The sequence below is a fragment of the Amycolatopsis lexingtonensis genome, from assembly GCF_014873755.1.
Classification (GTDB): domain Bacteria; phylum Actinomycetota; class Actinomycetes; order Mycobacteriales; family Pseudonocardiaceae; genus Amycolatopsis; species Amycolatopsis lexingtonensis.
Map to the genome: position 1 here is coordinate 8180025 of NZ_JADBEG010000001.1, position 57671 is coordinate 8237695.

Below are 57671 nucleotides of genomic sequence, written 5' to 3' on the forward strand. Positions count from 1 at the left end.
GCGGACAATAATTCCGGTAGCGTGATTGGCACTTCCGCCGCTGGCCTCCGCTCGGGCCAGCGGATCCTTTGTGCTGAGGGAGGGCGCCGTGGCTGTCGGCACCGTCAAATGGTTCAACTCGGAAAAGGGCTACGGGTTCATCGAATCGACGGAGGGTCCGGACGTCTTCGTCCACTATTCGGCCATCCAGTCCGAAGGATTCCGCACTCTGGACGAAGGCGATCGCGTCGAGTTCGAAGTGCAGTCCGGGCGCGATGGCCGCAGCCAGGCAGCCGACGTCCGCAAGGTTTCGTAGCCAGGCTCTCACCTGATCGGCGAACCCCCGGCAAGCGCTGAACCTGGGGCGTTAGGCTTCGGGCGTGACAGGCGATGTGTCGGGGGACCTCACCGGTCGCCGGCTGGGCAACTACCGCATCGACGGGGTGCTCGGCAAGGGCGGCATGAGCGTCACCTACAAGGCCACGGACGTGCGTCTCGGCCGCAAGGTGGCGCTGAAGGTGATCGGTGACCACCTCGGGGCCGACGCCGAGTTCCGCGAGCGGTTCGTCGACGAGGCGCGCAACACCTCCGCGATCGACCACGCCAATGTCGTGCCGCTGTACGACTTCGGCGAGCTCGACGGCATGTTGTACATCGCCATGCGGATGGTCGACGGCGGTGACCTCGCCGGCTTGATCGCCGGCGGCCCGATCGCGCCCGCGCGCGCCCTGACGATGCTCGACCAGGTCGCGGACGCCCTCGACACCCTGCACAACCGTGGTCTGGTCCACCTGGACGTCAAGCCGGCGAACGTGCTCGTGACGAAGAAGGAGACGTCGCGCGAGCACGTGTACGTCGCCGACTTCGGGCTGACCCGCCGCGGCGCGACCGGCCACCGCACGCGCGGCGGCGACTTCCTCGGCTCCCCGACGTACGCGGCGCCGGAGCACCTGCGCGGCGAGCCGCTGGACGGGCGCACCGACCAGTACGCGCTGACGTGCGTCCTCTACGCGTGCCTCACCGGCAGCCCGCCGTTCAAGGGCGACGTGCCGACGGTGATCAAGGGTCACCTCAACGGCGAGCCGCCCGCGATCTCGCGCGCGGTCGCGCTGCCGCCGTCGATCGACGAGGTCGTCCGCAAGGGCATGGCGAAGAACCCGGCCGACCGCTACCCGAGCTGCGTCGAGATGGTCGCGGCCGCCCGCCGCGCGCTCGGCCCGCTGGCGACGTCCGACACCCCGCCGGGCCCGCCCGGGTCCAATTCGGGTGGAGTTCCCGCGCCGCACCGTCCTGGTCAGGTACAACAGGGGCCGCACCAGAACAGCGCACCGCAGGGAGAGGGGGCCCCCGTGCACCCGTACGGAGGACAGCAGCAGCCCGGCTACGGCCAGGGGCCGCAAGGTCCGCAGGGCCCTGGGGGCCCGCAGGGTCCTGGTGGGCCTCAGGGGATGCCGCCGCAGGGCCCGCCGCCCGGTTACGGCTACCCGCAGCAGCCGGGCATGCCGCCGCAGGGCATGCCCCCGCAGGGTTACGGCTACCCGCAGCAGCCCGGGATGCCGCCGCAGGGCATGTCTCCCTACGGTCAGGACCCGATGCGCCTGCGCCCGCCGATGCCCGCGGGCGGCGCGGGCGCGTTCCACCAGCCGAAGAGCAGCGGCGGCAAGAAGTGGATCTTCATCGTGCTCGGGCTGGTCGTCGTGGCCGGCCTGGTCGTGGGCGCGATCTTCCTGTTCAACGGCGGCGACAGCGGCGGCGGTGGCCAGACGACGGCCCCGAACATCCCGGTCGGACCCGGCGGCTCGCAGACCAACCCGACGTCGTCGCTGAACGCACCGCCGACGTCGATCTCCATCAAGCCGGGCAACTGATCGTGCGGCGCTGACCTCCGGACCCACCTCGCGGCCCGGTGGTGGTGTCTTGAATGACTCATTCAGGACGTCCGAAGACCTGAATGAGTCATTCAAGACGTGGGGCGAGCGGGTTGCCGGCGGCGAAGTGGCCTGGCCGCGCGACTTCGCCGAAAGCCGGGCGGCCGGTCGGTGGACCGGGTCCGGGGCTCGCGAGATCGTGCGGCGCTGAGCAGGTCTTCTTGCACTCTCCCCCCGAGAGTGCTAAACACGGTCTTGGCACTCGACGCCGTCGAGTGCCAAAGGTCGGGACGGTGAGGCTGACCCCCACCCGGGTGCAGTCGTCCGTCGCGGGCACCGAGCCTGGCCGAGGAAAGAGTCCTGCTGCCGCCGCTGTAGACCAGCGCGGCGGTGGCGCCCAATACCGGAGGACCACACCGCAATGGCCAAACTGATCGCGTTCGACGAGGACGCCCGCCGCGGTCTCGAGCGCGGCTTGAACACCCTCGCCGAAGCCGTCAAGGTGACCCTCGGCCCGCGGGGCCGGAACGTCGTGCTCGAAAAGAAGTGGGGCGCGCCGACCATCACCAACGACGGTGTCTCCATCGCCAAGGAGATCGAGCTCGAGGACCCGTGGGAGAAGATCGGGGCCGAGCTCGTCAAGGAGGTCGCCAAGAAGACCGACGACGTCGCGGGTGACGGCACCACCACCGCCACCGTGCTCGCCCAGGCCCTCGTCCGCGAGGGGCTGCGCAACGTCGCCGCCGGCGCCGACCCCATCTCCCTCAAGCGTGGCATCGAGGCGGCCGTCGAGGCCGTCACCGAGCAGCTGCACAAGGCCGCCGTCCAGATCGAGACCAAGGAGCAGATCGCTGCTACCGCCTCGATCTCGGCCGCTGACCGCACCATCGGCGAGCTGATCGCCGAGGCGCTGGACAAGGTCGGCAAGGAAGGCGTCGTCACCGTCGAGGAGAGCAACACCTTCGGCCTCGAGCTCGAGCTCACCGAGGGCATGCGCTTCGACAAGGGCTACATCTCCGGTTACTTCGTGACCGACCCGGAGCGTCAGGAAGCCGAGCTCGAGGACCCGTACATCCTCCTCTTCGGCTCCAAGATCTCCACCGTCAAGGACGTCCTGCCGCTGCTGGAGAAGGTCATCCAGTCCGGCAAGCCGCTGCTGATCATCGCCGAAGACGTCGAGGGCGAGGCCCTGGCCACCCTCATCGTCAACAAGATGCGCGGCACCTTCAAGTCCGTCGCCGTCAAGGCCCCGGGCTTCGGTGACCGCCGCAAGGCGATCCTGCAGGACATCGCGATCCTGACCGGTGGCCAGGTCATCTCCGAGGATGTCGGCCTCAAGCTGGAGAACGCGGACCTGTCCCTGCTGGGCAAGGCCCGCAAGGCCGTCATCACCAAGGACGAGACGACCATCGTCGAGGGTGCGGGCGACGCCGACCAGATCCAGGGTCGCGTCAACCAGATCCGCGCCGAGATCGAGAACTCGGACTCGGACTACGACCGCGAGAAGCTGCAGGAGCGGCTCGCGAAGCTGGCCGGCGGCGTGGCCGTCATCAAGGCCGGCGCCGCGACCGAGGTCGAGCTCAAGGAGCGCAAGCACCGCATCGAGGACGCGGTGCGCAACGCGAAGGCCGCCGTGGAAGAGGGCATCGTCGCCGGTGGTGGCGTGGCCCTGATCCAGGCCGCCGAAGCCGCGTTCGCGGGCCTGAAGCTCGAGGGCGACGAGGCCACTGGTGCCAACATCGTCAAGGTGGCCGTCGAGGCCCCGCTCAAGCAGATCGCGATCAACGCCGGCCTCGAAGGCGGCGTCGTGGTGGAGAAGGTCAAGGGCCTGCCGCAGGGTCACGGCCTCAACGCCGCCACGGGTGTCTACGAGGACCTGCTCGCCGCCGGCGTGCCGGACCCGACGAAGGTCACCCGCTCCGCGCTGCAGAACGCCGCTTCCATCGCGGCGCTGTTCCTGACCACCGAGGCCGTCGTGGCGGACAAGCCGGAGAAGGCTTCGGCCGCTCCCGCCGACCCGTCCGGTGGCATGGGTGGCATGGACTTCTGATCCACGCAGGGAAAGCCCGGTCCGCCTCGGCGGGCCGGGCTTTTTCTTTGGCTATGGCTTGGTGAAGAACCAGACGGCGTAGGCACCCAAGATGACGACGCCGAGCGCGAGCACGCCGAGGCCCCCGAGCCAGGCGGTGCTCGCTTCTTCCGCTTCCAGCGCGACGACGATCGCGCCGATCCCGGTGAGCAGGATCCAGATCGCCAGCCCGGCGGCGGTGTAGAGCACGGTCTTGGTGACCGTCGCGCTGCCGGTGTCGTTGAACGCGAGCGCGAAGAACGCGGCGAAGGCGGTCAGCCCCAGCCCGGCGATCAGGTACAGCCCGCCCAGGATCCCGACGACGACCTTCGCGGCCGTTCTGCTCCCTTGATCCACGAACGCGGACCCTAACCCCTCGAACGGGATCCGCGCGTGGCTTTTGCGCCGCCCGGCCTACCGTGCTCGGCCGAACGGCCCGGACGTCCCCTGGCGTCCGGGCCGTTCATCGGAACACGCCCCCGGCGGGCACCGGTTCCCCCTGCGAACCGGCGCCCGCCCCGGTCAGGAGTCCTCTTCCGGCGTCAGGATGGCGGCGGCGACGTAGATCGGGATCGCGATGCCGACCGAGAGGAACACGGCGGCGACCAGGCCGATGCGCAGGACGTTGGCATCGATGCCGAGGTAGGTGGACCAGCCGCCGCAGACGCCGGTGAGCATCTTGTCGGACTTGCTGCGGCGGAGCTTCTTGGTGGGGGCGTACACGCTGTTCGTCATGGCTCAATACTGGCTCGCGGGGCACCCTGACCACATCCGGAACGGCCCCGACCCCGACCCTGAACTTCGGCCTCGGGGTCAGGTGAGCGCGCGCACCCGGGCCAGCCGGGCTTCCCACGCGGCCTGGACGTCCGGTGCCGCCGGGTACGCGTCCGTGGGCTCCGGTGCTTGCCTCGGCACCGGCAGGTGACCGTCCACAGGGGACAGTGACGCGGTGCAGACGTCGCCTTCCAGCAACGAAAGCGTGCCCAGTCCGCACGCGAAGTCGAGTTCCGGCAGTGCGCCCGCGAGGGCCAGGCCCGCCGCCAGGCCGACGCTCGTCTCCACCGCCGACGACACCACGCACGGCAGCCCGCACGCCTCCGCGACCTCCAGCGACCGCCGCACGCCGCCGAGCGGCGCCACCTTCAGCACCGCGATGTCCGCCGCTCCGGCGACCGCCACCTTCAGCGGGTCTTCCGCGCGGCGGATCGACTCGTCGGCGGCGATCCGGACACCCACCCGGCGGCGCACCGCGGCCAGGTCGTCGATCGTCGGGCACGGCTGCTCCGCGTACTCCAGCCCGCCCGCCGCCTTGTCGAGGTCCGTGATCGCGCGGACCGCGGTGTCGACGTCCCAGGCCATGTTGGCGTCGACGCGGATCGCGCCGTCCGGGCCGAGCGCGTCGCGGACCGCCTCGACCCGGGCGCAGTCGTCCCCGAGGGAGACGCGCGGGTCCGCGACCTTCACCTTCGCCGTGCGGCAGCCGGACGCGCGCACGAGTTCGTACGCCTTCTCGGGCGTGACCACCGGGACGGTCGTGTTCACCTCGACCCGGTCGCGGACCGGGGCCGGCCAGCCGGTTTCGCTCGCTTCCAGCGCCGCCCGCAGCCACGGCACGCTCTCGGCGTCCGAGTAGTCGGCGAACGGGCAGAACTCGCCCCAGCCCGCCGGGCCGCGCAGCAGGACGCCTTCACGGACGGTGATGCCGCGGAACCGGGAGCGCAGGGGGATCGCGTAGACCTTCATCGAGGCCGATCATGCCACCGTCCCAGGTGCGGCGAACGGATGCAGAACCGCGCATCCGGAGGAGAGAATGATCCCGTGGTCCTCGATTTCCGCGTGCTGGGTCCGGCCGAGGTCACGGCCGACGGCCGCCCGGTACCGCTCGGGGGGAGCCGGCCGCTGATCGTGCTGGCCGGGCTTCTGCTGCGCGCGAACCGGGTCGTGCCGGTCGACGAGCTGGGCCGCTGGCTGTGGGACGACGACCGCCGCCGCTCCAAGGGCGCGCTCCAGACGTACGTGCTGCGCCTGCGCCGGGCACTGGGCGACCAGGTCGCGATCCGCACCGAAAGCGGCGGCTACCTGATCGAACTCGACGACGGCCTGCTCGACCTGTCCCGCTTCCGCGCGCTCGCCGCCCGCGGCAAGGCCGCGCTCGACCGGGGCGAGAGCCGCCAGGCGGCCGCGCACTTCGCCGAGGCACTCGAACAGTGGCGCGGGCCCGCGCTGCTCAACGTCGAGTCGGACGCGCTGCACCGCGACGAAGCCGGCCAGCTGGCCGAAGAGCGGCTGCGCGTGCGCGAACAGTGGGCGGACGCGCTGCTCGAAGTCGGCGAGTACGGCACGGTCATCCCCGAACTGACCCGGCTGACCAGGGAAAACCCGCTGCGGGAGCGGCTGCACGAGCAGCTGATGGCGGCGCTGTACCGGTCGGGCCGCCAGGCCGACGCGCTCGCCGTGTACGGCCGGATCAGCGGGGTGCTGGCCGACGAGCTCGGGCTCGACCCCGGGCCGTCGCTGCAGCGCACCCGGCAGGCGATCCTCACCGGCGCCGACGAGCCCGCCCGGCTGGCGCGCTACCGCCTCGGCGCCGAACCGCAGGTGCCGCGCCAGCTGCCCGCCGACCTGCGGACCTTCTCCGGGCGCGAGGGCGACCTCAAGGCGTTGCACGCGCTGCTGCCGGAGGCGGTCGACGCCGGCGCGTCCACGCAGATCGCGTCCGTCGAAGGCATGGGCGGCGTGGGCAAGACGACGCTGGCCGTGCACTTCGCGCACGAGATCGCCGACCGGTTCCCCGGCGGGCAGGTCTACCTCAACCTGCGCGGCTACGGCCCCGGCGAACCGGTCGAACCGGCGGCGGCGCTGGAGGCGATGCTCACCGCGCTCGGCGTGCCGTGCGACGCGATCCCGGCCGACCTCGACGGCCGCGCGGCGAGCTGGCGGACGCACACCGCCGGACGGCGGCTGCTGGTCCTGCTCGACAACGCCAACCGCACCGAGCAGGTGCGCCCGCTGCTGCCCGGGCCGGGCTGCCTGGTCGTGATCACCAGCCGCTGGCAGCTGCGCGCGCTGGTCGCGACGCACGGCGCGCGGCGGATCGCGCTGGAGGAACTCGGCGACGAGGACGCGGTCGGGCTGCTCGCGGCGACGATCGGCGTCGAGCGGGTGGCCCGCGATCCGGCGGCAGCCGAACGGTTCGTGCGCTACTGCGGCGGGCTGCCGCTGGCCATCCGGATCCTCGCTGTGCGCGCGGCGCAGTTCCCGGACCTGGCGCTCGACGAGTTCGCCGGCTCGCTGGCGGACGACCTGCTCGGCTCGTTCGACCTCGCCGACGGCGAAGGGACGAACATCCGCTCGGTGTTTTCCTACTCCTACCAGGCGCTGGAGCCACCGGCGGCGCGGCTGCTGCGGCTGCTCGGCCTGACCACCGGCGCCGACTTCACCGCCCCCGCGGCGGCCGCGGTCGCCGGGCTGGACCTCACGACGGCCCGCGCGGGCCTGGAGACGCTGGCGTCCGCGCACCTGCTCGCCCGCCCGCGCCCGGGCCGCTACCAGTTCCACGACCTGATCCGGGCCTACGCCGGCGAAGTCGCTTCGCAGGTCGACTCGCCTTCGCAGCGAGCGGCGGCGTTGGACCGGCTGCTGGACTGGTACCTGGCGTCGGCCCTCGACGCGTCCCGCCGGATGCGGCCGGAGCGCTACTACCGGCTGCTGGAACTCGACGACCTCGGCGGCGGGCTCACCTTCGGCTCCCACCACGAGGCACTGGACTGGTTCGTCGAAGAGTCCGGGAACCTCATCGCCGCGGTGCACCTGGCGCGGCGGCTCGGCCGCGACGACGTTTGCTGGAAGCTCGCCTGGCTGCTGCAGAGCTACTTCGTGACGCGCTCGCGGCTCGACGATTGGCGTTCGGTGTTCGCGGTGGCGCTCGAAGCGGCCCGGGCGAGCGGCCACCGCCCCGGCGAAGCGGGCATCCTGAGCGGCCTCGGCGTCGTCGACGGCGTTGCCCGCCGATACGCGGAGTCGCGGCGCTACCTGGAGCAGGTGCTGGCGATCCAGCGCGAGCTCGGCGCGCGCGAGGGCGAGGCGCGGGCGCAGTACAACCTGGCGCTGGCGTCGCACAACCTGGAGGACTACGCCGGGGCGTACGAGCACGGCAAGCAGGCCCTGGAGATCGTCCGCGAGCTGGGGATGGGGCAGTTCGAAGCCAGCGTGCTGCGCGCGCTCGGCGACGTCTGCACCTCGATGGGCGACCACGAGCAGGCCCTGCGCCTGGCGGACGCGGCACTGGCCGTCGTCGGCCCGGACGGCCGTCCGGTTGACACCAGATTTACGCAGCACACCCGCGGCCTGGCCCTGATCGGCCTCGGCCGGTTCGACGAGGGCATCGCGTGCCTCCGCGACTCGGTCTCGATGTTCTTCGAGATGGGCGAGCAGTACGAGGCCGCGGACGTCCTGTCCCAGCTGGGCACGATCCACGCGAGGTACGGCGACGAGGCCCTGGCCCGCGAGTGCTGGCTCAGGTCGGTCCGGCTCCTGACGGAACTGGGCCACCCCGACGCGGACGACGTCCGGGCCAAGCTGGCGGCTTCGGTGCGCGCGGGAGGCTGAAAGACGTGCGGCGGACCGCCCGCGTGCCGACCCCCAGCGACAGCACGCAAGCCGGTCCGCCCGCCCGGTGAGTCAAGCGGACCCCGCTCACTGTCCGCTCACTGCTCACCCGGCGGAGCCACCCCGAGCAGGTCGGCGAGGCACTCGGCGTTGCGCGGAGCCTCGACTTTCACGTCGTTGTCGAAGTAGACGTGCACGTCCCGCCGCCCGCCGTCGTGCCAGTTCTTGATCTTGTCGGCCCAGGTACGGAGGGCTTGGTCCGAGTAGCCGCTGACGTACAGCTCCTCGTCGCCGTGGAGCCGGACGTAGGTGAAGTCCGAGGTCTGGTCTTCGAGGAACGGCCACTTGCCCGCGGTGTCGGCGACGACGAGGGCGAGGTCGTGCTCCCGCAGCAGGTGCGTCGCCGCGGGCTGGGCGAAGCTGAGGTGCCGGACTTCGAGCGCGTGCTTCAGCCGTTTTTTCGGGCCGCTTTCGAGGTAGGGATCGCCTTTGAGTTTGTCGTCGTGCTTCTTGGCCAGCGCGGCGGCTTCGGTGGTGGTGCGGGGCAGGAGCGCGAAGAAGTTCGCGAGCCGGTCGGGATCGAACGCGAGCCGCGGTGGGAGCTGCCAGAGGAACGGGCCCAGTTTCGCACCGAGGGCGAGAACACCGGAGGCGTAGAAGTTCGCGAGCGCGGTTTCGACGTCGCGGAGCTGCTTCATGTGCGTGATGAAGCGGCCGCCTTTGACGGCGAAGAGGAAACCCGCCGGCGTCTCGTCGAACCACGCGCGGTACCGCTCGGGGCGCTGGAGCGAGTAGAAGGAGCCGTTGATCTCGACGGCGTTCATCCGCCGCGAGAGGTATTCGAGCTCCCGCCGTTGCGCGAGCCCGTGCGGGTAGAAAACGCCGCGCCACGGCGGATAGCGCCAACCCGAGGTCCCGATCCGGATTTCGGCGATCGTCCTCACCGCCTTCCCGTTCCCGCGGAAGGTGATTCCCGTTCGTCGGCGCGTCGAAACGCGGCGGCGGCCGGACTGGTGGACCGCGGGTCGGGACAGGTGACCTGAGTTCGGGGACGGTCGTCTTAGGGGGCCTTTGAAGCGTTTGCTCATCGCACCGCCGGGGTGGAGTGGGGTTGGCTGCTTTGCGGGGCACGGGTAAGGGAAGCGAGCTGCCCGCGCTGCTGCCCTGCCCGGCCCCCGCCCCGCGATCGGTCCGCCGCGACGTGAGCCGCGGGGCGCTTTACCGCTACGCCCAGGAGAACCTCCAGTGCCGCGACTGCACCAGCCCCGACGCGTACTCCCGCAGGTTCCCCGGCTGCCCGGCGAACGTCGGCAAGCTGAACGCCCGGTGTTCCGCCGCCACCGTCAGTGCGCGAGCCTGGTTCCGAGGCGGCGCAGCCACCGAAAGCTCGATCGCGTCGAAGCCCAGCACCACCAGCGTCGCGCCGAAGCGGTCCTCCCAACTCCGCAGCACCGCCGACAGCTCGGCCACCTGGTCCGTGCACTTGATCATCCCCGTCCAGCCCAGCAGCGCCGGGATGTCGGCGGGGCGCTCGGTCTGGACCAGGCCCAGCCGGTGCGGGGCGCGGGTGGCCAGGATCGAACCCGTGTTGCCCGCTTCCGCCAAGGGGTCCGACTTGCGCGGGCTGCGCTTCGCCAGGCCCGGGAAGCGGGCGCCGAAGGGGCGGAGGCAGGCGCCGTCGCAGCAGGACGTGTCCCACCAGCGGGACAGGGCCGCCGCCGGGTCGGCGGAGGCCACCCGGTGGCCCGCCGGGGCGAGGCGGCCTCGGTCGTCGATCCAGTCCTCGCCGTTGGCCGCGAAGCGCTGGTCGTGGGGGATCAGCACCGGCCACAAGCCGGATCGCTCGAACTCGGCCACGCAGCCGAGGAAACGCTCTGGCCGGGTCAAGGGCAGGTCGGACACCCACAGCCGGCCGTGCCACGACCCCGGTGGCAGGGTCTGGACCGGCGGCGCGGGCGTACCGGGGCGGAGCGGTGCGATCGTCATGGACGTCCCCTCGAACTTGTGTTCGGCTACTGCATCTCGAACAGTAGTTCGAGGGTCCGACAATTTCCAGCGATTCACCCGCTCATCCGTTCGAGTGAATCCGAGAAACCGCAGGTCAGGGCGCTGAACGAGGCTCGTGATGTGGAAGTTGCTCCTGTGACGATTCGCTGGGCCGAAGGGGTGGCGGTCAGCGGGCCGACGACCGCTCGTCGTACTCGTGCTGCGCGGTCACGACCTCGGCGCTGTGCTCGATCGTCCACCTGAGCAGGCAGATGAACGGCCCGCGGAAGGACTCGCCGAGGGGCGTCAGCGAGTACTCCACGCCGACCGGCGAGGTCTCGAGCACCCGGCGCCGGATCAGGCCGTTGCGTTCCAGGCGGCGCAGCGTCTGGGTGAGCACTCGCTGCGTCACGCCGTCCAGCTGCCGCTTGATCTCGTTGAACCGGGTCGGCTGTTCCAGCACCTCCATCGTCATCATCGACCACTTGTCCGAGATCTGGTCGAGGATCGGGCGGCTCGGGCAGTCGATGCTGAACCGCGGAGCCGCGGCGGGCGAGGTGGTGTCCATGGGGATCCTTGGTACTCGGAAAGTGCGTTATTGATCATTCGCGGGGCTGGGACCAGTGTGAGTATGCATCGCAAACCTACCGGCCTACCGACAACCTTGGGGAACCCGTGAACCCGGACACCTACACGACGCTCGGCGTCACCATCGACGACGGCGTCGCACGGATCGCGCTGGACAACCCTCCCGTCAACGTCCTCGGCGGGACCGTGATCCGCGAACTGCACGACGTGCTCGGCGCGCTGCGCGACGACCGCCGGGTCCGCGTCATCGTGTTCTCCAGCGCCAACCCGGAGTTCTTCCTGGCGCACGTCGACATCCACATCCTCGACGAGCTGGAGCAGCTGCGGGAGATCGCGGACCGGAACCCGGACGCCAACCTGTTCCAGGGTGTCGGGGAACTGCTCCGGCACCAACCGCAGGTCACGATCGTCAAGCTCGACGGCAAAGCCCGGGCCGGCGGCGCCGAGTTCGTCGCGGCGGCCGACCTGACCTTCGCCGCGCGGGAGACCGCGGGCCTCGGCCAGACCGAGGTGCTGATGGGCATCGTCCCGGGTGGCGGGGGAACGCAGTACCTGCGCGACCGGGTCGGCCGGAACCGCGCTCTCGAACTGCTGCTCACCGCGGACCTGGTGGACGCCGACACGGCGGCCGCCTACGGCTGGATCAACCGCGCGGTGCCCGCGGCCGAGCTAGACGCCGTCGTCGACCAGGTGGCGAAGAAGATCGCCGCGCTCTCCCCGGAGCTCATCGCCGCGGCGAAGCGGCTCGTCCCGCCGGCGGATCTGGCGGACGGATTGAAGGCGGAGCACGACGCGTGGGCCGAGCTGGTGAGCGGGCCCCTGCCCGCCCAGCTGATGGCGCGCGCCCTGGACCACGGCGTGCAGACCCCGGATGGCGAGCGCGACCTGGAGTCGGTCATGCGCGGTATCGCCGCCACTCTCTAGCCCACCTTGGAGAACGAAGCAATGAAGGCAGCTTTCTTCACCACCAACGGCCCGGCCAAGACCGTGCTGCGGGTGCTCGACGTCGCCCGGCCGGAACCCGGCCCCGGCGAGGTGCGCGTCCGCGTCACGCTCTCCGCGATCAACCCCGGTGACATGTGGATGCGGGAGAACTCGGCACCGGAAGACTTCAGGACCGTCGGCGAGCGCCGCGGCCGCATCCCGCACCAGGACGGCACCGGCGTGGTCGACGCGGTCGGCGCGGGCGTCGACCCGAGCCGGATCGGCGAACGCGTGTGGCTCTGGATGGCTGGTTCCGGCACGCCATGGGGGACCGCCGCCGAGTGGACCGTGGTGCCGTCCGAGCAGGCGGTCCGGTCGCCGGACGGGACGTCCGACGAACTGGGCGCGAGCTTGGGCATTCCGGCGATGACCGCGCACTGGTGCCTGCACGCCGACGGCTCACCGGCGGACCGCACCGTGCTCGTCGCGGCTGGAGCGGGCGCCGTCGGGCACTACGCGATCGAACTCGGCAAGATCGCCGGCGCGCGGATCGCGACCACCGTCAGCGGACCGGAGAAGGCGGCGCTCGCCCGTGCCGCCGGCGCGGACCTCGTCGTGAACTACCGCGACGCCGACGCCGCGCGGCAGATCCTGGACGGAGCCGGACCCGTCGACCGGATCATCGAGGTCGCGCTGACCGACAACCTCGAGCTGGACCTCGCCGTCGCCGCCCCGGGCGCGACGATCGTGACCTACGCGGCGCAGCCGGTGGACCCGACCCTGCCGGTGTTCCGGCTGCTGTGGCCGAACCTCGTGTTGCGGTTCGCGTTGTTCCTCACCGAACCGCGGGAGGCGCTCCTGCGATCGGCCGCGGAGATCACCTCGGCGCTGGAACGGAAACTGCTCTCACCGCTGCCCGTGCACTCCTTCGGCCTCGACGACGTGGTGGCCGCGCACGAAGCGGTCGAGCGCGGGATCACCGGCAAGGTCGTGCTCGACCTGCGCTGACGGGGCGGCTCAGCGGCCGGGCCGCCACGGCACCGCGCGGCCGGTGAACGCCGCCAGCCGGTCGAGGGCCGGTGCGCCGTCGTCGATCGGGTGCGGGGCGGCGAACCGGTCGCCGCGGTGCTGCGCACCCAATTCACTCCGGACGAACACCAGCGCCCGCTCGGCGAGATCGTCCGGCACCGCCACCGGGACGCCGGTGGCCTGCGCCAGGTCCCAGGAGTGCGTGAGCAGGTCCGCGATCCGCCACCGCAGCCGTCCGGCGCCGGTCGTGGTGCCCAGCGGCGTCGTCCGGACGACGTCCAGCGCGCCCGGCCGGGCCGCGGCCGCCAGCAGGGCGGCGGACGAGCGCCGGAACGCGCTCGCGGGGTCCTCGCCGAGGTGGTCGGCCGCGCGGTCGGGCGGTGGGCCGTCCGAGAACATCGCGGCCAGCACGAGGTCCAGGCCGACGAGGTGGCCCGTCAGGTCGCGCACGGTCCACTCGGCGCACGGCGTGGGCGCGCGCCACTGCCCGGGCCCGATCCGGTCGAGCAGGACAGCGGTGGCGGCCGCCGCGCGGGTGAGGTCTTCGAGCAGGTCCGTCAAAGCGGCCGGAGCAGGTCGTCGGCGTCAACGATGTGGTAGGCGTACCCCTGCTCCGCGAGGAACCGCTGCCGGTGCGCCGCGTACTCCGTGTCGACCGTGTCTCGCGAGACGATCGAGTAGAAGTGCGCCTGCCTGCCGTCGCCCTTGGGACGCAGGAGGCGGCCGAGGCGCTGGGCTTCCTCCTGCCGCGAGCCGAAGGTGCCCGAGATCTGGATCGCCACCGACGCCTCGGGCAGGTCGATCGAGAAGTTCGCGACCTTCGACACCACGAGCGTCCGGATCTCGCCCCGGCGGAACTTGTCGAACAGCTCCTCGCGCTCCTTGTTGCGGGTCGCGCCCTGGATGACCGGCGCGTCGAGTTCGTCGCCGAGCATCTCCAGCTGGTCGAGGTAGGCGCCGATGACGAGCGTCGGCTCACCGGCGTGCTTCTGCACGATCGACTTGATGACCGGTGTCTTCGTCAGCGCCGTCGCGGCCAGCTTGTACCGCTCGTCGGCCTCGGCCGTCGCGTACTCGAGCCGTTCGGCGTCGGTCAGCGTCACGCGGACCTCGGTGCACTCCGCCGGCGCGATCCAGCCCTGCGCCTCGATGTCGCGCCACGGCACGTCGTAGCGCTTCGGCCCGATCAGCGAGAAGACGTCGCCCTCGCGGCCGTCCTCGCGCACCAGCGTCGCGGTCAAGCCGAGCCGCCGCCGGGACTGCAGGTCGGCGGTCATCCGGAAGACCGGGGCGGGCAGCAGGTGGACCTCGTCGTAGACGACCAGGCCCCAGTCGCGCGAGTCGAACAGCTCCAGGTGCTTGTACTCGCCCTTGGTCTTGCGGGTGATCACCTGGTAGGTCGCGATGGTGACCGGCCGGATCTCCTTCTTCTCGCCGGAGTACTCGCCGATCTCCTCCTCGGTCAGCGACGTCCGCGCGATCAGCTCGCGCTTCCACTGCCGCCCGGCGACCGTGTTGGTCACCAGGATCAGCGTCGTCGCCGCCGCCTTCGCCATGGCCGCCGCGCCGACCATCGTCTTGCCCGCGCCGCAGGGCAGCACGACGACGCCGGAGCCGCCCGCCCAGAACGCCTCCGCGGCCTGGCGCTGGTAGTCGCGCAGCTGCCAGTCCGTCTCGTCGAGGGCGATCGGGTGCGCTTCGCCGTCGACGTACCCGGCGAGGTCCTCGGCCGGCCAGCCGACCTTCAGCAGCGCCTGCTTGAGCCGCCCGCGCTCGGACGGGTGCACGATGACCGTGTCCTCGTCGATCCGGGCGCCGAGCATCGGGCTGATCTTCTTGTTCCGGATCACCTCGGTCAGCACCGCGCGGTCGGTGGTCGACATGACCAGCCCGTGCGCCGGGTGGTTGGCGATCTGCAGCCGCCCGAACCGGCCCATCACGTCGACGACGTCGATCAGCAGCGGCTGCGGCACCGGGAAGCGCGAGTACGTCGTCAGCGCGTCGACGACCTGCTCGGCGTCGTGGCCGGCGGCGCGCGCGTTCCACAAGGCCAGCGGCGTGATCCGGTAGGTGTGCACGTGTTCCGGCGCCCGTTCCAGCTCGGCGAACGGCGCGATGGAGATCCGCGCGTCGTCGGCCTGGGGGTGGTCGACCTCCAGGAGCACGGTCTTGTCGGACTGGACGATCAGCGGGCCATCAGTCACAACTACTGTTATACGTGCCTCGCTCGCGGCGGCGTCGATGGGACGAGGTGCCGAGGGGATCACTGGAGGGCACGTTGACCACACCACCGTCCGACGACAACCCGTTCCGGACGCCCGACTACGCGACGCAGTACTCGCCGATGCCACCCGTTCAGGGGCAGCTGGCCATCCCGCACTGGTTCACCGTGAAGGTGCGGATCACGCTCGCCGCCTGCGTCGTGCTGGCGCTGGCCCTCGGCTCGCTGGCCGCGCTGGGCCTCAATTCGCTCGACGGCAGCGGCACACCGTCGGACGGCGACTGCCTGTACCTGACGCGGGAGAGCGGCGACCGGACCGCCTACCACCGCGTCGGCTGCGGCTCGGACAGCGCGACCTACAAGGTCGAAAACGCCTACCGCGGCGCCATCTCCTGCGCGTCCGGCGACTACGTGCGGTTCCGGCTCGGCTCCGGCTCCGGCCAGACGCTCTGCCTGGCGCTGAACGTCCGGTCCGGCGACTGCGTGCGCGGCATCGAGGACGAGACGACCATCACCAAGGTGAGCTGCACCGACCCGGCGGCGCAGGACCGCGTCCAGGTCGTCTCCGGCTTCGGCGACGAAGACGCCTGCGGCGAGAACGCGGACAAGGTCCTCATGTACCAGGGCCCGCCGCGGCGCACGGTCTGCCTGGTGAAGACCGGCGAGAACATCTAGCCGAACCAGCGGCCCAGTTCGGCGGGGTCGACGGCGTACCCGTCCGGGCGGACCAGCAGGAGCCGGCCGCGGTACTCGTCGTCGCCGGTGCTCGCGCGCACCCGGCGCACCTGCCCGGTGAAGCCCGCCGGGACCGGGTGGTCGCCGAGGTCGAGCAGCAGGCCGCGGCCGTCGCGCAGCAACTCCGAAAGCCGCGCCGGGCCGGCCGCCGTCGTCAGGTCGAGGTCCGGGACCCGGTGCGCGCCCGGGTAGCCGAGGCCCAGGCCGGACAGCAGCCCGCTGAAGTACCGGTTGCCGTCCGGCGTCCGCATCAGGTCGACGACGATCTCGCGCAGCGCCTCGACGTTCTCGCTCCGGTCCGGCGCGGTGAACACCCGCTGGGCCGCCGTGTGCCGCAGCACGCGTGCGGCCGCCGGGTGGCGCTCGGCGTGGTAGGTGTCCAGCAGCCCGGCCGGCGCCGTGCCGCGGACGGTCGCGGCCAGCTTCCAGCCGAGGTTCATCGCGTCCTGCACCCCGAGGTTGAGCCCCTGCCCGCCGAGCGGCGGGTGGATGTGCGCGGCGTCGCCGGCGAAGAGCACGCGGCCGTGCCGGTACCGCTCCAGCTGCCGCGTCGCGTCGTTGAACCGCGAAGCGCCGTACACCTCGCCCAGGCGCGTTTCGCTGCCGTAGAGGGCCGTGAGCGCTTCGGTCACTTCGGTGTCCGACACCGGTGCGTCGCGGCCGGGCTGCTTCGTCGCCGAGCCGAAGACGAACCGGTGGCCGCCGTCGCCGAGCGGGGTGAGCATCGCCCAGTAGCCGTTCGCCTGCCGGGTGACCTCGCTGAAGTGCGCGGCGCGGGCCGGGACGAGCGCGGACGCCGCGGCGAGCCGGACGTGCGCGAGCGTGGCGACGTAGGTCTCGGTGCGGCCGGGGAACGGCACCCCGAGCAGCCGCCGGACGGTGCTGTGCGCGCCGTCGCAGGCCACCAGCCAGCGGGCCCGGCGCCCGTCGACCGTGACACCCTCGTCGTCGGCCTCGACGGTGGTCACGTCGTGGCCGCGTTCGACGACCGCGCCGTGCTTCACGGCGTGCTCGGCCAGCACCGCCTCGACGTCGTCCTGGGTGCGGTTGAGCACCCGGGGGTGACGGGTCCGCCAGACGCTGTGGTCCAGCGCCACCGGGAGGCCGGCGAAGTGCCCGCTGGGGCCGTCCACCTCGGGGCCGGCGGGGTCGAGGCCGCGGAGTTCGAACAGCTCGGCGGTCCGGGGCTGGAGCCCGACCGGCCGCGGGAGGCCGGGTCCGTCGCGGCGGTCCAGGACGGTCACCTCGACGCCGGCGATGGCGAGTTCGGCGGCGAGCAGCAGCCCGGTGGGGCCGGCTCCGGCGATCAGGACGTCGGTCACTGCGCACTCCTCAAGTAGGCTGAGTGCAAAAGTAGACCAAGTGCAAGTTTGGTGGAAGCTAATAACCGTTCCGCTCGGGCAGCAGCGCCTGGACGTCCAGGCGGTTCGCCAGCAACCCCGAGTTGTGCATCAGGTCGGCCACCCGCTGCAGCCGGATGCCGTTGAGGGACGCCGGGTACGAGCCCAGGGAGATGAGCGCGGCCGTCGTCGAGTCGATGTCGGAGAACTTCGGGAGCGCGTCGCGGACCACCGCCGGGTCGGTCGCGCTCTGCTGGGCCGCGCCCAGCGCCGTCCGGAACGCCGCCAGGGTGCGGGGATTGGCCTGCGCGAACGGCTTCGCCGAGGCATAGCCGGACAGCGGGAAGTCGAGGGTCGAGCCGCGGGCGCCGTCGGCCAGGATGTGCGCGCCCAGGTCCTTCTCGGCGCGGGTGATGTACGGCTCGACCATCAGCGCCGCGTCCGCGTCCCCGGCCTGGAGCGCCTGCGGCATCCCGTCGAACGCCACCTGCCGGAACTTGATCTTCGCCCCGTCGACGCCCGCCGTGACCAGCACCGACCGCGCGACGAGCGCGCCGATGTCGTCGAGCATGTTGACCGCGATCTCGGGCGACTTCTTCGCCGTCGGCACGGTGTAGTCGGAGCCGGGCAGGGTGACCAGCGCCATCGTGTTGGGCCCGGCCGTGTAGGCCTCGCCCTGCAGCTGCAACGCCGACCCGCCGGCCGCCGCGCGGAACATCGCGATGTCGGAGGCGAAGGTGACGTCGAGGTCGCCGGCGGCCACCTTGGCCAGCCCGTCGTCCGCGCCGAGTTCCACCAGCTGGACGTTCAGCCCGCCGGCGCCGAACTTCCCGCTCGCCACGGCGATCCGCAGCGGGGCCGTGTCGATGGCGTTGCCCACACCGACGCGCAGCGTGGTCCGTTCCAGCGGTGGCGGGGACGCCGGGGTGCCCGAAGAGAACACGCTGCACCCGGCGGTCGCCAGAAGCGCCACCACCAGCGGAATCGTCCGTCCGCGTCTGATCATGAACCTTCACCTACCGCGAGAATCTGGTTCTCGTGCTGGATCGTATGGTCCGCGCCCCATACGATCGCGGGCAGGGCCGGATCGCGCCAGCGCGGCTTTCGGATCTCCACGGTGCGGGCTACCGTTCAGTAGGTTCGAGTGTTGTCAGATCCGCGGGGTCCCACCCGCGGTGGAAAAGGAAACCAGGTGACCCGTCGCGACAAGCGTCCCCGCAAGGGCGGCGACGCGGCGGATCCGCGTCCGGCCGGCGGCCGCTGGCGGTTGCGGAACTGGCGACTCGGCACGAAGCTCTTCGCCGTCCTGCTGATCCCGGCGCTCGCCGTGATCGCGCTCGTCGGCCTGCGGATCAGCTCCGACCTGCGTGACGCGCGGCAGCTCGCCGAGTTCGCCACCCGCGGCCGCGTCGACAGCACCGTCGCCGAAGCCGTCCACGAACTGCAGCGCGAGCGCGACCTCACCGTCCGGTTCGTCGCACAGAACCGGCAGGGCGACACCGCCGACCTCACCGCCCAGCGCAACCGCGTCGACCAGGCCATCGGCACCTTCGAGCGGACGCTCGCCGACAGCAAGCCGCGGCTCGACGCGAAGGCCGCGGAGAGCCTGCAGCAGACCGACGACCGGCTGCGCGTGCTCGGCGGCCTCCGGTTCTCCGCGGAACACTCGGCGTTCCCCGCGGACGCCGTCCTGCGCTCCTACAGCGAGCTGATCTCCGGCCTGCTCGACATCAGCGACTCGGCCGCCGCCGACGTCTCCGACCCCGAACTCGCGCGGCTGCGGCTGGCGGGCAACGCGCTGGCCCGGATCAAGGACCAGATGTCGGTCAAGCGGGCGGTGCTGGGCGAGGCGCTCGCCGTGGGCACGCTCGACCGCGACCGCACGCGCGCCCTGCTCGGCGCGGAAGCCGAGCTGGCCGCCGCGCGCAACGACTACCGCACCTTCGCGACGCCCGACCAGCAGCGGATGTTCGACGACACGGTGATCGGCCTGGTCGTCGACATCGGCAACGACATGGTCGAGTCCGCGCTCACCCGCACCGAGAACAACCAGAACCTCTCGGGCCTCGACCCGAACCAGTGGGACACCTCGGCGACCCACACGGTGAACCTCACCCACCAGGTGCAGCAGGCGCTGCTGGTCCAGTTGCAGGAACGCACCGACGCGCTGGCGGCGCAGGCCCGCACGGCGGCGCTCTGGGACGGCGGCGTGGTGCTCGGCGTCCTCCTCGTCGCGGGCGTGCTGTCGGTGGTCATCGCGCGGTCCTTGTTGCGCCCCTTGCGGATCCTGCGCCGGACGGCGCTCGAGGTGGCCGAGCACCGGCTGCCCGCGGCCGTGCAGAACCTGCTCACCGATCCCGAGCCCGCCCCGGAGAACCTGCGGAAACGGCTCGCGGTCGCGCCCGTGCCGGTGTTCACCCGCGAAGAGGTGGGCCAGGTGGCGCGTGCGTTCGACGCGGTGCACGGCGAAGCCGTCCGGCTCGCCGGCGAGCAGGCGATGCTGCGCGAGAACGTCAACGCGATGTTCGTCAACCTGTCGCAGCGGAGCCAGGACCTCGTCGAGCGGCAGCTGTCGGTGCTCGACCGGATGGAGGCCGACGAGCAGGACCCTGACACCCTCGCCGGGCTGTTCGAGCTCGACCACCTCGCCACGCGGATGCGGCGCAACAGCGAGAACCTGCTGGTGCTCTCCGGCCACGACTCCGCGCGCGAGGACGCCGGCGCGGTCTCGGCGGACGAGATCGTCGGCGCCGCGCTTTCGGAGGTCGAGCACTACCAGCGGATCGAGCTCGGCCCGGCGCCGCAGCTCGCGGTGCGCGGCGAGGCCGTCAACGACCTCGTGCACGTCGTCTCGGAGCTGCTGGAGAACGCGACCCGCTACTCCGGCGACGAGCCGGTCACCGTGTCCAGCGCCGAAACCCACGACGGCGACTGGCAGATCGAGATCATCGACCACGGCGCCGGCATGCCGCAGGCGGAGATCGACCGCACCAACCTGCGGCTCGCGCACCCGCCGGACGTCGACGTCGAGGTGTCGCGCCGGATGGGGCTGTTCGTGGTGGCGACCCTGGCCACCCGGCACCACATCGACGTCAGCCTGAGCGCGGGCGCGGATTCCGGGCTGGTGGCGACCGTGCTGGTGCCGTCGGCGCTGATCGTCGAGCTGCCGCCGATGCCGGCGCCGCCCCCGCCCGCCGAGCCGGCCGCGCAGCCTGAGCCCGAACTGCTGGCACCGCTCGCCCCGCTCACGCCGCCGGAACCCGAGCCGGAGCCGGAACCGGAAGAGCTGTCCCCGCCGTCGATCGAGGCGGGCCCGCCGCGCCGCGCGCCGGTGGTGGCCCGCGAACAGGCACCGGAATGGCCGGTGGCGGACGACGACAACCACCTCGACCTCGACGCGCCGACCGAGCGGATGCCGGCCTACCGCGACGTCCTGTCCCGCTGGTTCGACGCGGCCGCGGCGCCCGAACAGCCGCGCCACCCGGTGGAACCGCGTCCGGTCGCCGAGGCGCCGCGTCCGGCCGAACCTGAGCCGCGGCACGCGCTCGCCGCGGCCCCGCCACCTCCGCCACCGCCGCCACTTTCACGTGAAAGTGGCGCTTTGCCGCGCAAAGCGGAGCTTTCACGTGAAAGCGCCGCGCCGAACCCGGACGACGAGGACACCGAACCGCAGCTGCGCCCGGTCTCGCCGCCGGCCGCGATCGAGCCCGAGTACGAGTGGCCGACCCCGGCCGAACTGGAACAGGAAGACGGCGCGGAGGACACGTGGCCGTTCCTCCAGACCGACGACGTGGCCGCCGGGCCGGGAGCGGTGCCGGAACAGCGGCCGATACTCTCACTTTCCCCGGAAGCGGTGCGCGAGCGGATGACGAGCCTTCAAGGCGGCTTCCGGCGAGGGCGGCACGCGAGGGGAGACGACACCCGGAACCAGTGAAACGGATTGAGGCATGAGCTCGAAGACGCCCCTGCTGGAAGTGATCGCGCTGGACGCGGCGGACGCCGAAGGCGCGCAGGCGGGCGGGGCCGACCGCCTCGAACTGGTCGCTGACATGGCGCAGGACGGCCTCACGCCGTCGCTCGAAACGCTCCGGGACGTGCAGTCGGCGACCGACCTCCCGGTCCGGGTCATGCTGCGGGACAACGGTTCCTTCGCCGTCGGCGACCTCGAAGGGCTGCGCGCGGACACCGCCCGGCTGATCGACGCGGGCGCGCGCGAGTTCGTCTTCGGCTTCCTCACCGTCGACAGCGAGATCGACGTGGACGCCTGCGAAGCGCTGATCAAGGAGATCGACGGCCTGCCGTGGACGTTCCACCGCGCCATCGACCGGACGCGCGACCCGCTGCGCGCGTACGACCAGCTGGCGGCGCTCGGCTGCGACACGGTCCTCGCCGCCGGCCACCCGAACGGCGTCGCGAGCGGGCTTTCGGTGCTGCAGCGGCTGGCGCAGCGGGAGAGCGGGCCGGAGTTGCTCGTGGGCGGCGGTTTGCGGGCGCAGCAGGTGCACCTGTTGCGCGCCGGCGGGGTGCGCGGGTTCCATGTCGGGAGCGCCGTGCGGCCGGGCGGGTGGCAGGCGCCGGTGGACGCGGAAACCGTGCGCCACTGGGTGGATCTCGTCAAATCCTGATCCACTGCGAAACCCGCACGCGGGCCACGGCTCCGTTCGGGAATCCGCAGCCGTTCATACCGGTATTCGATTTCCTTGAATCGGCGAAATGAAATTGCATTCGGCGTTTGCGAATGCCGGTTCTTCGCGGGTTGTGCAGCTGCACGTGCACTGGTGCGGTTGGGCTGCTTGGGGGCTGAAGCTGTGGCAGCCGCTGGCTATCGTGGTTCTGACGTGGCAAAACGGTCGCGGGTGCCCGATGGGCCGCGACCGGAGACGGGCGGTTCGCGGTCCGCCCGGATAGTGTCGGGAATTGTTCGGCCAGTACAGGAGGCGGCGCTGTGGGCGCGCGTATTCGGTTCGTGGTCAATTCGATGCGGGGCCATCGGGAAACCAGGATGGCGACCATCAGGTGGATTTCCGCCGCCCGCGAACGGCTGAATCCCCGCGGGTATCGCGCGAGTGCTTCCCTGACGGACCGGAAGGCCGAATCATGACCGGCGCGCTACCGCGTCAACGCGGACCCGAAACCTCCGAAGACGAGTTCGCCCGACTGGGGCTCGGCGGCTCGCTCGCCCTCACCGGCCTCCTGGCCGCTGTCAAGATCGCGGAAACCGCCACCGGCGTGGTGTTGACCGCCACCGGGGTGCTGCCCGGTGCCAACACCCCGAAGGAGAAGGCACCGGCCTGGCCCGGCGGGGAATGACCAGGGGGCTGCCCGAAGCGGCGGCTCTCTTCGGACGGAGGGCCGCCATGACCGGCAACGACGGGCAGGAAGACCTCCGCGGTACGCGTGTGGGGATCGCCGACGTGCGGCGGTTGGAAGACACGGTCGCGGAGCTGCGGGCGCTGGACTACCGCTACGGCGGCGGTGCCTGCAGAGCGGCCGTCGAAGCGCGGCTCCCGGCCGCCGTGGCGCTGCTGGACGGCGTGACCAAGACCGTGGTGCTGGTCCGGCTCCGCGCCGCCGTCGCCGACCTCTACAACCTCGCCGGCTGGACCAACTTCGACCAGGACCGCCCGGCCGCCGCGCTGGCCGCGTTCCGCCGGGCGCTGGAACTCGCCGGGCAGGCGGGCAACGACGACCTCCTGGCCAACATCCACTACCGCACCGGGCGGCTGCACCTGCACTACGGCGCCGTCGACGCGGCGCTGGCGGAGTTCGAGCGGGGCCGGGAGGCGGCGCGGCTGGCGCATTCGAAGCTCGCGCAGGCGATCCTGTCGGCCAACCAGGCCTGGGCCTACGCCAAGAAGGCCGACGTCAGCGGCGCGCTGACCTACCTGCGCCGCGCCCGCGAGGAGTTCGCGGAAGCCGCGGACCGCGAAGCCTCGCCGTGGGCGGAGTTCTTCGGGCCCACCGACCTGGCGGCGATGGTCGGCACGGTGCACGCGGAACTGGCGCAGGTGGTGGACATCCGGCACGGCCGGGACGGGATCCCCGCGCTCACCGAGGCGATCGCCGGGTACGGCCGCGGGATGACCCGCAGCCGGTCGCTGACGCTGATCTGGCTGGCCACGGTGCACGCGCTGGACGGCGACCTCGACGTCGCCTCGGCCGTCGGGGAGGAGGCGATCGAGCTGGCGGCCGCGTTGCGGTCGCCGCGGACCCGGCAGCGGCTGCAGTCGCTCACCACGGCCGCCCGGCGCTTTTCCGGCAATGCGGACGCCCAGGATATCGCCGACCGCGTCGACGTTCTCCGACAATCCGGACGCTGATCGAATGGTAAACGATTCGCAAAAGCCGAAAGGCAGCCAAAAGTAGGTTCCTGACGCAATAACGGTTTCTTATGCTTCTCGGCAACCTGCGGCGAGCATTCCGCGCAGGCCCGGTCCCCACCGCCGAGAGGAAATTCCCCCATGCGCTTGCGCAAGCTCGTCGCGGCCGCTGTGCCGTTGCCTGCGTTGCTCGGCCTCGCCGTGGCCGTCCCGGCCGCCGCGGCGCCGGAACCCCTGGTCACGCTGGCCGACAACGCCGCTCCGCTGATCAACAGCGTCCGCACCGGTGACGTCGCGGCCGACCGGCCGATCACCGCGGCGCTTTCGCTGAAACTGCACGACCAGCAGGCGCTGGAAAAGTTCCTCGCCGACGTGCAGAACCCCGCTTCACCGCAATACCACCGGTTTCTGACCCCGGCGCAGTTCAATGCCAGGTTCGGTCCGACGCAGGCCGACGTCGACAAGGCCGTCTCATTCCTCGGGAAAGCGGGTGCCACCGGGATCGAGGTTTCCGGCAACCGGCAGGCCGTCACGTTCACCGGATCGGCGGCGCAGCTCGAATCGGCGTTCCGCACCCGGATCGGGACCTACCACGACCGCGTCTCCGGCCGTGACTTCTTCGCCAACGACGCCGCGCCCGCCGTCCCCGCCGGCGTCTCGGACGTCGTGAGCGGGGTCGTAGGCCTCGACGACCACGCGGTGCGCACCCACTCGGCGAAGACCGCCGTCAAGCCCAACGTCGTCAAGGCCGTGACCCCGCCGGTGCTCAAGACCGCCTACGGCACCAGCGGTCTCTCGGCGACCGGCAGCGGCGTCAAGGTCGGCTTCGTCGAGTTCGACGGCTACCAGAAGGCCAACGTCACCAAGTACGACAGCACGTACGGCCTCTCGGCGGGCTCGGTGACCACGGTGCCGGTCAGCGGCGCGAACTACGACTCCTCGCCGGGCGACGGCCAGATCGAGGTCGAACTCGACATCGAGGTCGTGCACGCGCTGGCGGCGGCCGCGAACGACTACGTCTACGAGGCACCGAACTCCAGCGCGGGCGAGCTCGCGATGTACCAGAAGATCGCGTCGGACCACACGGTCGACGTGGTCTCGATCTCTTGGGGCGCCTGCGAATCCGCCGAGGGTTCGAGCGCGGCGAAGAGCGTCAGCAGCGCGATCGCGACCGGCACCGCGGAGGGCATCTCGTACTTCGCGGCCGCGGGCGACGACGGCACGACCGACTGCTACCGCCAGACCGGTTCGACGGCGAAGGCGGTCGACTTCCCGGCGTCGAGCCCGAACGTCACCGGCGTCGGCGGCACGCAGCTGACGGTCACGTCCTCGAACACCTACAGCAGCGAGACGGCCTGGAACGACGGCGCGTCGAACGGCTCGACCGGCGGTGGCATCTCGACGGTCTTCACGGCGCCGTCGTGGCAGTCCTCGCAGAGCACGACCTACCGCAAGGTGCCGGACGTCTCGGCGGACGCGGCGAGCGGTTCGGGCTACTACATCTACTCGGCGGGCTCGTGGGAAACGGTCTGGGGCACGTCGGGCGCGGCGCCGCTGTGGGCGGCCTTCGCCACGCTGCAGAACCAGGTCCACGGCGGTGGTCTGGGCAACCTGAACCCGAAGTTCTACTCGATCGGCAACGGGTCGTCGTACGCCACCGGCTTCCACGACGTGACGACGGGCAACAACTCCCTGCACGGCACCACCGGCTTCACCGCGGGGACGAAGTACGACCAGGTGACCGGCTGGGGCTCGTTCAAGGGCACCGGGCTGTCCGGCCTGATCGGCTGAGCACTACGGCGACCGGGACCGCGGCGCACCGCCGCGGTCCCGGCATTCGGGGGCTTTTCTTCGCAACGCTAAGCGTTAGCCTGGGGGCATGATCAAGCGCACGGTCCTGGACGCCACCAGGGAACTCCTCCGCGAACTGGGCCTCACGACGGTGTTCGGCAACCCCGGCACCACCGAGGTCCCCTTCCTCACCGACTGGCCCGACGACTTCGACTACATCCTCGGCCTGCAGGAATCCGCCGTCGTGGCGATGGCCGACGCCTATGCGCAGGCCACGCGCCAGGCCGTGCTGGTCAACCTGCACTCCGCGGGCGGCGTCGGGCACGGGCTCGGCAGCCTCTTCAACGCCTACCGCAACCGGACGCCGCTGATCATCGTCGCCGGCCAGCAGAACCGCGCGCTCCTGCCGCACGACCCCTTCCTCGGCGCGATGGAAGCCCCCGAGTTCCCGAAGCCGTACGTCAAGTGGTCGATCGAGCCCGCGTGCGCCGAAGACGTCCCGGCCGCGCTGGCGCGCGCCTACCACGTCGCCACGCAGGCGCCGTCCGGTCCGGTCTTCGTGTCCGTCCCCGCCGACGACTGGACCGCCACCACCGAGCGGCCCATCGTCTCCCGGCCGCGCATCCGGGGTTTCGCACCGGATCCCGAAGCCGTCGACGAGCTCGTCGCCGCGCTCGAAACCGCGCAGCGGCCGGCGATCGTCGTCGGGGGAGCCGTCGACCAGGACGGCGCGGTCGTGGAAGCCGTCGCGCTCGCCGAGCGCCTCAACGCCGGTGTGTGGGTCGCGCCGATGTCCTACCGCTGCTCGTTCCCGGAGGACCATCCGCTGTTCCAAGGGTTCCTGGACCCCGAACGCGGCGCGGTCGCCGACGCGCTCGAGAAGCACGACCTCGTCGTCGTGCTCGGGGCGCCCGCCTTCACCTACCACGTCGACCGCGGGCGCGGGGAAGCCGCGCTGCCGCCGCTGTTCATCGTCAGCGACGACGAGCAGGTCCTCGCGCGCGCCTTCGAAGGCACCGGCATCCGCGCGACACCGAAGCTCGGCATCCGCGCGCTGCTCAACGTGATCGAGCGCAGCACCCGGCCGGCGCCGAAGCCGCTGGAGCGGCCCGCGAAGCCGGGCGGGGAGAAGCTCACCGGCGAGCTCGTCTACTCGACGCTGGCGGAGGTGCTGCCGGACAACGCGATCGTCGTCGAGGAGACGCCGAGCCACCGCGGCATCCTGCACGACCACCTGCCGATCACGGCCCTGGACACGGGTTTCCTGACGATGGCCAGCGGCACGCTCGGCTACGGCGTCCCGGGCGCGGTCGGCGCGGCGCTCGCCCGCCCGGACCGCAAGGTCGTCGGCGTCGTCGGCGACGGCTCCAGCATGTACGGCATCCAGGCACTGTGGACGGCCGCGCGCCAGGAGCTCCCGGTGACGATCGTGATCATGGACAACACGGAGTACGCGGCGGTCCGCATCCTCGGCGAAACCATCGGCGGCGCGAAGCTCCCGGGCACCGAACTGGGCGGCATCGACTTCGCGGCGCTGGCGGCGAGCATGGGCTGCCACGGCGTGACGATCACCGAGCCGAACGGTCTGGCGCCGGGGTTGACGGCGGCACTGGCCGACCCGCGCCCGACCCTGGTGCACGTCAAGGTCGCGCCGTCCGATCGGACGCTGTACTGACTTGTCGACAACGGAGGAGCTGGAAGCGGCGGTGGCCCTGCTGCCCGGGTGCCGGGTCACCGAGTTCAGCCGGACGCTGAACATCGCCATCGTCGGCTTCCGGCGCGAGGACACCGAAAAACGGCTCCACGCGCAGTGCCCGTTCCGCGTGACGTACCGCGAACAGATCCTGTTCGGCTCGGTCGACATGTACTACCGGGACACCGGGGACGCGGAGACGGCGTTCGACGAGTACCGGACGAAGTACGACCGCTTCGCCCGGCAGCTGACCGGGATGGTCGAGGAGCACGCGTGCTTCGTCGAGTCCGCGACCCTCGGCCGCCTCGGGATGGTGACGCTGGAGCTCGACGGCCCGCTCGTGGTCGAGATCTTCCCGGCGTGCGCGGGCCCCACCGTCGAGCAGTGGCGGCTGTTCGACTGGCACACCGACTACCACGTGGTGTTCCCGGACTCCGCGGACCGCTAGCGCACCACCATCGCCGCCACGTCCACCGGAGTGGTCAGGACGCCCGTCTTAAGCAGCAGGTCCGGGACCCGCTGCAGCCGGCGGGCGTCCAAAGTGGACTGCAGGGTCAGCAGGCCGGTGCTCGCCGCCGTGGCCGCGTCGATCTTCGCGTACTTCACCATCAGCGGCTCGATCTTCTTCCGGTCCGCCGCCGCGTCCCGGGTCGCCGCCGCCATGGCGCGCTGGAACGCCGCCACGGCGCGCGGGGAAGCCGAGGTGAACGCGCCCAGTGCGCCGTAGCCCGCGGTCGGGAAGTCCACTGTGGAGCCCGTGCCGGTGTCGGCCACCAGCACCGCGCCCGCCGACCGCGACGCCTGCGTGATGAACGGCTCGGTCAGGAAGGCCGCGTCGATGTCGCCGTTCTTCAGCGCCGCCACGGTGTTCGGCAGGGGCAGCGGGACCCACTTGACGCCCGCGGTGTCGACGTGGTTGTCGGCCAGCACGGACTTCGTCAGCGTGTCGGCGATCGTGTTCGGGGCCGAGATGCCGATCCGCTTGCCCGCCAGGTCGGCCACCGAACGGATACCGGACGCGGGCAGCGCCACCACGCCCGTCGACCGCGGGCCGGCCGACGACGCGTCGGCCACCAGCCGGATGTCCGCCGTTCCCTTGCTGCGGGCCACGAAGAACGGCGTGTAGCTCGAATACGCGATGTCGGCTTCGCCGCTGACCAGCTTCGTCAGCGACGCCTGGCCGGTCGCGGCCTCGATCGTCGAAACGTCCAGGCCTTCGCGCTCGAAGTACCCGCTGTCCTTCGCCAGCCAGAACGGGGCCGTGTCGATGGTCGACATCATCGACACGCGCAGCTTTTCCCGCGCCGCGGAGGGCGGCGACGAGCCGTCCAGTGCCGAACAACCCGTCAGCAGCAACGCCAGCAGCCCGGCCAGTACCGCCCTCACCATGGTCCCCCCTGCAGTCGGTCAGCTCCCGGTCTTGGTCTCCGTCACGTCCGAGGTGCGCTCGGCCAGGTCCCACTCCGCGGCGTCCGACGCGGCCGTGGCGGCCTCCGCCGGGGTGCCGCCGTGCAGCAGCCGGGCCACTTCGCCGCGCAGCGTCACGAACTCCGCCGATTCGCGCGTGGTGATCTGGTCGCGCTCGACCGGCAGGCCGACCGGCAGGTCCGCCACGATCGACGCCGGCGACTTCGACAGCACCAGCACCCGGTCGGACAGGTAGACGCTCTCGTCGATGTCGTGCGTGACGACGAGGATCGTGCTGCCCTGCTCGCGCTGCACGCGCCGGGTCAGGTCCTCGAGCTCGAACCGCGTCTGCGCGTCGACCGACGCGAACGGCTCGTCCATCAGCAGCAGCGCCGGGCGGCTGGCCAGCGCGCGGGCGATCGACACCCGCTGCTGCATGCCGCCGGAGAGCTGCCACGGGTACTTCCCGCCGACCGCGGACAGGCCGACGTGCTCCAGCGCCTCGGCCGCCCGCTTCCGCCGTTCGGCCCGCGAGATCGGCCGCCAGCGCAACGGGAACTCGACGTTCTTCTGCACCGAAAGCCACGGGAACAGCGAACGGCTGTAGTCCTGGAACACGACGGCAAGGTCGTCCGGCACGCCGTCGACGCGGTCGCCGTGCAGGCTGACCGTGCCCTCGGTCGGCGGGGTCAGCCCGGCGATGCAGCGCAGCAGCGTCGACTTCCCGCAGCCCGACGGGCCGACGATGCTGGCCAGCTGCCCCGCTTCGACGGTGAACGACAGCTCGTTGACTGCGGCGTGCGCTCCTGTGCCGGTGCCGTACCGGTGACTGAGGCCGGAAACTTCGAGCATGGTGGACATGGGGAGAGGCCTTTCCAGCGTCAGTCGCGGCCGAGGCGGGTCGGCTGCCAGGCCAGCACCCGCCGTTCCGCGACCAGGAAGATCGTGTTGAAGACGTAGCCGAGGATGCCCAGCAGCACCAGCCAGGACCACATGATGGGGAATTCGAAGTCCTGCTGGGCGTTCAGCAGCGCCCGGCCGATCCCGTTGTACGCGCCGACCAGTTCGGACACGACCATCAGCAGCAGCGAGATCGACAGGCTGACCCGCAGGCCGGCGAAGATCTTCGGGGCCGCGGCCGGCAGGACGACCAGGCCGACCCAGTACCGGCGGGGCGTGCGGAACGACCGCGCCGTCTCCACCTTCACCTGGTCGACCGAGCGGACGCCGTCGACCGCGTTGAGCAGCACCGGCCACACCGCGCCGAAGATGATCGACCCGATCTGCATGCCCGAGCTCAGCCCGAAGAGCACCGCGAACACCGGGATCAGCGTGGGCGGCGGGATCGAGCGGAAGAACGCGAACAGCGGGCCGAAGTAGTCCATCGCCGTGTCGGACCGGCCGACCAGCACGCCGATCACGACGCCGACGACGGCGGCCAGTCCCCAGCCGCCGAGCATCCGGCCGAGGCTGGGGAAGACGTTGTCGAAGACGGCGTCGGTGAGGAAGAGGTGCGACGCGGGACCGGTGAACCACAGCTTCGCGGCGGTGGTCGCGATCTCCGTCGGCGGTGGGAAGAACTTGCTGCCGCCCGCGCGGGCGGCGAACTCCCAGCCGACGACGAGGATCGCGAAGAGCAGCCAGTTGCGGACGACGGCGGCGGCGCCGCGGGCGGCCCGGCGGCCCACCCGCCCGGAAAGAGTTGCCGCGGTCACGCGATCGCCTCCCGGTCGACGCTGCTCCAGCGGAACAGCCGCTTGCCCAGTTGTTCGAGCCCTTCGTTGATGAGGTAGCCGAGCACCCCGGCGACCACGGTACCGGCGAGCACCAGGTCGAAGCGGGTCGAACCGGTGCTGGCGACCAGGATGAAGGTGCCGAGACCGACCTGGGAGCCGGCCAGGAACTCCACGCTGACGACGGCGATCAGCGAGATGGTCGCCGACAGCCGGACCCCGGTGAAGACGAACGGCGCGGTCTGCGGCAGCGCGACCGAAGACAGGATCCGGAACCGGCTGGTCCCGCACGCCCGCGCGGTCTCCATCAGCACCGGGTCGATCTCGCCCATGCCGTAGATGGTGTTGAACATGATCGGCCACAGCGAGGCGTACACCGCGAGGGTGATCTTCGCGTCGGGGCCGGAGCCGATCACCAGCAGCACCAGCGGCACGAGCGCGGTGACCGGGATCGGGCGGAGGAACTCGACGATCGCGGCGGTGGCGGTGCGCAGCACGGGGACGCTGCCCAGCAGCAGCCCGGCCGGCACCCCGACGGCGATGGCGATGAGGATGGCGATCAGCCAGGCCAGCATCGTCGCGACGATGTCGCGGATGAATTCGGGGTCGCCCAGCAGGTCGCCGACGGTGACCAGGACGACGCTGGGCGGTGGGGTGAACGTCTTGCTGACCAGGCCGACCTGGACGACGACCTCCCAGAACAGGAGGAAGCCGACCAGGCCGACCAGGCCCCGGAGCAGTTTTTTCACGTCAGAACCTTATTTTGGTTAGGCCGGCGCGACGGACCGCCAGGTGCGATCCTGCGGTGACCTTCGCGCCGGCCGACGGCGGAATAAGGTTCTCAGTTGGTCGCCTGCGGGGCGATCATCGGCGCCGCGTCGACCTTGCTCGTGATGACGCCCATCTGCAGCAGCAGGTCGGGCACCCGCTGCAGGCGCCGGGCGTCCAGGGTGGAGCCGTAGCCGGGCAGGGTGAGCAGCTTGGCGGTGTCTTCGTCGATCTTCGCGTACTTGACCAGCAGCGGTTCGACCTTCGAGCGGTCGTTGATCGCGTCGCTCGTGGCCTTCTTCATCGCGCGCTGGAAGGCGGCGAGGGTCTTCGGGTTCCCCTGGACCCACTTCGTCGTCGCGCCGTAGCCGGTCAGCGGGAAGTCCTGGCTGGCGCCGGTGTTGATGTCGATGACCGGCGTCGCGCCGACGGTCTTCGCCGACTGCGAGAGCATCGGCTCCGGCATGTAGGCCGCGTCCACCTGGTTGTCCTTCAGCGCCGCCGCCATGTTCGGCAGTGCGACCAGGGTCCACTTGACCGTGCTGAAGTCGACGCCGTGGTCCTTCATGACCGACTTGGTGAGGATGTCGGACGCGGTGTTCATCGCCGTGATCGCGATTCGCTTGCCGGCCAGGTCGTTGACCGTCTTCACGTTCGAAGTCGGCACGGTGACGATGGCGTTGCTCTTCGCGTTCACCGACGTGCCGTCGGCGACGAGCTGGATGTCCGCGGCGCCCTTGCTCTTGGCGACGAAGAACGGCGTGTAGGTCGAGAGCGCGATGTCGGCTTCGCCGTTGAGCGCCTTCGTCATCGACTCCTGGCCGCTCTTGGCGACGATCTGTTCGACGTCGAGGCCCTCGGCCTTGAAGTAACCCCCGTCCAAGGCCAGCCAGAACGGCGCGAGGTCCGTCGTCGGCATGATCGAGACCTTGATCTTCGACTTCTCCAGGCCGCCCCCGTTCGACGAGGCGTTCGAGTCGTCCGAGCCGAGGGCGCTGCAGCCCGTGAGGGCTGTCGCCGCCGCGACGGTGAGGGCGAGCCCGAGCGCGGCGCGGCGAGTGCGAACCCGGCCACTGCTCATGGCGTTTCCAAGCAAGGCCTGCTCCTTGGGTGAAAAAAGTGACGGTTGATGGACCGAATCCCGGGGAAGTACGTAACTCATTCTCGGGAGTACGCGGGCCACTGTAGAGAACGTGACAGCTTGCTCACAACGGGTGGGATCAATACCCGAGAGGGTGGCGCACGTCACTCTTTCGGCCTCTGGTCTAGACCCACTGCTCCACTCGCCGTAAGCGTTCACCCAGCGTAGGGCCCAGATCCTGAATAAGAGATGTCCAGCTGTGTGCCGACTGAGCGAACGCTGTGCAACATCGAGCGCGTCCTGTCGGGAGGGTTACATCTTCCCCGGCCGTTCGCTACCCTCTGCACCTGCGGGGAGGTATCAACCTCCGATGTAGTGAGAGAGAGTGCCTGGATGGCCGATCAAGTCGATCCCCGGTTTACCAGGGCACGCTGTGCTTTTCCTGAGAGATTCGTCCCCGTAGAGGCCACTGCCTGGCCGGGCACAGCCGCCGCACCGGTGGGCTAGGCCGAACCAACAGACCGATGCGAGACCAGCGCAGGGACCCGACCGTGATGCTCGAGCTGAACCGATTCCGTCCAGACGGACGGGGTTCAGGAACACCCGCCGAAGACGATCTTTTCACCCGTACGGGTACCGTCTCCCGCTGGGCTCGTTCCGACCTGCCGCTGCGCTTGAGCGCCGGGAGCGTGCAGACGAGTGGCTGACGAGAACGCGATGCGCCCGGGCGGGCGCTGGACCGACCAAGGTTTCACGAGCACGAACGATGATGGTGGTGCGGCGGTGCCGAACGAAGACGCCGCGGGGGTAGGAGGGGCCCCCGCGCAGTCGCCCGGAGAGAGTCCGGGCCGGAAGGCCGGGTTCTTTTCCGGCATGCGCGACTGGCGGCTGCGCTCCAAGCTGGCCGCGGTCCTGATCATCCCGACCTTGACCGCGGCGGTGCTGGGGGCACTGCGCGTGGTCGACGACGCCAGGGAAGCGGCGGAGTTCCAGCGCACGGCCGACCAGGTGGCGTTCGCCGTCAAGGTCACGACGGTGGTCCACGAGCTGCAGAACGAGCGCTCGCTGGCCGTCGCCCGGATCTCGTCCGGCAACTCGCTGCTGCAGACCGGCCTCGACTCGCAGATCGCGAAGGTCGACCGCGAGGTCGCGGACCTGCGCTCGGCGGCGTCGACGCTCAACTACGACGACCAGGCGACCAAGGACCGCTACACCCGCGGTATCCAGCGCCTCGACGCCCTGCGCCCGCTGCGCGCCGCGTTCAACGCGCAGAACGGCCTGCCCGACATCACGGTGATGACGGCCTACTCGGGCATCCTCGACTCGCTCATCGAGCTCGGCCGCGAGGTGACCACCGCGGTCACCGACCGGGACGTGCTGCGGCTGGGCACGAGCACGCAGGCGATCAGCGAGGCCAAGGAGTTCACCACCCGCTCCGACGCCGAGCTGCAGATCGCCGCGTTCCGCGGGAGCTTCCCCGGTGACCTCCTGGACCAGACGCGCGCGTCGGCCTCCAGTGCGGACGCCTCGGTCCAGGCGTTCCTCGCGAACGCCGACGACGACCAGCGGCAGCTCTACAACGACACCTACTCGGGCCCGGAGGTCGACGACCGCCGCCGGATCCAGACCGCGGCGTTCGCCTTCGCCCAGCTGGACCAGGCGCCGAGCATCGACACCACGGCGCTCGGCAAGGACAGCACCGTTTCGGCGGACAAGCTGCACGCGGTCGAGTCGAACCTGCTGGCCCAGCTCAAGACCCGCGCGGACGACCTCGCCACGGCGGCGGTCAACTCGGCGTGGGTCGGCGGTGCCGTGGTGCTCGCCGCCCTGGCCGCCGCGATCGCGCTGATGCTCATCGTCGCCCGCCTGATGCTGCGCCCGCTGCGGGTGCTGCGCCGGAGCGCGCTGGACGTCGCCTACACCCGGCTGCCCGAAACCGTGCAGGCGATCCTCGACGACCCGGACCCGGTCGGCGCCTCCAAGAAGGCCGTCCAGCCGGTGCCGGTCACCTCCCGCGACGAGATCGGCGAGGTCGCGCGGTCGTTCGACATCGTCCACGAGCAGGCCGTCAAGATGGCCGCCGAGCAGGCCCTCCTGCGCGAGAACGTCAACGGCATCTTCGTGAACCTCTCCCGGCGGTCGCAGCGGCTGGTGGAACGCCAGCTCGGCGTCATCGACCGCCTCGAGGCCGACGAGCAGGACCCGGACCACTTGGCGAGCCTGTTCGAGCTCGACCACCTGGCCACCCGGCTGCGGCGCAACGGTGAGTCCCTGCTGGTGCTTTCGGGCGCCGGCCTGGCCAAGTCCGTGCCCAAGCCGGTGCCCGCCGCCGACGTCATCGGCGCCGCGGTGTCCGAGATCGAGCAGTACGCCCGGATCGAGGTCGGCATCGTGCCCGACGTCGCGGTCCAGGGCCTCGCGATCCACGACCTCGTGCACGTCCTCGCGGAGCTGCTCGACAACGCGACCTACTTCTCCGAGCCGGAGACGAAGGTCATCGTCCGGGCCGTGGTGACCCGCCGCAAGGCGCTCGCCATCCAGGTCACCGACCACGGTGTCGGCATGAGCGACGAGCGGCTGGCCGAGGTCAACGCGCGGCTCGCCGAGCCGCCGGACCTGGACGTGTCGGTGACCCGCCGGATGGGCCTGTACGTGGTCTCGCGCCTGGCCAAGCGCCACGGCATCGAGGTCCGGCTGCGCGAGAACGAGGACATCGAGGGTGGCGTGATCGCCCGCGTCGTCGTCCCGGCGGAGCTGCTCACCCACCTCCGCCCAGGCATGCAGCGGCAGACCCCGCTCCCGCCGGGCCGGTCCGAGACGTCCATGTCGATGCCGAGCATCCCGATCCCGGCCGCGCGCTCGGACTTCGACCAGACGCAGTCGTTCTCGCAGACCCCGCCGCCGCCTTCGGCGCCCCCGCCGCCACCCCCGGCCCCGCCGAAGCACGAGCCGGTGGCGAACCAGGGCGGGCTGGTCCCGCTGGACCAGCCGATCAGCCTGGACGACCTGGTCAGCGGCGGCCGCGCGGCGGGCCCGTTCCTGTCGCCCGAGCTGCCCAAGCCGGACGTGCCGGCCTGGCCGACCGCGGAGGACCTGGCGCCGCTGGCGCCCTCGTCGAACGGCGACGGGGCCAGCTCGCGGGCCGGCGACACCCAGTTCGCGCCGCTGGTGCTGCCCAAGCGCGAGCCGAAGTTCGTCCCGCCCGAGGAACCGCCCCCGGCGCCGCCGCCCGCGGCGGAGGTCGGCTCGTCGGCGCTCGAGGACGATGTACCCACCCGGCGGCTGCCCATCTACCAGTCGGTGCTGTCACGCTGGTTCAGTGAGGGCGACGACGCGGCTGCCGACCCGGTGCCGCCGCAGAGCGACCAGGGCCACCAGAGCCACCGGAGTGCGCAGGACGAGGTCGAGGACCCGAACCTGCCACCCCTCACCGGCCGCGACGAGCCCGTCCCGGAACCCGCGGACGAACTCCAGCCGACGGCGGCCACCCGGCACCCGCTCCTCCCGCCCGACGACGGCTGGCACAGCGCCTCCGACGACGGCTGGCAGGCGGCGCAGTCGCTGCTCGAGTCCAAGAACGAGGAGATCACCACGGCCGGGCTGCCCAAGCGCATCCCGAACGCCTACCTGGTGCCCGGTTCGATCGGCGGTCCGAGCTCGACGCCCGACGCACCGGCCCAGAACAACTTCGCGGATGCCACCGCGGGCATGCCCGGAACGGGTGCGATCACCCGCTCGGCGTCCGCGGCGCGGAACCGGATGGCAAGCTTCCAACGTGGGTACACCTCGGGGCGCCATGCGCTGAAGGAGCGACCGGGCGACGAGGTTCCGGTGAGTGGCAACACCACAGACAGCAGTGAGGAGTGAAAGTGACACGGGCGGGTGCAATGCAGCCGGGTGGCTCCGCGCAGCCGAACGGCCAGGCGCATGCCAAGGCGAACAATGCCGGCAGCTTCGCTTGGCTGATCACGGATTTCGTGCACCGGGTGCCCGGCGCGGCCCACGCGGTCGTGGTGTCGGCCGACGGCCTGCTCCTCGCGGCCTCGCGAGGGCTGCCGAAGGACCGGGCGGACCAGCTGGCCGCGGTGGCGTCGGGGCTGACCAGCCTCGCGCGCGGCGCGGCCAAGGTGTTCGAGGGCGGCACGGTGGCGCAGACGGTGGTCGAGATGGCCAACGGCTTCCTTTTCCTCATGTCGGTTTCCGACGGTTCGTGTCTGGCGGTGCTCGGCTCGCCGGAGAGTGACATCGGCTTGGTCGTCTACGAGATGACCCTGCTGGTGGAGCGGGTCGGCCAGCAGCTGACTCCGGAGATGCGCGCGCAACTGCAGGGCGCGGCCGTCCGCCGCTGAGGACCTGGGAACCGAGGAGAGAGCCGTGGACGACGGGCGCTTGAGGGGTGATGGCCGGCTCGGTGACGACTTCTCCGGTGGTTGGTCCGAGCAGGACGACGGCCGGGAGGACTGGCAGTCGTTCCGGGACCGCGTCGACCGCGAATGGCGGGCGAGGCGGGTGCAGGCATCCGACAGCGACCCCGTGCGGGAGCCGCCGAACTGGCTGACCGACAGCAACGCCGGGCAGGAACCGATCCGGCCGATCGCGGGCGGTACCGAGTACCGCGACCGGCTGCTCGGCGGGCCGGGCGCGGAGCTGTTCGGCGGTTCGAGCGGGCCGCTGTACGACGCGCACGAGTTCGCCGCGTACAGCACCGAGCGGGACTTCGGGGCCGGACCGGACTCCGGTGAGCTGGCCGCGGCGCTGCCGCAGCAGGCCCACCAGGAGTACGTCGACGCGCCGCCGCCGACGGAGATGGAGACGTCCGGCCTGGTCCGGCCGTACTTCCGGACCCGCGGGCGGACGAAGGCGACGCTCGACCTGGCCATCGAGGCGTTGATCTCGACCAGCGAACAGGGCCGGATGCTCGACCGGGTCCGGGTGCCCGAGCACCGGTCGATCTGCGACCTGTGCGTCGACACCCGGTCGGTGGCCGAAGTGGCGGCGCTGCTGCGCCTGCCGCTCGGCGTGGTGCGGGTGTTGATTGGTGACGTGGCGGGCCTCGGGCTGGTGCTGGTGCATTCCAGCAGCCCGACCGTGGGCGACCGCCCGAGTATCGAGTTCATGGAAAGGGTGCTCAGTGGGCTTCGGAGAATTTGACTCCGACGCGAACGCGCCGCAGGTGACGGGTCCGACCTCGTCGGCCAAGATCGTGGTCGCCGGCGGGTTCGGTTCGGGGAAGACAACGTTGGTCGGGGCGATCTCCGAGATCGACCCGCTGACCACCGAGGCCATGATGACCGAGGCGAGCGTCGGGCACGACGACACCTCGGCCACGCCCAACAAGACCACCACCACCGTGGCGATGGACTTCGGGCGCATCTCGCTGGACTCGGACCTCGTGCTGTACGTCTTCGGCACGCCGGGTCAGCACCGGTTCTGGTTCATGTGGGACGACCTCGCGGTCGGCGCCATCGGCGCGGTCGTGCTGGTGGACACGCGGCGGCTCGCCGACGCGTTCCCCTCGATCGACTTCTTCGAGAACCGGAAGCTGCCCTACGTCGTGGCGATCAACTGCTTCGACCGGCTGCTGCACCACCAGATCGAAGACGTCCGGCACGCGCTGACCATCGCGCCGTCGGTCCCGATCATGGCGTGCGACGCGCGCGAGCGCGACTCCGCCAAGCAGGTGCTGATCTCCGTCGTCCAGCACGCGATCGCGCACGATTCGGCGTTGCGCGCGGGATAGCGGATGACCTCCCGAACCGGATGCGGCCGTTGGAGTGAACTCCGCGTGCTTCACCCACTTCGGGGAGTGGTGCCGTCGTCCGGAGCAGTGACCGGCCGCGCCGGTCCGCGGCGGCCGGCGGCGGGGCCACCGGTCCGGACCACCGGCACACCGGCTGACCTGCGCCGACACCTCGCGGTGGCGGCGCGGGACCGGCGTCGCCGGCTGTCGCCCGGAAGCGTGACCCCGTCCGGGTGGGCGCGGAGCGCGGCCACGCGCACACGTAGGGTGCGCTGCGGCCGGCCCGTGGTGGACTCGACACCACCGGCGGTGCGAATACGCTTTACCGTGGCGTCGTCGACCGGCCGTGCCGGACGCTCCGGGGTGCGGCACGCGATGCCGCGCGAGCAAGGAGGGGCAGTAGTGACGGCTTCCGGCCAGGGCACATTCGGCTGGCTCATCACGGACTTCGTGCGCCGGGTACCGGGTGCGGCGCACGCCGTCCTGGTGTCCGCGGACGGGCTGCTCCTCGCGCCGTCGGAAGGGCTGCCGCAGGAGCGCGCCGAGCAGCTGTCCGCGGTGGCGTCCGGGCTGATCAGCCTGACGCAAGGCGCCGCGCGCTGCTTCGAAGCGGGCGGCGTCAACCAGACCGTGGTGGAGATGGAGCGCGGCTACTTGTTCTTGATGTCCGTTTCGGACGGCTCGTCGCTGGCGGTGCTGGCCGCCCCGACGTGCGACATCGGCACGGTCGCCTACGAGATGACCCTGCTCGTCGAGCGGGTCGGCCAGCAGATCACCCCCGAGCTGCGCGCGCAGCTGCAGGGCGGCGTGCGTGGGTAGGACGAGATGAGGATTTCGGGATTCGACGATCCGGACTCCAGCGGCTGGGACGCACTGCACCGCGGCACCGAGCGCGAGGGTTTCGATTCGCCCAGCAAGTTCGACATGTCGACGCTGTCGATGATCATGCCCAAGCGCAAGCCGTCCCGGCCGAAGCCGGATCCGCAGGGCTACACCGACGAGGACACCCGTGAGTGGGGCTCGTCGTCCGACGACGAGGAGTACACCGGCGGGCACCGGCGCCACGTAGCGGACGACTACCCGCCCGCGCCGCCGCGCGAGTTCGCCGGCTACGCGGACGCGCACTCGCCCCAATACGCCGAAGACGGCTACGACCCGGCCGAGCCCGAGTGGCAGGACGGCGAAACTTACGCGCCGGAGCCCCCGGCACTGGAACCGGCGTGGACCCCGCCGCGGGGTGCCCGCCCGCCCGCGCCGCCGCGGCCCCCGGTCGCGCACCGGCCGCCCGCGCCGCGTCCGCCCGCGCCCCGGCACCCGGTGGCGCCCCCGCCGTCGTGGACGCCCCCGCCGGACCCGGAGACCCGCTGGATCCCGCAGCCGGAGCCGTGGGAGGACCCGGCCTGGCACGAACCGGCCCGCGTCGCGAGCCCGGTGCCGGTCGCTTCGGCGAACTCGCGGGTCCGCCCGTACACCCGCACCGGCGGGCGCACCCGGTCCGACCACAACCTGGCGCTGGAGGCGCTGGTCTCGACGTCCGACGACGGCCGCCGCTACCGCGGGGTCCGGTCGGTCGAGCACCGCCGGATCTGCGACCTGTGCCTGGACACCCGCTCGGTCGCCGAGATCGCCGCCCACCTGCGGCTGCCGCTGGGCGTGGTGAAGATCCTGGTCGGCGACATGGCCGACATCGGCCTGGTGCTGATCCACCAGACCGAGCTGATCCTCGGCGACCGCTCGTCCCGCGACTTCATGGAACGCGTGCTCGCGGGCCTGCGTGCGCTTTAACCCGCGGTGAGGTCGAGGGCCAGTGTGTTGCCCGGCCCGGCGACCGCCGTGTTGAGCACGGGCGTCGCCGACCCGCAGTTCGCGAACTCGCCGAGGGTGTACGTCGAGGTCAGCCGGCCGCCCTGGCCCGTGACGAAGCCGTCCGCGACGAGCTCCGTCGTCACCGGCTGGGCGGTGCCGCAGGAGGCCCCGACGTCGTACGGGACGCCGTTCACGCGCACGTCCGACAGCTTGACCGGCCAGGTCGCGGAGCCGGTGAAGCCGCTGAACACCGAGCCCTCGGCGCTGCCGGGCCCGAGCGTGACGATCCCGCTGACCGCGCCGATGCCGGGCACCACCTTGGTCACCTTCACCGGCGGCAGCGTGATCGTCCCGTAGAAGGTGTACGAGCCGAGCTGCGTGTACATGTCGAACTGGCCCGGCCCCAGCTTCAGATCGGCGCCCGGCTTCGCGATGTGCGTCGTCCCGCTGACGGTGTACTTCGAGTAGACCGGCGGCCCGGCCGCGTCCGCCGCTCCGGAGAAGCCCGCCCCACCCACGATCGTCGCCGCCGCTACGGCGGTCACTCGCGTTCCCCACTTCATGGACCAGGCTTACCACCTGCGAAGACGCTCCGGTGGGGATTCACCGGATTCAGTCTTCGACGATGGCCGCCGACGTGATCCGGTGGAGCGAGTACCGCTCGTTGTTCTCGCCTTCGAGGATCCCGCCGCCGACGCGCACCGGCCGGATCACGCGCTGGCTGGCGGTGCCGCGGGAGTCCACGAACCCGATCCACACCTCACGGCGCTCCAGTGTCGCCCGGGACAGCAGCTCGAGGGTGGCCGACGTGTCCGCGCCGCCGCCGACCGGCGCGCGCACCGCCGAGCCGCGGCGACGGGCCGAAGCCGCGTCGCCCGCGCGCAGGTTGGACACGATCCGGGTGGCCTGGTCCTCGGTCAGCACCGCCTGCTCGCCCGGGTTCCGGCGGGCCGCGCGCGCCTTCGCGGGCAGCCGCCTGCCGCCCGGGCGGATGTCGACGACCCGGCCGTCGGGGCCCTCCGCGGCCGGGGCGAACCCGGCCCCGCGCAGCCCGGCGAGCACGTCGTGCAGCGGGTCGGGGCTGATCACGACGGTCGGCGCGATCAGCCGCAGGTCGTGTTCCGCCGCGACGGGGTGGGCCAGCACCTCGGCCAGCAGCGCCTCGTCGTCGCACCGCAGGAACGACGCCGCGACCCCGCCGCGCAGCCGGCCGTGCCGCCGGGCGACGTCGTCGACCAGGTAGCTCAGGCCCTGCGGCACCGGCGTGGCCGACTTCGCCTTGAAGAGCGCGTGCAGCTCGTCGGCGGTGCGGCCGGTGTCAAGCGCGCGCCGCACCGAGGCCTCGGTGATCCGGTAGACGGTCGCGTGCCCGGCCGATTCGACGTCGGCGACCGCGTCCATCTCCGCGGCCAGCTCCGGCTCCAGCGGGCCCGGCGCGACCACCGTCAGGTCGGCCTGCAGCAGCACGTGGTCCACCGGCGCGGGCAGCGCGTCCATGATCGCTTCTACGGCGCCAGGCCGGTCTTCGGCGAGCAGCGCCCGCGTCGCCGTCGTGACGCCGCCGAGCCCGACCAGGCCCAGCGCGCTCGCCTCGGACATCGTCCAGCGGACGGTCTCGTCCCGCAGCCGCCCGCCGCGCCGGGGCGCCCGCCAGGCCAGCACGGCGACGAGCTCCTCGACGCTCTTGACCCCGGCGCCCTCGGGGAGGTCGGCCAGCGCCGCGAGGACCCGGCGGCGCGCGACCGGGGCGAGCGGGCGGCGCAGCTCCTCCGACAGCGGCGCGACCGGCTTGTCCTTGGCGTCGCGCCCGCCGGCCATCCCCGGCAGCCGCGGCAGCTCCAGCCACGCCTGGGCCAGCGTCATCCAGCGCTGCGCGGTCGGCGACGCGAGCCACGAATCGGTCAGCGTCGTGGGCACCCACTCGGGCGCGGTCGTCTCGCTGTCGGCGACGAGCCCGGCGCCCACGGCCAGCTCGGCCAGCAGGGTCGCCTGGGTTTCGTCGACCTCCAGGTCCTTCGCGAGCTTCTTCAGCTCGCGGACGCCGAGGCCGCCCGACTTGAGCACCGGCGGCGGCGCGGCCGACCACGCGCGCAGCAGGGATTCGGTGTGGCGCAGGAACTCCATCGCCTCACCGGCCGCCGCCTTGTCCACAGTGGACGGCTGGTGCGGGTGGACCGGAAGGCCGGGCTCGGTGAGCGTCCCGGGTGCGAAGGCCCCGCCGCGCACCGCGATGCCGAGCTCGCGCGGCAGCTCGACGGTCTGGTCGTCGCGGCGCAGCAGCAGCCCGCGGGCCAGCAGCTTCTGCACCGGCGTCTCGGCCTTCTCGAGCGAGAGGTCGAGCCCGGCGTCACGGGTCCGGCCGATCGGCGGCCCGGCGGCGAGGGCGGCGAGTACCCCGCGTTCGTCGTCGGACAGCTCGGCGAGCCGCGCTTCGAGGTCTTCACCGGCGAGCGACGGTGAGGAGGAGCCCAGCCCGGCCGGGAACGGCCCGAGAGCCTCCCTGGCCGCGGGCGGCACGCGCACGGCGTCGTCGGCACCCCAGGCCAGTGCCCGCTTGCGAAGCCGGGCCAGCGGCTCGGCGATGTCGGTGCCGACCAGCTTCGCCACGTCTTCGACCGGCACCGGATCGCGGTCCGCCCCGGCCAGCAAGGAGGCTTCGAGCACGGCGAGCGTGAAGCTGTCGAGGTCTTCGCAGGCACGCGCGACCGAGCCCGGCGTGCCGGCCCGGGTGGCCAGCACCGTGCTGTCGGAGGGCGGGGGCGTGGACAGGTCGCGCCGCGTGCGGAGCAGTTCGGTGAGTGCGCCGTCGGACTCCGCGCGCAGCCAGTCCGCCAGAGAGGTCGCGGGCATAGGCGACCAGGATACCGGGCGGTTGCGACAGCTCGCCCGGCCTCAGGCAGACTGTCCCCGGCGAGCCTTTCGGGGGTCCGGGTGGCGGCGCCCCCGGCCGGGGCGAAGCCCCGAGTGTTGCGGAAGACGAGGAACGGCTGTGGAGGACGTTGTGGCCAAGGGTGAGAAGAAGCACAAGGGCGTCGACCCGACCTGGCCGGGCGAGGCCGGCGAGCACCCCGTGACCGAGCTCGCGTCCGACCGCCAGGGCGCGCTGTCGCCGTTCGGCGACGTCACCTTCCCGCTCGACACGGTGCCCTACGTGCACCCGGAGACCGAGATCAACACCCAGCCGTAAAGTTACTGGTCAGTACCGGTATCGGCCCCTCGTGAGGGCGGTCACGGGAGTAGGTTCGCACCCGTCCCAGCCACCATTCCCATGCGGGGGTAAGTGCCATGCCGGTTCCCGGTCCCGGATATTCGATCACCGTCCGGGTCGAGGCCCCGGCTTCGTCCAGCGCGGCCGGTGACCTCACCACCGCCGTCGGGCGGGTCGGCGGGGTGCTGACGGCGTTCGACGTCGTCGAGTCGCACTCCGACTCGATCGTGGTCGACATCAGCGCCAACGCGTTGTCGGAGAACCACGCGAACGACATCACCCAGACGCTCGACTCGCTGCCCGGGGTCAAGGTCCGCAAGGTCTCCGACCGGACGTTCCTGATCCACCTCGGCGGCAAGATCGAGGTCACGCCCAAGGTCGCGCTCCGCAACCGTGACGACCTCTCCCGCGCCTACACGCCCGGTGTCGCCCGCGTCTGCCAGGCGATCGCGAACAACCCCGAGGACGCGCGCCGGCTGACCATCAAGCGCAACACGGTCGCGGTGCTCACCGACGGGTCCGCCGTGCTCGGCCTCGGCAACATCGGCCCGGCCGCGGCGCTGCCGGTGATGGAGGGCAAGGCGGCGCTGTTCAAGAAGTTTGCCGACGTCGACGCGTGGCCGGTCTGCCTGGACACCCAGGACACCGAAGAGATCATCATGATCGCCAAGGCGCTGGCCCCGGTGTACGCGGGCATCAACCTCGAGGACATCGCCGCGCCCCGCTGCTTCGAGATCGAGAAGCGCCTGCGCGAGCAGCTCGACATCCCGGTGTTCCACGACGACCAGCACGGCACGGCGATCGTGGTCGTGGCCGCGCTGCGCAACGCCCTGCGCGTGGTCGGGAAGAACATCGAGGACTGCAAGATCGTGGTCAGCGGCGTCGGCGCGGCAGGCTCGGCGATCATCCGGCTGCTGCTGCACAAGAACCCGGGCGACATCGTGGCCGCGGACATCGACGGCATCGTCCACTCCGCGCGCGGCAACCTCGACGACAACCTCACGTGGATCGCGTCGCACACGAACAAGCAGCAGGTCAGCGGCACCCTGCACGACGCGCTGGCCGGCGCGGACGTGTTCATCGGCGTCTCGGCGCCCAACCTGTTCGGCGCCGAGCAGGTCGCGACGATGAACAAGGACGCCGTCGTCTTCGCGCTGGCCAACCCGGACCCGGAGATCGACCCGCTGGAGGCGCAGAAGCACGCCGCCGTCGTCGCGACCGGCCGCAGCGACTTCCCGAACCAGATCAACAACGTGCTGGCCTTCCCGGGCGTCTTCCGCGGCCTGCTCGACGCGCACGCGCACAACATCGACGACACCATGCTGCTCGCCGCCGCGGACGCGATCGCCGACGTCGTGGACAACGGCAAGCTCAACGCGTCGTTCATCGTGCCGAGCGTGTTCGACAGCGCGGTGGCGCCCGCGGTCGCCGAAGCCGTCCGCAAGGCCGTGCGCGCCGAGCAACGCTGAGTCGTCACTTCGGAGGACCCCGGAGTCGTCCTTTGGAAGGACGACCGGGGTCCTTCGCTTCCCTAGGCTGAGACGTGACTCACCAGGGGGAGATCGCATGCTGAGGAGTTCGCTGGCCGCCGTGGTGGCGGCCTTGACCGTGACGCTGGCACCCGCGGTGGCGGAGGCGGGCGTGGCGACGTCGTGGGGCGCGTGCCCGGCGGACGTGACCCTGCCGGGCCTGGAGTGCACGACGCTCGACGTCCCGCTCGACTACCGGAAGCCGGACGGGACGCAGATCCAGGTAGCCGTCTCGCGGCTGAAGAGCACGAACCCGGCGCGCCGCCGGGGCGTGCTGCTGACCAACCCGGGCGGCCCCGGCGGGCCGGGCCTTGACCTGCCGGCGGTCCTGAAGCTGATCGGGCTGCCGCAGGGCGTCCTGGACGCGTACGACGTCATCGGGTTCGACCCGCGCGGCGTCGGCCACAGCACCCCGGTGACGTGTGATCTGGCCCCGGCGCAGCAGCGGAGCAACGTCCCGCCGTACGCCTCGAACCCGGCCGACGTGGCCGCGCGCGCCGAGTACGTGAAGGGAATCGCGCACCAGTGCGGCACGTCGAGGTCGGCGTGGCTGCTGCCGTACGTCACGACGGCGAACACGGCCCGCGACATGGACCGCGTCCGCGCGGCGCTGGGCGAGCCGAAGCTGTCGTACTACGGCGTCTCGTACGGCTCGTACCTGGGCGCGGTGTACACGACGCTGTTCCCGCAGCGCAGCGACCGGATCGTGCTGGACAGCAACACGTCCACCGGCGGGCTGGACGTCACCGGTTCCCGCCTGCTGGCCCAGGGTTTCGACGACCGCTTCCCGGACTTCGCCGCGTATGCCGCGTCGCACCCGGAGAACGGCCTGGGCACCACCCCGGCCCAGGTGACGGCGAAGTACTTCGACCTCGCGCGTCGCTTGGACGCCGCCCCGAACCCCCAAGGCGTCGACGGCAAGCTGTTCCGCCAGCTGACGTTCGGGATGCTGTACTACGACGCGACCCTTCCGTACCTGGCCACGGCTTGGCACGCACTGGACGAGGGCGGGCCGATCCCGCCCCCGCCCGGCGGCACTATCCCCGGCATCGAGAACCTGTTGTCCAGCCAGCTGTACGTGATCTGCGGCGACTCGAACTGGCCCGAGTCGGTGTGGACGTACCAGAAGAACGTCGCCGTGGACCGCTTCCGCCACCCGATGTTCGGCCCGGCCGCGGCCAACATCTGGGCGTGCGCGTACTGGCCGTCGGACCCGGTGGAGCCCCCGGTCCACATCGGCGACCGGGGCCCGTCGAACGTGCTGATGGCCCAGAACCTCCGCGACCCGGCGACACCGCTGACGGGCGCCAGGCGGCTACGCCAGGCCCTGGGCGACCGGGCGCGCCTGGTGACCGCGGACCAAGGCGGCCACGGCACGTACCTGTTCGGCACCAACAGCTGCGCGAACGACACGGTGACGGCCTTCCTGACCACGGGAGCCCGCCCCGCCCGGGACAAGGCCTGCGCGGCCGAGCCGCCCCGGCCCGCCCCGGCGGTGGCCGGCCGGCTGCGCGTGGTCGACGGTTGGCGGTGGGGCGCCGAAACCAGCCCCGGAGCTCTTCACGAGCTCCGCTGAAGCACCCGTACCTCGACCTCCGGAAGATCGTCGAACCGCGCCCGATTATCAGTGGTCACCAGAATCCGGCCGGTAGCCCGAGCGGTCGCTGCGATGATCAGGTCGTGCGCCCCGCGCACCTGTCCGCTCCGTCGCAGGTGTGCCAGCAGCTCAGCGTGGTGCTCGACCACACTCGTCGAGTAATCGACCAGCGGCGTGACGGCCAGCAGTTCGGCCAAGAACGCACTGTGCGCCGCCCGCCGAGCCGGGTTCGGGTCGAGCAGCAAACCCACCTGGTACTCGGTGACCACCAGCGTCGGAACGGCGACGTCGTCGTCGTCCCCGATAGCCCCCGCCGGTAGTCGTTGGCGGGCAGCGTCGATGAGGATTCCGGTGTCGAGGATCAGTCGTGCCACGGGTCGCTGTCCAGCTCGGCCGACGCCGTCTCGCGGACCTTGGTGACGTTCTCCTCGAACCGGTCGTCGACGTCGAGCTTTCCGGCCCAGCGGTGGAACACCGCGCACACCGCGACGCCGTTCGCGTGCGGGGCGGGCACGATCAGCGCGACCCGCTTGCCGTTGCGGGTGACGGCGATGGTTTCGCCGTTCTCCGCCTCGTCGAGCACGGCCGAGAACGACCTGGAGGCCTCGGAGGCGGACAGTTCGATCACGGAAATCAGATTATCAGATTCCGAAGTCCTGAACCAAGGGGTCACGGCGACCCGCCCGCCGGCGCCGGAAGTAGCCTCGGCGTGTGAGTGAACTCAGCCACGTCGACGAAACCGGCGCCGCCCGGATGGTCGACGTCTCCGGCAAGACCGCCACCGCGCGCACCGCGCTCGCGGCCGGCACCGTGCGGACCACCGCCGAGGTGCTCCGGCTGCTCGCGACCGACGGCCTCCCCAAGGGCGACGCCCTCGCCACCGCGCGGATCGCCGGGATCATGGGCGCCAAGCGGGTGCCCGAGCTGATCCCGCTGTGCCACCAGATCGCGCTGTCCGGGGTGAAGGTGGAGTTCGAGCTGGGCGAGGCCGAGGTCCGGATCCGCGCGACGGCCAAGACCACCGACGTCACCGGCGTCGAGATGGAGGCGCTGACCGCGGTGGCGGTCGCCGGGCTGACGCTGCACGACATGATCAAGGCCGTCGACCCGGCGGCGACGCTGGACGAGGTCCGCCTGCTCCGCAAGGACGGCGGCAAGACCGGAACCTGGGAGCGGCCGTGAAGCGCAGCGCGCGTGTGATCGTGGCGTCCAACCGCGCCGCGAAGGGCGTCTACGAGGACAAGACCGGGCCGGTGATCGTCGCCTGGCTGGCCGAACGGGGGTACGACGTGCCGGCGCCGGTCGTCGTCGAGGACGGCGAGCCGGTGGGGGTCGCGCTGCGGGCCGCGTTGGCCGACGAGGTCGCCGTCGTGCTCACCACCGGCGGCACCGGCATCTCGCCGACCGACCGCACCCCGGACGTCACCCGCGCCGTCCTGGACCACGAGCTGCCGGGCGTGGCGGACGCGATCCGCGCGGCCGGGCTGCCGAAGGTGCCCACGGCGGTGCTCTCGCGCGGTGTCGCGGGCGTGGCCGGGCGGACCCTGGTCGTCAACCTCCCGGGCTCCAGCGGCGGCGTGAAGGACGGCCTGGGCGTCCTGGACGGCATCCTGGACCACGCCGTCGACCAGCTGGCGGGCGGAGACCACCCGCGGCCCGCGGCGGCCGGTCCGGCGATCCGCGTGGCGCGGGCCATCGTGACCGAGGACGTGCTGTCCGTCGAGGAGCACGCCCGCCTGGTCGAGGACGACGCGGCGGGCGCGGTCGTGACCTTCGCGGGGGTCGTCCGCGACCACGACGGCGGCAAGGGCGTGCGCGACCTGACCTACGAAGGCCACCCGAGCGCGGGCGACGTGATCGCGGAGGTCGTCGCGGACCTGGCGGCGCGCTGGACCGGCGTCCGCGCGGTGGCGGTGAGCCACCGCGTCGGCCCGCTGACGATCGGCGACGTCGCGCTGGCGTGCGCCGTGGCGGCGGAGCACCGCGGCCAGGCGTTCTCGGCGTGCGCGGAGCTCGTGGACGAGGTCAAGGAGCGGCTGCCGGTCTGGAAGCACCAGCACTTCACCGACGGCACCGACGAGTGGGTCAACTCGCCCTGACGAGCCCTGTCCGGCCGGGGACGGTCAGGACGTGGATGGCCGCCCAGGCGCCGCCTCAGGAGGCGACCCACGCGACCCCGGGAACCACTCAGCCCTCCACCGCCCGGGGGATCGGCGGTGGAGGGCTGTGTGGAGTCACGGCGCTAGGCCGGACTTACGCATCGCTGCGCGATCGTCACTTGGTGGCGATCTTCTGGCCGACGAGGATCAGGTCCGCGTTCGGGATGTACTTCGCGTTCAGCTCCTGCAGCTTGGCGTAGCCGCCCTGGACGTTGAACTGCTTGGCGATCTTGGACAGGCTGTCGCCCGCCACGACGGTGTAGTCACCGGCCGGGTTCGAGGACGCCACGCCGGTCGCCGCCGGAGCCGCCGCCACCTTGGGGGCGGGCGTGCTCTTCTTCGGGGTCACCTTCTTGGTGGTGTTGGTCTTCGCGGTGGCCTTGGGGGCCGACGAGCCGCCACCCTTCTTGCCACAGACCGGCCAGGCGCCGATGCCCTGGCCCTGCAGGACGCGCTCGGCCACGGCGATCTGCTGCTCGCGGGACGCGTTCTGCGGGTTGCCGGTACCGCCGTAGGCCTTCCAGGTGCTCTGCGTGAACTGCAGGCCGCCGTAGTAGCCGTTGCCGGTGCTGGTGCTCCAGTTGCCGCCGCTCTCACACTGCGCGATCGCGTCCCAGTTGGTCGCCGACGCGGGGGTCGCGGCGATCGCGAGGGGAGCGCCGACCGCGATGCCCGCGATGGCGACGCGAGCGACGGTGCGGGTAGCAGCGGACATCTTGCGGTGCTTGCCTCGGTAAGACATCTGAATGCTTCTCGGTTTCCCTGCGCCTACGAGCCTGTGCTGAGGGTCAGGATCGGGGTCCTGGCGCCGGCCGTCTCAGGCCGGCAGACGAGTCCGACGCACGGCGCGTCTTCGTCGTCCCCTCGTCCCTGTCCGGAAATGCTTTCGCTCGGGGTATGGGTCCGGGGATCCGTTGGACAGGGCTAGGCGCTACGGATTCCCGGTCTTGCCGGCTGGTCGGGGCCAACCGAAAAGCGACGGTACGTAACGATCGCCGTGATCGGAAATTATTCGGGGCGTGACCTACGTCACAGTAACAGCACGCAACCTGGGTCGATGCGCCTGTTTGTGCAGGTCAGAGGGCCGTTATCTGCCCGTTTCCTACCCGAGATAAAACACGGATCGTGAGGCTTGCATCACGTGATTCGCGCAGCGAATGGACCATTCGCGGCGCCCGCTTGGCGATTGAAGCGCGCATCTTATGACTGGTCGCGGGAGTACGCCAGACTTGACAATCCAGCCACTCTTGCCCCAGGAGTCACATCAGCCCCACCTGTTAGTGGGGTTTGAATCCACCGCCGAAGCCGCTTGAAGTAGCGGTGGCCCCGGAAGAGGACCACGCACCGCGACCGACCAGGCGAAACGGGTCACCGGATGGCGTTGCGGCGGGCTGGGATCAGCTTCTCGCGAACACCCGGATTTGGTGACGCGCCACGCCGAGCCCCGAAAGAGCGGTCGGCGAGCGGTCGGCTGTGGTGCCCGAGCGGCGGGGAGAAGTACGGGAGGGGCGAAGTGGCGCCCGCAGGTGGGCGGCGGGTGGAGGGGGAGCGATCGGGCTACTGGCGGGGGCGGAGCACCGGGTCGGCGCTCGCCGGGCGCGAACTCGCTACCCGCGGCGTGCGGTTAGTAGAGGAGCTGTGGCTGGGCTGGAGGTCGGACGCGCGACGACCTGGCTGGTCGACTCGCGCTGGGTGGAGCAGTTGGGGCGGCGCACGGGCCTGGCTGGGTGGGCTCGCCGGGAGGGGGCGAACTCGTCACCTGCGGCGGCGAGCGGCCGGGCGGTGCCTCGGCTCCGGGGTTGGCGCCCCCCCTGGGCGGGCGTACTCGCCGCCTGCGGCGTGCGGCGGTGGGGAAGCTGCGGCTGGCCGCTCAGCGGACACGCGCGGGCCTGGCTGGTCGACCCGCGCTGGGCGGAGCGGCTGGGCCGGGCGGTGTGCGGGCCTGGCTGGTCGACCCGCGCTGGGCGGAGCGGCTGGGCCGGGCGGTGTGCGGGCCTGGCCGGGTCGGCGCTCGCCGGAAGGAGCGAAGCCGCCGCCTGCAGGCGGCGGCGCCTAGAAGGAAGGGTGGCCGGTAACTGGCGCCCGCATAGAGAAGGTGCGGCGCTGCCGCCGCAAGACAATGCGCCGACCTGCCCGCTCGGCACTGGCCGGAAGAAACGACTGTCCGCACCTCGAGCCGAGGGCACCCCGCGCAGCGACCAGAGTGAACCCCGGGAAGCGTCAGCCCCCGGCGAAGGGCGGCAGCACGTCCAGCTCCGCCCCATCCACCAGCACCCGCCCGAGGTCCCGCACCGCGACCCCGTCCAACAGATAGCTGACCGCGTCCAACACCCGCGGCAACCCCTCGGGATGCAGCCGCCGAAGCTCGCTCACCGCGTCAGCGACCGAGGCTCCCGAAGGCAGCTGCACCTTTTCCTCGTCCACCCCCGCCGCGGCGCGGGCCGCGGCGAAGTAGCGGACCACGATGGTCAGGGTTGCCATCTCAACCGCCGATCGCGCTCATCGGCCGGATCGGCTGGGCGAATCCGGCGTCGTTGATCTCGTGGCCGGCGAGCTTGCCCCACATCGTGGCCCGCCAGGCGTCCGCCACCTCCTCATCGCGCGCGCCCGCGCGCACGAGGGAGCGGAGGTCCGTCTCGTCGTTGCTGAACAGGCAGGAGCGGACCGCGCCGTCGGCGGTCAGGCGGGTGCGCTCGCACGCCGCGCAGAACGGCCTGGTCACCGAGGCGATCACGCCGACGTCGCCGGGGCCGCCGTCGACCAGCCAGCGCTCGGCCGGGGCGCCGCCCCGCGCCGCCGGGAACGGCGTCAGCTCGAACGACTCCGCCAGCATCGAAAGGATCTCCGACGCCGTGATCATCTCGCCGCGGTTCCAGCCGTGCTGGGCGTCCAGCGGCATCTGCTCGATGAAGCGCAGGTGGTAGCCCTCGGCCAGGCAGTACTTCAGCAGCGGCACGGCTTCGGTCTCGTTGACGCCGCGCATCAGCACCGCGTTGACCTTCACCGGCGACATCCCGGCGTCCCGGGCGGCCGCCATGCCGGCGAGCACGTGCGAGAGCCGGTCGCGGCGGGTGATCGTCTTGAACAGCTCCGGGTCGATGGTGTCGAGCGAGACGTTGATGCGGTTCAAGCCGGCTTCGGCGAGTGCCGCGGCCCTCCGCGCCAGGCCGATCCCGTTGGTGGTCATGGACAGCTTCGGCCGCGGCTCGAGCGCCGTGATCCGCGCGACGAGGTCCTCGAGGCCCGGCCGCAGCAGCGGTTCGCCACCGGTGAGCCGGATGTCGGTGACACCCAGCATCTCGACGGCGATCCGCATCAGCCGGACCAGCTCGTCGTCGGTCAGCACCTGCTCGCCCGGCATCCAGTCGAGGCCCTCCGCGGGCATGCAGTAGGTGCAGCGCAGGTTGCACCGGTCCGTGAGGGAAACCCGGAGATCGGTGGCCACCCGGCCGAAGGTGTCGATGAGGTGCGGGTTCTCGGGCCGGGGCACGCGAGATGACCCTCGTGTACCGGGAACACGAGGAAACCCGAGATCCACTGCAGTCATTAAGCACAGCGTAGCTCCGGAACGTCCGGAGTGAGCGGCTCGCTACGATACTTTGAGCAGTGAGTGGTTCAGTTGCCGAACTAAGAGGGCCTGTGACGGAAAAGACCTACCCGGTCACCGACGATGAACTCTTCCGCTTCGCGGAATTGGGTCGGCAGAGCAGCACGCTGACGGTCCTCCGGCACGCCAGGATCGCCGAGCGGATGGGCCTGTCCGGCACCGACCACAAGACGTTCGACCTGGTCATCCAATCGGGCGGACCGTTGACCGCCGGGCGGATCGCCGAGCTGACGGGCCTGTCGACCGGGGCGGTGACCGGCGTCATCGACCGGCTCGAGAAGGTCGGGCTGGTCCGCCGCGTCCGCGATCCGGAGGACCGCCGCAAGGTCCTCGTGGCCGTCGTGCCGGGGGCCGAGGAGCGCTTCGCGCCGCTCTTCGAGTCGGCCTTCGACGCCCTTCGCGAGACCCTGGCGCAGTTCTCCCCGGCCGAGCGAAAAGCCATCGAGCGTTATCAGAATGTCATCCTCGAACAGCTGCGCGCGGAAATCCTCGACAATGGCCGCCCCGCGTAGCTTTTCCTCAAGTGCGGAGATAATGTCTCTGACATGCCGCAATTTCGGTTGTCTGAGGCCGCACGCCTGCTCGGGGTCAGCGACGACACCGTGCGCCGGTGGGTGCGCGCGGGTCAGCTGACCGCCACCGACGACGCCGCCGGCCGCAAGGTCGTGGACGGCGCCCAGCTGGCCGGGTTCGCCCGGGCGCAGGCCGCCGGTCCCGAAGACCCGTCGACGGTCGGCCGCTCGGCCCGCAACCGGTTCGTCGGCCTGGTCACCGAGGTCATCGCCGACAAGGTGATGGCGCAGGTGGAACTGCAGTGCGGGGCACACCGGGTGGTGTCCCTGATGAGTACGGAAGCCGTCCGCGAGCTGGGCCTGCGCCCCGGAGTGCTCGCGGTCGCGGTGGTCAAAGCGACCACCGTCGTGGTGGAGACACCGGAAGGAAGTCGATGAAGAAGCTCGCTCTCGCCGTCGCGGCCGTCGCCTTGTTCGCGGGCGCCTGCAGCAGCTCGGACGAGCCCAGCACGCAGGCCGGCGGGTCGTCGGTCACCGCGCCGGCGCCCAAGGGGGCCGGGAACGCCGGCGGCGGCACGCTGACCGTGTTCGCGGCCGCGTCGCTCACCGAGTCGTTCACCGCGCTCGGCAAGGAGTTCGAAGCGCAGCACTCCGGCGTGACCGTGAAGTTCAGCTTCGCGGGCTCGTCCACCCTGGTGCAGCAGCTGACCAACGGCGCGAAGGCCGACGTCTTCGCCTCGGCCGACCAGGCCAACATGGACAAGGCGAACCAGGGCGGGGTGATCGACGGCCAGGCCACGGTGTTCGCCACGAACAAGCTCGCCATCGCCGTCGCGCCCGGCAACCCCAAGGGCATCAAGTCCTTCGCCGACCTGAACAAGGCCGGCGTGAACGTCGTGACGTGCGCGCCGCAGGTGCCGTGCGGCTCGGCGACCAAGAAGGTCGAGCAGGACACCGGCGTCACGCTCAAGCCGAAGAGCGAGGAATCGGACGTCAAGCAGGTGCTGAACAAGGTCGCCTCCGGGGACGCCGACGCGGGCCTCGTCTACGTCACCGACGCCACCTCCGCCACGGGCAAGGTCGAGAAGGTCGACTTCCCGGAGGCCGGGCAGGCGGTCAACAGCTACCCGATCGCCGCGGTCAAGGGCGGGCAGGCCGAGCTGGCGCACCAGTTCGAGGAGTTCGTCCTCGGCACCGAGGGCAAGAACGAGCTGACGAAGGCCGGGTTCGGTCCTGCGCAGTAGGCGGCTCGCGAACGGCCGGCCGGGATCCGTCCCGGCCGGCCGTTCACGCGTCCCGTGGGTCCTTGGCATCCCGGCCACGCTGGCGTTGGCGCTCGTCGTGCTGCCGGTGGTCGGCCTGCTGGTCCGCTCGGACCTGACGCGGCTGCCGTCGCTGGTCGCCACGCCGTCGTCGTGGCACGCGCTGCGGCTGTCACTGCTCACCGCGGGACTGTCCACCGTGGCCTGCGTGCTGCTCGGCGTCCCGCTGGCCGTCGTGCTGGCGCGCGCCCGGTTCCGCGGCGTCCGGCTGCTGCGCTCGATCGTGCTCCTGCCGCTGGTGCTGCCCCCGGTCGTCGGCGGTCTCGCGCTGCTCTACCTGCTCGGCCGCAAGGGTTTCCTCGGCATGCTGATCACCACGCTGACCGGGGAGTCGGTGCCGTTCACGACGGCCGCGGTGGTGATCGCGCAGACGTTCGTGGCGATGCCGTTCCTCGTCGTCAGCCTCGAAGGCGCGCTGCGCAACGCCGGCGACCGCTACGAGCAGGTCGCCGCGACGCTCGGCGCGCGCCCGTGGACGGTCTTCCGCCGGGTCACGCTGCCCCTGCTGCTGCCCGCGCTCGGCTCCGGCGTCGTCCTCAGCTTCGCCCGCGCGCTCGGCGAGTTCGGCGCCACGATCACCTTCGCCGGCAGCCTCGAAGACGTCACCCGCACGCTGCCGTTGGAGGTCTACACGCAGGCCGAAGTGGACATCGACAGCGCCGTCGCACTGTCCCTGCTGCTCATCGTCGTGGCGATCGTGGTCATCGCCGTCGCGCGGCCGCGCTCGTGGGAAGGCGGCCTGCGGTGAGCCTGACCGCCCGGATCGAGGCCGTCCGCGGCTCGTTTTCGCTGGACGTCGACCTCGACGTGCCGGCCGGGCACGTGCTGGCGCTGCTCGGGCCGAACGGTTCCGGCAAGTCGACGGTCCTGGGCTGCCTCGCCGGGCTGATCACGCCGACGTCGGCGGAGATCACCGTGGCCGGGCGCGCGTTGGTCGGCGTGGCGCCGCACCGGCGGGGGATCGGCCTCCTGTCGCAGGACGCGCTGCTGTTCCCGCACCTGTCCGTGGCCGACAACGTCGCGTTCTCGCCGCGCTCGACCGGCGCCGGCCGCCGAGCCGCGCGCGAGCGGGCCTACTACTGGCTGGCCGAAGTGGACGCCGTCGCCTTGGCCGACCGGCGGCCCGGGCAGCTGTCCGGCGGGCAGGCCCAGCGCGTCGCGATCGCCAGGGCGCTGGCCGCCGAACCGGAACTGCTGCTGCTCGACGAGCCGTTCGCCGCCCTCGACGTCGACGCGGCGCCCGCGATCCGCGGCCTGCTGCGGCGCGTGCTCAAGACCGGGCCGACGACGGTGCTCGTCACGCACGACCCGCTGGACGCTCTCGCGCTCGCCGACCACGTCGCGGTGATGAACGGCGGCCGTGTCGTCGAACGCGGCCCGACCCGCGAAGTGCTTTCGGCCCCGCGGACGGCGTTCACCGCGCGGATCGCCGGCCTCAACCTGGTCGCCGGCACCGCGGTCCCCGAAGGACTGCGGACCGCGGCGGGCGAGGTGGTGAGCGGGATCCCGGCGGCCGACGTGGTGCCCGGAGAGCCCGCGGTGGCGGTCTTCCCGCCGAACGCCGTCGCCGTCTACCCGCACGACGGCGAGCACCGCGGCAGCCCGCGCAACACCACCGACGCCGTCGTCTCGGCGCTGGAACCGCACGGGCCGGTGATCCGGGTCCGCGCCGAGGGCGACGGCTGGGCGCACGGCCTGACCGCCGACCTGACGCCGGCCGCCGTGGCCGAGCTCGCGCTGGAGCCCGGCTCGGCGGTGACGCTGTCGGTGAAGGCCGCGACCGTGGCGGTGCACCCGGCCGCGGCCTCCTGAGTCCCAGACCGGGGTCAGCCGTCGTGGTGGTGGCCGCCGCCCGGGTGGACGTGGAACTTGGCCACCTCCGGCGGGTGCACGACGAACGGCCGCATCATGCCCTCGTCCTCGTGGTCGAGGATGTGGCAGTGGTACATGAACTCACCGGTACCGCCGCCGAACTGCCCGGCCACGCTCACCCACTGGCCGGGGTTCACGATGATCGTGTCCTTCCAGCCCTCCTCGTACTTCTCCAGCGGGACGTCGGTGAAGCCGTCGATCGGCGCCGTCGTCCGCTCGGTGGCCTGGTCGAACGTCGTGGCGAACTTCCGCCGGAAGAGCGCCTGGAACTCGGTCAGGTGGATGTGCACCGGGTGCGCCGGCCCGCCGTTCGCGACGTGCACGATGTTCCACACCGCCCACCGGTCGTGGTCGATGAAGATCCCCGTCGTGTCGTCGAAGATCCGGCCGATCATCCGGAACGTCTTCAGTCCGCCGTTCGGGTCCTGGATCTGGATGATCCCCTCGCCGCCGGGATCCGCCTCGACCTGCTCCAGGTCCCACAGCTCCGGGTGGCCCGCCTTGTTGAGCAGCAGCGCGATCCAGACGTGGTCGTGGTCCTCGGGCAGCGTCGAGCCGTGCTGCAGCCGGACGTACGACGTCGAGATCTTCTCCGGCAGCCGGAACGGGTCGTGCTTCGCGCCGCTGTCGACGCGGAACTCCATCAGGTCCGGCTCGACCGTGCCCAGCCGCGGGTCGGCGTTGCGCAGCTTGAGCTTCTGCCCCTTGAAGCGGCTGAAGTCGATGAGGACGTCGAACCGCTCGGCCGGGGCGACGGTCAGCCCGCCGCCCGGCAGCGGGGCGGGCGCCGGCAGCAGGCCGCCGTCGGTGCCGATCAGGCGGACGGCGTCGTTGACCGGCGTGTTGTTCTCGTCGACCAGGTTGAGCGTGTAGAACCGCGAGTTGGCCGCGTTGAGCAGCCGGAAGCGGTACCACCGCGCGTCGACGTCGAGGTGCGGCCAGATCACGCCGTTGACCAGGTTGAACGGCCCCGTGAACGGGATCATCGGGCCGTTCGGCACCACCGGGACCTTGAACAGCAGCTGCCCGGTGAGCGCGCCGGTCGCCGGGTCGGTGTCGAGGTTCCGGTCGGTGATGATCAGCGGGATCTCGTGGTCGCCCTGCGGCAGGTCGAGCGCGTCCTCCTCGTCGTCGCGGACCAGGTACATCCCCGCCAGGCCGGTGTGGACGTTGAAGCGCGTGATCGCCATGGCGTGGTCGTGGTACCAGAGCGGCATCGCCGGCTGGCGGTTCTGGTACTCGGCCAGCTGCGAAGTGCCGTGGAGCCCGGCGTTGTGCGCCCAGCCGTCGTTGCCCGCGTTCGTGCGGGCGCCGTGGAGGTGCACGACCGTCCAGGCCGGCAGGTCCGCGACGCCCTCGATGACCGAGTAGCCGGGCCGGTCGAGCTCGCGGCCGGGACGGCTGGCCGGCCCGTCGGCGATCGGGCCCTGAACGGCGACGAGCGGGAACTCGCCGTCGATTTCGTTCGACCACGAAATCCGCAGTTGTTTGCCGCTGCGCACTTCGATTGTCGGGCCCGGGAAATGTCCCGCGTACGTCCACAACGTACTCGGCGGCAATTGCGAGTGCAGCCGCTGGCGCTTCGTGATCATCGGAATGGTGATGGTGTCCTGCCCGCCCCACGAATGCGGCCGGTAGACCGGCGGAACGCGCAGTGGGTCGAGGAACTTGGTGAGCCCCCAGTTCGGCGCGGCGACCGGTGCGGCGGCCGCCGGGCGCTCGATGATTTCGGTCATGCGATCTCCCCTTTTTGCGGACAGGGGGCAGGAAGAATCGCGCCGCCGCGGAACACGCGGACGCCGTTGAATGGTATTCCCCCGAACCCCCTCGGTGACCGGTACGCGAACTCCCCTCGCAATACCGGCAATTTCCACTGTAGCCGTTTTCGGCGGGGACCGCAGGTGTCACCCGCGCGTGATAGGTTCCGCGCATGAGCGAACGCCGGTGGACGTACCTCTCCGACATGGACGGCGTCCTGGTGAAGGAGGAGCACCTCGTCCCGGGGGCCGACGAGTTCCTTGCCGAGCTGAAGGCGAACGGCATCGACTTCCTGGTGCTGACGAACAACTCCATCTACACCCCGCGCGACCTGCGGGCCCGGCTCGAGCGCACCGGGCTCGACATCCCGGAGGAGTCGATCTGGACCTCGGCGCTGGCGACCGCGAAGTTCCTCTCGTCGC

General features: G+C 71.4%; 54 protein-coding genes (1 of these 54 only partly in view). 31 read left to right on the forward strand and 23 right to left on the reverse strand.

Features of this window, described 5'->3' with window-relative positions:
* Positions 1 to 88 precede the first annotated feature (88 nt).
* The 3 genes from H4696_RS38010 (at position 89) to groL (ending at position 3897) form a co-directional block, all read left to right on the forward strand.
* Positions 89 to 295, forward strand: coding sequence for a cold-shock protein (locus tag H4696_RS38010; protein ID WP_003085446.1), 207 nt, complete (start codon positions 89 to 91; stop codon positions 293 to 295).
* Positions 296 to 359: 64 nt separating this feature from the next.
* Positions 360 to 1847, forward strand: coding sequence for a serine/threonine-protein kinase (locus tag H4696_RS38015; RefSeq protein ID WP_192782760.1), 1488 nt, complete (start codon positions 360 to 362; stop codon positions 1845 to 1847).
* 421 nt (positions 1848 to 2268) lie between these two features.
* On the forward strand, positions 2269 to 3897 hold the full coding sequence (gene groL, locus H4696_RS38020) for a chaperonin GroEL (protein WP_086857657.1): 1629 nt from the start codon (positions 2269 to 2271) through the stop codon (positions 3895 to 3897).
* 51 nt (positions 3898 to 3948) lie between these two features.
* Here groL and H4696_RS38025 read toward each other — a convergent pair whose 3' ends face one another.
* From H4696_RS38025 to H4696_RS38035, 3 genes are all read right to left on the reverse strand, one after another.
* A complete protein-coding gene (locus H4696_RS38025; protein ID WP_086857658.1) occupies positions 3949 to 4272 on the reverse strand; it encodes a hypothetical protein in 324 nt (107 codons plus the stop codon).
* Positions 4273 to 4437: 165 nt separating this feature from the next.
* The gene (locus H4696_RS38030) at positions 4438 to 4650 is read right to left on the reverse strand and encodes a PspC domain-containing protein (RefSeq protein WP_086857659.1); all 213 of its coding nucleotides are present in this window, start codon (positions 4648 to 4650) and stop codon (positions 4438 to 4440) included.
* 78 nt (positions 4651 to 4728) lie between these two features.
* Positions 4729 to 5658, reverse strand: coding sequence for an o-succinylbenzoate synthase (locus H4696_RS38035; protein ID WP_086857660.1), 930 nt, complete (start codon positions 5656 to 5658; stop codon positions 4729 to 4731).
* A 75-nt stretch (positions 5659 to 5733) separates the two neighbouring features.
* On the opposite strand from H4696_RS38035, the gene H4696_RS38040 reads away from it, so the two are divergent.
* Positions 5734 to 8523, forward strand: a complete 2790-nt coding sequence (locus H4696_RS38040; protein WP_192782761.1) for a BTAD domain-containing putative transcriptional regulator — start codon at positions 5734 to 5736, stop codon at positions 8521 to 8523.
* 98 nt (positions 8524 to 8621) lie between these two features.
* Here H4696_RS38040 and H4696_RS38045 read toward each other — a convergent pair whose 3' ends face one another.
* From H4696_RS38045 to H4696_RS38055, 3 genes are all read right to left on the reverse strand, one after another.
* Positions 8622 to 9467: a DUF72 domain-containing protein gene (locus H4696_RS38045; protein ID WP_086863599.1), complete on the reverse strand. Its 846-nt coding sequence runs from the start codon at positions 9465 to 9467 to the stop codon at positions 8622 to 8624.
* A gap of 280 nt (positions 9468 to 9747) precedes the next feature.
* Positions 9748 to 10509 (reverse strand): DUF4253 domain-containing protein, encoded by a 762-nt coding sequence (locus tag H4696_RS38050; RefSeq protein ID WP_086863600.1) that lies wholly within the window; start codon positions 10507 to 10509, stop codon positions 9748 to 9750.
* Positions 10510 to 10696: 187 nt separating this feature from the next.
* Positions 10697 to 11077 (reverse strand): winged helix-turn-helix transcriptional regulator, encoded by a 381-nt coding sequence (locus tag H4696_RS38055; RefSeq protein WP_086863601.1) that lies wholly within the window; start codon positions 11075 to 11077, stop codon positions 10697 to 10699.
* A gap of 107 nt (positions 11078 to 11184) precedes the next feature.
* Here H4696_RS38055 and H4696_RS38060 point away from each other — a divergent pair, with 107 nt between their 5' ends.
* The gene (locus H4696_RS38060) at positions 11185 to 12021 is read left to right on the forward strand and encodes an enoyl-CoA hydratase/isomerase family protein (RefSeq protein WP_169735120.1); all 837 of its coding nucleotides are present in this window, start codon (positions 11185 to 11187) and stop codon (positions 12019 to 12021) included.
* 21 nt (positions 12022 to 12042) lie between these two features.
* Positions 12043 to 13029: an NADPH:quinone reductase gene (locus H4696_RS38065; protein WP_086863602.1), complete on the forward strand. Its 987-nt coding sequence runs from the start codon at positions 12043 to 12045 to the stop codon at positions 13027 to 13029.
* 9 nt (positions 13030 to 13038) lie between these two features.
* On the opposite strand, the gene H4696_RS38070 is transcribed toward H4696_RS38065, so the two are convergent.
* Together H4696_RS38070 and H4696_RS38075 are read right to left on the reverse strand one after the other, a co-directional pair.
* A complete protein-coding gene (locus H4696_RS38070) occupies positions 13039 to 13611 on the reverse strand; it encodes a TIGR03086 family metal-binding protein (RefSeq protein WP_086863603.1) in 573 nt (190 codons plus the stop codon).
* Positions 13608 to 15254, reverse strand: a complete 1647-nt coding sequence (locus H4696_RS38075; protein ID WP_086863604.1) for a DNA repair helicase XPB — start codon at positions 15252 to 15254, stop codon at positions 13608 to 13610. Before H4696_RS38075 ends, H4696_RS38070 begins: the two co-directional genes overlap by 4 nt.
* Before the next feature lie 74 nt (positions 15255 to 15328).
* On the opposite strand from H4696_RS38075, the gene H4696_RS38080 reads away from it, so the two are divergent.
* Positions 15329 to 15946: an LppU/SCO3897 family protein gene (locus H4696_RS38080; RefSeq protein WP_086863605.1), complete on the forward strand. Its 618-nt coding sequence runs from the start codon at positions 15329 to 15331 to the stop codon at positions 15944 to 15946.
* Here H4696_RS38080 and H4696_RS38085 read toward each other — a convergent pair.
* A complete protein-coding gene (locus tag H4696_RS38085) occupies positions 15943 to 17328 on the reverse strand; it encodes an FAD-dependent monooxygenase (RefSeq protein ID WP_086863606.1) in 1386 nt (461 codons plus the stop codon). The two genes, H4696_RS38080 and H4696_RS38085, sit on opposite strands and share 4 nt — an antisense overlap.
* A gap of 58 nt (positions 17329 to 17386) precedes the next feature.
* The gene (locus H4696_RS38090) at positions 17387 to 18352 is read right to left on the reverse strand and encodes an ABC transporter substrate-binding protein (protein WP_086863607.1); all 966 of its coding nucleotides are present in this window, start codon (positions 18350 to 18352) and stop codon (positions 17387 to 17389) included.
* A 186-nt stretch (positions 18353 to 18538) separates the two neighbouring features.
* Here H4696_RS38090 and H4696_RS38095 point away from each other — a divergent pair, with 186 nt between their 5' ends.
* The 7 genes from H4696_RS38095 to H4696_RS38125 all read left to right on the forward strand — a co-directional run bounded on the left by H4696_RS38095 (position 18539) and on the right by H4696_RS38125 (position 27598).
* Entirely contained in the window at positions 18539 to 21280 is a 2742-nt protein-coding gene (locus H4696_RS38095; protein ID WP_192782762.1) for a sensor histidine kinase, read from the forward strand.
* Positions 21281 to 21293: 13 nt separating this feature from the next.
* Positions 21294 to 21971, forward strand: a complete 678-nt coding sequence (locus tag H4696_RS38100; protein ID WP_086863609.1) for a copper homeostasis protein CutC — start codon at positions 21294 to 21296, stop codon at positions 21969 to 21971.
* A 472-nt stretch (positions 21972 to 22443) separates the two neighbouring features.
* Complete coding sequence (locus H4696_RS38105; protein WP_086863610.1) at positions 22444 to 22656, forward strand: hypothetical protein; 213 nt, start codon at positions 22444 to 22446, stop codon at positions 22654 to 22656.
* Positions 22657 to 22703: 47 nt separating this feature from the next.
* Positions 22704 to 23666, forward strand: coding sequence for an NsdA family TPR-like regulatory protein (locus tag H4696_RS38110; RefSeq protein WP_086863611.1), 963 nt, complete (start codon positions 22704 to 22706; stop codon positions 23664 to 23666).
* Positions 23667 to 23807: 141 nt separating this feature from the next.
* Positions 23808 to 25457 (forward strand): S53 family peptidase, encoded by a 1650-nt coding sequence (locus tag H4696_RS38115; protein ID WP_086863612.1) that lies wholly within the window; start codon positions 23808 to 23810, stop codon positions 25455 to 25457.
* An 88-nt stretch (positions 25458 to 25545) separates the two neighbouring features.
* Positions 25546 to 27132, forward strand: coding sequence for a benzoylformate decarboxylase (mdlC, locus tag H4696_RS38120; RefSeq protein WP_086863613.1), 1587 nt, complete (start codon positions 25546 to 25548; stop codon positions 27130 to 27132).
* Position 27133: 1 nt separating this feature from the next.
* Positions 27134 to 27598: a hypothetical protein gene (locus H4696_RS38125; RefSeq protein WP_143265309.1), complete on the forward strand. Its 465-nt coding sequence runs from the start codon at positions 27134 to 27136 to the stop codon at positions 27596 to 27598.
* On the opposite strand, the gene H4696_RS38130 is transcribed toward H4696_RS38125, so the two are convergent.
* The 5 genes from H4696_RS38130 to H4696_RS38150 form a co-directional block, all read right to left on the reverse strand.
* Positions 27595 to 28539 (reverse strand): ABC transporter substrate-binding protein, encoded by a 945-nt coding sequence (locus H4696_RS38130; RefSeq protein WP_192782763.1) that lies wholly within the window; start codon positions 28537 to 28539, stop codon positions 27595 to 27597. The genes H4696_RS38125 and H4696_RS38130 overlap by 4 nt on opposite strands.
* Positions 28540 to 28557: 18 nt before the next feature.
* Positions 28558 to 29418, reverse strand: coding sequence for an ABC transporter ATP-binding protein (locus H4696_RS38135; protein WP_086863926.1), 861 nt, complete (start codon positions 29416 to 29418; stop codon positions 28558 to 28560).
* 20 nt (positions 29419 to 29438) lie between these two features.
* Positions 29439 to 30272, reverse strand: coding sequence for an ABC transporter permease (locus H4696_RS38140; protein WP_086863925.1), 834 nt, complete (start codon positions 30270 to 30272; stop codon positions 29439 to 29441).
* Positions 30269 to 31039, reverse strand: coding sequence for an ABC transporter permease (locus H4696_RS38145; RefSeq protein ID WP_086863924.1), 771 nt, complete (start codon positions 31037 to 31039; stop codon positions 30269 to 30271). The genes H4696_RS38140 and H4696_RS38145 overlap by 4 nt, the downstream gene beginning before the upstream one ends.
* A 92-nt stretch (positions 31040 to 31131) precedes the next feature.
* Positions 31132 to 32139, reverse strand: coding sequence for an ABC transporter substrate-binding protein (locus H4696_RS38150; protein WP_169735139.1), 1008 nt, complete (start codon positions 32137 to 32139; stop codon positions 31132 to 31134).
* Between the two features lie 717 nt (positions 32140 to 32856).
* On the opposite strand from H4696_RS38150, the gene H4696_RS38155 reads away from it, so the two are divergent.
* The 6 genes from H4696_RS38155 (at position 32857) to H4696_RS38180 (ending at position 39664) form a co-directional block, all read left to right on the forward strand.
* Entirely contained in the window at positions 32857 to 36006 is a 3150-nt protein-coding gene (locus H4696_RS38155; protein WP_192783114.1) for a sensor histidine kinase, read from the forward strand.
* 20 nt (positions 36007 to 36026) lie between these two features.
* Positions 36027 to 36488 carry a roadblock/LC7 domain-containing protein gene (locus H4696_RS38160; protein ID WP_003085376.1) on the forward strand — a complete coding sequence of 154 codons (462 nt, stop codon included), beginning with the start codon at positions 36027 to 36029 and terminating at the stop codon, positions 36486 to 36488.
* 25 nt (positions 36489 to 36513) lie between these two features.
* Complete coding sequence (locus tag H4696_RS38165) at positions 36514 to 37290, forward strand: DUF742 domain-containing protein (protein WP_086861436.1); 777 nt, start codon at positions 36514 to 36516, stop codon at positions 37288 to 37290.
* Positions 37271 to 37879, forward strand: coding sequence for a GTP-binding protein (locus H4696_RS38170; protein ID WP_086861435.1), 609 nt, complete (start codon positions 37271 to 37273; stop codon positions 37877 to 37879). The genes H4696_RS38165 and H4696_RS38170 overlap by 20 nt, the downstream gene beginning before the upstream one ends.
* 402 nt (positions 37880 to 38281) lie before the next feature.
* A complete protein-coding gene (locus H4696_RS38175; protein WP_072476021.1) occupies positions 38282 to 38698 on the forward strand; it encodes a roadblock/LC7 domain-containing protein in 417 nt (138 codons plus the stop codon).
* A 6-nt stretch (positions 38699 to 38704) separates the two neighbouring features.
* Positions 38705 to 39664 (forward strand): DUF742 domain-containing protein, encoded by a 960-nt coding sequence (locus tag H4696_RS38180; protein ID WP_086861434.1) that lies wholly within the window; start codon positions 38705 to 38707, stop codon positions 39662 to 39664.
* Here H4696_RS38180 and H4696_RS38185 read toward each other — a convergent pair.
* The gene (locus H4696_RS38185; RefSeq protein WP_086861433.1) at positions 39661 to 40230 is read right to left on the reverse strand and encodes a hypothetical protein; all 570 of its coding nucleotides are present in this window, start codon (positions 40228 to 40230) and stop codon (positions 39661 to 39663) included. The genes H4696_RS38180 and H4696_RS38185 overlap by 4 nt on opposite strands.
* Positions 40231 to 40297: 67 nt before the next feature.
* Positions 40298 to 42535: a helicase-associated domain-containing protein gene (locus tag H4696_RS38190; protein WP_086861432.1), complete on the reverse strand. Its 2238-nt coding sequence runs from the start codon at positions 42533 to 42535 to the stop codon at positions 40298 to 40300.
* Between the two features lie 151 nt (positions 42536 to 42686).
* Between H4696_RS38190 and H4696_RS38195 the strand changes: the two genes are divergently transcribed.
* The 3 genes from H4696_RS38195 to H4696_RS38205 all read left to right on the forward strand — a co-directional run bounded on the left by H4696_RS38195 (position 42687) and on the right by H4696_RS38205 (position 45998).
* Entirely contained in the window at positions 42687 to 42872 is a 186-nt protein-coding gene (locus H4696_RS38195; RefSeq protein ID WP_086861438.1) for a hypothetical protein, read from the forward strand.
* Between the two features lie 98 nt (positions 42873 to 42970).
* Positions 42971 to 44362, forward strand: a complete 1392-nt coding sequence (locus H4696_RS38200; RefSeq protein ID WP_086861431.1) for an NAD-dependent malic enzyme — start codon at positions 42971 to 42973, stop codon at positions 44360 to 44362.
* 97 nt (positions 44363 to 44459) lie between these two features.
* On the forward strand, positions 44460 to 45998 hold the full coding sequence (locus tag H4696_RS38205; RefSeq protein ID WP_086861430.1) for an alpha/beta hydrolase: 1539 nt from the start codon (positions 44460 to 44462) through the stop codon (positions 45996 to 45998).
* On the opposite strand, the gene H4696_RS38210 is transcribed toward H4696_RS38205, so the two are convergent.
* Complete coding sequence (locus H4696_RS38210) at positions 45983 to 46393, reverse strand: PIN domain-containing protein (protein ID WP_086861429.1); 411 nt, start codon at positions 46391 to 46393, stop codon at positions 45983 to 45985. The two genes, H4696_RS38205 and H4696_RS38210, sit on opposite strands and share 16 nt — an antisense overlap.
* Positions 46381 to 46647, reverse strand: a complete 267-nt coding sequence (locus H4696_RS38215) for a type II toxin-antitoxin system Phd/YefM family antitoxin (protein WP_086861428.1) — start codon at positions 46645 to 46647, stop codon at positions 46381 to 46383. The genes H4696_RS38210 and H4696_RS38215 overlap by 13 nt, the downstream gene beginning before the upstream one ends.
* 83 nt (positions 46648 to 46730) lie before the next feature.
* Here H4696_RS38215 and moaC point away from each other — a divergent pair, with 83 nt between their 5' ends.
* Entirely contained in the window at positions 46731 to 47201 is a 471-nt protein-coding gene (moaC, locus tag H4696_RS38220; protein WP_086861427.1) for a cyclic pyranopterin monophosphate synthase MoaC, read from the forward strand.
* Complete coding sequence (locus H4696_RS38225; protein ID WP_086861426.1) at positions 47198 to 48118, forward strand: molybdenum cofactor biosynthesis protein MoaE; 921 nt, start codon at positions 47198 to 47200, stop codon at positions 48116 to 48118. The genes moaC and H4696_RS38225 overlap by 4 nt, the downstream gene beginning before the upstream one ends.
* Positions 48119 to 48293: 175 nt before the next feature.
* Here the strand turns inward: H4696_RS38225 and H4696_RS38230 are convergent, their stop codons facing one another.
* From H4696_RS38230 to moaA, 3 genes are all read right to left on the reverse strand, one after another.
* The gene (locus tag H4696_RS38230; RefSeq protein ID WP_192782764.1) at positions 48294 to 48920 is read right to left on the reverse strand and encodes a LysM peptidoglycan-binding domain-containing protein; all 627 of its coding nucleotides are present in this window, start codon (positions 48918 to 48920) and stop codon (positions 48294 to 48296) included.
* A 1478-nt stretch (positions 48921 to 50398) separates the two neighbouring features.
* Positions 50399 to 50659, reverse strand: coding sequence for a MoaD/ThiS family protein (locus tag H4696_RS38235; protein WP_192782765.1), 261 nt, complete (start codon positions 50657 to 50659; stop codon positions 50399 to 50401).
* A 1-nt stretch (position 50660) separates the two neighbouring features.
* Positions 50661 to 51668 carry a GTP 3',8-cyclase MoaA gene (gene moaA, locus H4696_RS38240; protein ID WP_086857223.1) on the reverse strand — a complete coding sequence of 336 codons (1008 nt, stop codon included), beginning with the start codon at positions 51666 to 51668 and terminating at the stop codon, positions 50661 to 50663.
* A gap of 149 nt (positions 51669 to 51817) precedes the next feature.
* On the opposite strand from moaA, the gene H4696_RS38245 reads away from it, so the two are divergent.
* From H4696_RS38245 to H4696_RS38265, 5 genes are all read left to right on the forward strand, one after another.
* Positions 51818 to 52297, forward strand: a complete 480-nt coding sequence (locus H4696_RS38245) for a MarR family winged helix-turn-helix transcriptional regulator (protein ID WP_086857224.1) — start codon at positions 51818 to 51820, stop codon at positions 52295 to 52297.
* 33 nt (positions 52298 to 52330) lie between these two features.
* A complete protein-coding gene (locus H4696_RS38250; RefSeq protein ID WP_086857225.1) occupies positions 52331 to 52735 on the forward strand; it encodes a TOBE domain-containing protein in 405 nt (134 codons plus the stop codon).
* Complete coding sequence (gene modA / locus H4696_RS38255) at positions 52732 to 53541, forward strand: molybdate ABC transporter substrate-binding protein (protein ID WP_086857226.1); 810 nt, start codon at positions 52732 to 52734, stop codon at positions 53539 to 53541. Before H4696_RS38250 ends, modA begins: the two co-directional genes overlap by 4 nt.
* A gap of 85 nt (positions 53542 to 53626) precedes the next feature.
* Complete coding sequence (locus H4696_RS38260; protein WP_225955915.1) at positions 53627 to 54367, forward strand: ABC transporter permease; 741 nt, start codon at positions 53627 to 53629, stop codon at positions 54365 to 54367.
* Entirely contained in the window at positions 54364 to 55431 is a 1068-nt protein-coding gene (locus H4696_RS38265) for an ATP-binding cassette domain-containing protein (protein WP_192782766.1), read from the forward strand. Before H4696_RS38260 ends, H4696_RS38265 begins: the two co-directional genes overlap by 4 nt.
* Before the next feature lie 14 nt (positions 55432 to 55445).
* Here the strand turns inward: H4696_RS38265 and H4696_RS38270 are convergent, their stop codons facing one another.
* On the reverse strand, positions 55446 to 57227 hold the full coding sequence (locus H4696_RS38270) for a multicopper oxidase family protein (protein WP_086860845.1): 1782 nt from the start codon (positions 57225 to 57227) through the stop codon (positions 55446 to 55448).
* 194 nt (positions 57228 to 57421) lie between these two features.
* Between H4696_RS38270 and H4696_RS38275 the strand changes: the two genes are divergently transcribed.
* A protein-coding gene (locus H4696_RS38275) for an HAD-IIA family hydrolase (protein ID WP_086860844.1) crosses the window boundary here: on the forward strand, positions 57422 to 57671 show its start. The gene runs 545 nt beyond the window's last position; the window shows 250 of its 795 coding nt (coding positions 1-250); the start codon lies at positions 57422 to 57424; the stop codon falls past the right edge of the window.

What these genes read in the sequence shown, in the direction of transcription:
- H4696_RS38050 (WP_086863600.1), bottom strand. Translation starts at nt 10,509, where the DNA reads ATGACGATCGCACCGCTCCGCCCCGGTACGCCCGCGCCGCCGGTCCAG.
- H4696_RS38155 (WP_192783114.1), top strand. Translation starts at nt 32,857, where the DNA reads ATGCGCCCGGGCGGGCGCTGGACCGACCAAGGTTTCACGAGCACGAAC.
- groL (WP_086857657.1), top strand. Translation starts at nt 2,269, where the DNA reads ATGGCCAAACTGATCGCGTTCGACGAGGACGCCCGCCGCGGTCTCGAG.
- H4696_RS38115 (WP_086863612.1), top strand. Translation starts at nt 23,808, where the DNA reads ATGCGCTTGCGCAAGCTCGTCGCGGCCGCTGTGCCGTTGCCTGCGTTG.
- H4696_RS38090 (WP_086863607.1), bottom strand. Translation starts at nt 18,352, where the DNA reads ATGATCAGACGCGGACGGACGATTCCGCTGGTGGTGGCGCTTCTGGCG.
- H4696_RS38130 (WP_192782763.1), bottom strand. Translation starts at nt 28,539, where the DNA reads ATGGTGAGGGCGGTACTGGCCGGGCTGCTGGCGTTGCTGCTGACGGGT.
- H4696_RS38160 (WP_003085376.1), top strand. Translation starts at nt 36,027, where the DNA reads ATGCAGCCGGGTGGCTCCGCGCAGCCGAACGGCCAGGCGCATGCCAAG.
- modA (WP_086857226.1), top strand. Translation starts at nt 52,732, where the DNA reads ATGAAGAAGCTCGCTCTCGCCGTCGCGGCCGTCGCCTTGTTCGCGGGC.
- H4696_RS38105 (WP_086863610.1), top strand. Translation starts at nt 22,444, where the DNA reads ATGACCGGCGCGCTACCGCGTCAACGCGGACCCGAAACCTCCGAAGAC.
- H4696_RS38270 (WP_086860845.1), bottom strand. Translation starts at nt 57,227, where the DNA reads ATGACCGAAATCATCGAGCGCCCGGCGGCCGCCGCACCGGTCGCCGCG.
- H4696_RS38065 (WP_086863602.1), top strand. Translation starts at nt 12,043, where the DNA reads ATGAAGGCAGCTTTCTTCACCACCAACGGCCCGGCCAAGACCGTGCTG.
- H4696_RS38235 (WP_192782765.1), bottom strand. Translation starts at nt 50,659, where the DNA reads ATGGCAACCCTGACCATCGTGGTCCGCTACTTCGCCGCGGCCCGCGCC.
- H4696_RS38180 (WP_086861434.1), top strand. Translation starts at nt 38,705, where the DNA reads ATGAGGATTTCGGGATTCGACGATCCGGACTCCAGCGGCTGGGACGCA.
- H4696_RS38205 (WP_086861430.1), top strand. Translation starts at nt 44,460, where the DNA reads ATGCTGAGGAGTTCGCTGGCCGCCGTGGTGGCGGCCTTGACCGTGACG.
- H4696_RS38110 (WP_086863611.1), top strand. Translation starts at nt 22,704, where the DNA reads ATGACCGGCAACGACGGGCAGGAAGACCTCCGCGGTACGCGTGTGGGG.
- H4696_RS38190 (WP_086861432.1), bottom strand. Translation starts at nt 42,535, where the DNA reads ATGCCCGCGACCTCTCTGGCGGACTGGCTGCGCGCGGAGTCCGACGGC.
- H4696_RS38100 (WP_086863609.1), top strand. Translation starts at nt 21,294, where the DNA reads ATGAGCTCGAAGACGCCCCTGCTGGAAGTGATCGCGCTGGACGCGGCG.
- mdlC (WP_086863613.1), top strand. Translation starts at nt 25,546, where the DNA reads ATGATCAAGCGCACGGTCCTGGACGCCACCAGGGAACTCCTCCGCGAA.
- H4696_RS38200 (WP_086861431.1), top strand. Translation starts at nt 42,971, where the DNA reads ATGCCGGTTCCCGGTCCCGGATATTCGATCACCGTCCGGGTCGAGGCC.
- H4696_RS38055 (WP_086863601.1), bottom strand. Translation starts at nt 11,077, where the DNA reads ATGGACACCACCTCGCCCGCCGCGGCTCCGCGGTTCAGCATCGACTGC.
- H4696_RS38035 (WP_086857660.1), bottom strand. Translation starts at nt 5,658, where the DNA reads ATGAAGGTCTACGCGATCCCCCTGCGCTCCCGGTTCCGCGGCATCACC.
- H4696_RS38230 (WP_192782764.1), bottom strand. Translation starts at nt 48,920, where the DNA reads ATGTCTTACCGAGGCAAGCACCGCAAGATGTCCGCTGCTACCCGCACC.
- H4696_RS38135 (WP_086863926.1), bottom strand. Translation starts at nt 29,418, where the DNA reads ATGTCCACCATGCTCGAAGTTTCCGGCCTCAGTCACCGGTACGGCACC.
- H4696_RS38150 (WP_169735139.1), bottom strand. Translation starts at nt 32,139, where the DNA reads ATGAGCAGTGGCCGGGTTCGCACTCGCCGCGCCGCGCTCGGGCTCGCC.
- H4696_RS38250 (WP_086857225.1), top strand. Translation starts at nt 52,331, where the DNA reads ATGCCGCAATTTCGGTTGTCTGAGGCCGCACGCCTGCTCGGGGTCAGC.
- H4696_RS38030 (WP_086857659.1), bottom strand. Translation starts at nt 4,650, where the DNA reads ATGACGAACAGCGTGTACGCCCCCACCAAGAAGCTCCGCCGCAGCAAG.